This is a genomic window from Arthrobacter bambusae (genome assembly GCF_030812595.1).
Classification (GTDB): domain Bacteria; phylum Actinomycetota; class Actinomycetes; order Actinomycetales; family Micrococcaceae; genus Arthrobacter; species Arthrobacter bambusae_B.
Window position 1 is genome coordinate 230,687 of sequence record NZ_JAUSSZ010000004.1, and the last position, 43,984, is coordinate 274,670.

Consider the following 43,984-nt stretch of genomic DNA (forward strand, 5'->3'; position numbering starts at 1 on the left):
CCTCCCGCCTGTGGGCTTCGGCGTGAAGGTGATCTCCGTTGGCATGTTTGTTTCCGGGAACAAGGCAGTCGCCTGGCGCGGACCCATGTTGCACCGCGCCTTGGAGCAATTCCTCACGGACGTCTACTTCGGCGATCTAGATGCCCTGTTCCTGGATCTTCCGCCCGGCACGGGCGACATCGCCATTTCGGTGGCCCAGCTGCTTCCCAACGCTGAAATCCTCGTCGTGACCACCCCGCAGGCCGCAGCAGCGGATGTTGCCGAGAGGGCCGGGACCATCGCGACGCAGACAGGCCAGAAGCTTGCCGGAGTCGTGGAGAACATGTCCTTCCTGGAGATGCCCGACGGCGGCAGGATGGAATTGTTCGGAAGCGGCGGCGGCCTTGTGCTTGCTGAGCGGCTGAGCGCCGCCGTCGGAACGGATGTCCCGCTGCTGGGACAAATTCCTTTGGACATCCGTCTGCGCGAAGGCGGAGACGCGGGCCGCCCTGTGGTGTTGACGGCTCCCGAGTCGGCCGCAGCACAAGCCCTTCAGGGCATCGCGGGAAAGCTCAACGCCAAGCCACGCGGCCTGGCCGGAATGTCCCTCGGGATCCAGCCGAAATAGCTTCTAGGTGGCCTCGGCGTCGAAGGGCGCTTTCTCGCCGACGGAAAGCCGTTCGACCACCCGTTCGGGAACTTTCGGTCCAGGGTCCGCTGTTGCTACAGCGACAGGCGCACCGTCGCTGACAGGTTTCGTGTCGTCGTCGAGCAGTGCTTCCTTGATGATCCGGCGCGGATCGTACTGGCGCGGATCATACTTCTTCCAGTCGACGTCATCTATATCGATGCCGACTTCTTCCTTGATCTGCTCACGTGCGCCGGAGGCCATGCGCCGCAGTTCCTTGACCAGATTGGTCAACTTCCGTGTGTATTCGGGCAAACGGCTGGGCCCGATCACGATGACGCCGATGATCAGCAGGACGATGAACTCCGAGCCATTGATTCCAAACACGTATCGAAGGTTACCTTGTCCGTTGGTCCGCTCAGAAACCTGCGACGCCTGCGAGGGCATGGAGTCCCCGCTGCAGCCGTTCATTCCAGGTCTCGCCACTGGTTTCGGCGGGCCGGGCAACCACCAGCGAATCGCCTGCCTTCACGAGCTCCGGAACCGCCCTTGCTGACTGATCGGCAGGCATGTCGGAGGAATAGCGCAGCACGGCAACCGGCGAGGAGTAGACGGCTTGCCACGCGGCCCCCTGGGTGATGGAGAGTTGGGTCCCTGAAGTGCCGCTGCCCTCCAAGTGCTGCTCCACCAAGGTGGCGTGGTGGTCACCGTCGCTGAGGTCCAGCTCAACGGCAGGGTGCCCGTCCTGCATCAAGGCCCGGGCGGAAACCATGTGATATCCCATGCTTGCCATTTCGGGACATGCCCAGCCGTCCTTCCGTAGTTCGGACAACTGCTGCTCACTCAGGCTTACTGTCCCTGCCACGCTGACGGGCAGGCTCAGCTGTGAACCTGTCACGGGGAGCTGCTCTCCAGCGTTTCCCGGCACCGTTGAACTGACCAGGGTCCGGATTTCCTGCTCTCCCCGGTTGGATGCCTGCGGCGCAACTTCCCCGCCGAGCGCGTAGGCTGCAACCGCCAGGATCCCGGCGCTCACTGCGAGTCCTCCGGCCGCGGCGCTGGCCAGCCGGATGCCGTGCCACACGCTTCGCTGGGGCACTGGGCGTTCGGGGATATCGGATTGCGCCAACCGCTGGGTATGTTCGATCAGCCTGTTGGTGAAATCCCGGCTGGCCTCGGGGACCGCGGCACGGCGAAGCCGCTCCAGGTACTGGCGTTCCCGCAGGACTGCGGCATGGCACTCAGAGCATTCCTGCAGATGGCGGGGGGCGCGGCTGTGCCGGATATCTCCCCTGGTCAGACCACGCCGTCGTTTCAGCAGACCCATCGGCGCTTACAGGAGACCGGCGATGCGCGGCATCTTGAGCCGCGGCTTGCGGGCTTGGACAGGACGCGGATCCCGGTGCGCCAACTTTTCGCGGAGCATTGTCCGTCCGCGGTGGATGCGGGACCTGACGGTCCCCAGCTTCACGTCGAGAGCTTCGGCGACCTCGTCGTATGACAGGCCTTCAAGATCGCAAAGCACGACGGCGGCGCGAAAGTCGGGAGGGAGTTCTTCCAAGGCGCGCTGCACGTCAAGATCGAGGTTGTTCAACTCGAAGCTCTGCTCGGGACCGGGTTCATGCCCCGGCAGCCGGGACTCGGCGTCTTCGGCCAGGGCATCGAAGCGTATGCGGCTTTTCCGGCGGGCTTGGTCGAGGAAGAGGTTGGTGGTGATGCGGTGCAGCCAGCCATCGAGTGTGCCTGGCTTGAAGTTTTCGAGCGAGCGGAAGACCCGAACGAAGACTTCCTGGGTGAGGTCCTCGGCGTCGAACTTGTTTCCAGTGAGTCGATAGGCAAGGCGAAAAACCTTGGCGGAGTGATTCTCCACCACTTCCTCCCAGCTCGGCCTGACCCACTCCTCGGCCGGAGGGGCCGTGTCGGTGGAACCCAGGACTGCTGCCGTTGTCTGGACTGGCGCAGCACTTGATGCCCGCATCGTCCGCTCCCCTCAAACTGTTTGTCATCCTGCCGGTCACTCAGGAGTTCGTTACCGGCCCTCACTTGGATGGCTGGAAATATATCATCCCAGTATTGGCTGAGATTTAGCTGATCATGGCCATGCTTTTCCCGCAGAGCGAACATTGTCCGGAGGACACCCGCAATCCGTCCTGGAGACACAGACCGGAGACACAGAATTGCGGGCCGCAGGCGTCCGGGCTGGGCGGCCCCTTGCCAGTAGTCTGGAAGCAATACCCCTCTCCCTGGAAAGCGAACCCCCATGAGTGCCGACAAGTCAACCAGCTGGTCCTATGCAGAAGACCTGCCTGCCGAGGACGACGTGTTGCTTCGCGCCCGTGAACGCTCCTTCGAGCTGGGCGTTACTCCTGTCAGTCCCGGCGTTGGCGCCGTCCTGACAGTCCTGGCCGCGGCCTCGAAAGCCCAGACGGTCGTAGAGGTCGGATCCGGAGCAGGGGTCTCCGGCGTGTGCCTGTTGCGAGGCCTCAGCCCCCAGGCGGTCCTGACCACCATCGACGTCGACGTCGAGCACCTCAAGGCCGCCCGCGAGGCCTTCCTGGAATCCGGCAGTCCGGCGAACCGCACGCGGACAATCTCCGGCCGCGCAGCCGACGTACTTCCGCGCCTGACCGACTCTGCTTACGACCTCGTGTTCATCGACGCCGACAAGCCCAACTTTCCCGGTTACGTCCAGCAAGCCATCAGGCTCCTCAAGTCGGGTGGAACTTTGGTCATCAATGACGCCTTGGACAAGGACAAGGTTTCCAACCCGGCTGCCAGGGACAGCACCACCGTGGTGCTGCGCCAGATCGGTAAGTCCATCCGCGACGACGAACGGCTCTCCTCTGCGATGCTTCCGACGGGTGACGGCTTGCTGGTGGCGGTCAAGAAGTAGTCGGCGGCCGTTCGCTCTCAGGCTTAAACATGAAAGCAGGGCGCCGGCTCTTCTGCCGGGCCCTGCCCAGTGAATCTATTCGGTAACGCCTACGAGGCATTCCTTGAGGTTCGCCGCCTCTGCTGCGTTGAGCTCGACCACCAGCCGTCCTCCGCCTTCGAGCGGCACACGCATGATCAGGCTGCGGCCCTCTTTGGTTACTTCCATAGGGCCGTCGCCAGTACGTGGTTTCATAGCCGCCATTAGGAAAATCCCCTCCAGTTGTCCCAAGTCCCGCCAACCCGGCCGGGCTGGCTCCGCGTGGAATATACGGCGTCGACAGTCGTGGCTCTTTAGTCGTCGTCGCCGAGCACCCGAGGGTGCTTTTGTCCTTGCTTGTGTCCATTATCTCGTAATTACCCGCCCGTAGCTAATTGATGGACTTTTCCCGGCGGCCCAGGTTCGCGCTTGAACAGGGGAAAGGGACCCGCGGGATCACGGAGGATAGTCGCCGCCGCCCGGCAGCGGCGCCCATGCCCACAGCCAGACAATCCAGACGATCTGGAGGAGGAAGAACATGAGCACCACGGTGCCGCGATAGGCCTTCGAGCGGGACAACCAAGCGGCGCTGAGTGCCAGGGGGAACAGGGGCAGGAGCATCCGGAAGGTACTCGTCTGGGGCTGCAGGAAGACCAAAAGGTAGCCCATGTAGCACGTGCACCACAATCTCAGTTCGGTGCCCAATGCCCGTACGGGTTTGCTCAACATCAACAGGGCGAAGAGCGCAACGAAGAGAAACGGCGCCAGAATACCGAGAACGGGCCCGAAGAGCATTTGACCGGTCTCGAACCAAGGCTTGAATGGAACCAGGTCCGCCCCGCGCCAAACAGTCTCGGTCTTCGTGTACGCCAGCGGATCCCCCGTGACGGCCCAGGCAATGGCCGGCCACGCGAGGGCACCTGCAACGCTGACCACCACGAGGGCGGCCAGGGATCCAAGTTCCCGTAGCGTCGGCACTGTAGCTGTCGGCACGGCGGCAGTCACGGACCCGGCGTCCGGGCGGCGCCTAAGCCTCTTCCACAAGTGGTGGAGCAGGAGCAGCCCCGCCATGGCTGCGAAGGGTACGCCCGTAGGCCTCGAGAGGCACATCAGCAGTACCACGGGCATCGCAGCGAGGTACCGGCGACGCACCACGAGCAGAAGGCAGCCGGCCAGCAGCAAGGTGTTCAGGGATTCCGCATAGGGAACCTGAAGGATGGCCGAGACGGGGAACATCGAGAAGAAGGTCACTGCCCACAGCGCCGTGGTGCGCCCGGCGTATTCCCGGAACAACTTGTAGACCACCAGTGCCGCCCCCAGCCCGGACACCACGGCAACGACTGTCAGGGCCGGCAGGGTCGCCAGTCCGGTGAGAGCACCGAGAGCCCTGCCTAGGTAGGGAAACAAAGGATAGAACGCCCACGAATTTTCCGCGACGCCGCCGTTCGCATTGGCCGGCAAGACAGGCGGATAACCGTTGTCTGTGGCTTCGGCGTACCAGCGCCCGTCCCAGATCGTGATGAAATTCCAGTAGTCAGGTGCGGGCGGAAACCACGGATTGACGCCTTGCTGCAGTGCCGCAGCCATGAAGATACAAGCGCTGACGAGTCTCGAGGCGATGTAGACGAGGCCGACCTGGACCCACCACGGCCAGCCCACGGCATGGGCTCCGAGGCGGCGCAGTCTTCGGGCCAAGGATCCCTTCGGGGTCCTCGCTTCGATTGCCTGGGTCACTCTTTCGGTTCTTCCTGGTCCCCGGTTGCTTCAAGTGCCAGTTTCAGCCGCTCTATTTCCTTCTCCTGGGAGGTGAGCTGATCCCTCAACTCATCGAGCACCTGATCCACCTGGTCCATCCGGTAGCCCCTCAGGCCAAGGGCAAACCGCACGCGGTCGACGTCGGCCCCCTTGGCTCCGGCAGGCAGCAGAACCGGCGGCAGGTTCGGGACGGGTTCGTCCAACCCGGCGCCGGAGTCGAGGCTGGATTTGGCCATTCCGGCGCCGAGGAACACCACGGCACCGATAATGACAATCGCGAGAAAGACCAGAAAAAAGCTCACAACAACCATCGTGCCAGACTGAGCTGGGAGCTCGATGCCGGCAGCGCTACTCCGGGCGCTGGTCCCCGTTGGTCGAAGGCGGACGGGGGATTCCGTGCAGGACGCGGTGAACCGCGTCCGCGGGATCGTCCACAAGCTGGATGAGGTCCAGGTCCTTTTCGGAAACCATCCCTTCGGCCACCAAGGTGCCTTTGATCCATTCGATCATCGGGCTCCAGAAGTCGACCCCCAGAAGGACGATGGGGAACGATGTCACCTTGCGGGTCTGCACCAGGACCATGGCCTCAAACAATTCGTCCAACGTTCCCAGTCCGCCTGGCAGCACGATGAAACCTTGCGCGTACTTGACGAACATGGTCTTGCGGGCGAAGAAGTACCTGAAGTTGATGCCAAGGTCCACCCACCGGTTGAGGCCTTGTTCGAAGGGCAGCTCGATTCCCAGCCCAACGGAAACGCCGTTGCCTTCCACAGCTCCCCTGTTGGCCGCTTCCATGGATCCGGGGCCGCCGCCGGTAATGACGGCGACGCCGGCTTCCGCGAGGTGGCGGCCGACCTGCACGCCCATGTCGTAGAAGCTGGTACCCGGCTTGGTGCGGGCGGAGCCAAAAACGCTGACAGCGGGGCCGAGCTCGGCGAGCGCACCGAACCCTTCAACGAATTCGCTCTGGATCCGCAGGACCCGCCAGGGATCGGTGTGGATGAAGTGGTCGGCTCCCCTGGTGTCCAGGAGCCGCTGGTCCGACATCGGCACTGCGGCCTGTTTACGCCGAAGCTCCAAGGGTCCTTTGTGCTTGGCTGGCGGATCCGCGGCTACGGCCGGAGCTGGCGCTGCCGATCCGTTGCTCATCGCCTTGCCATTGGCGTCTGGACTAGGAACTTGGGGCTGGCTGGTACTCATTGACCTAGGCTAGCGCGGATGGCGGCTGCTGCCGTTCCGGCGCGGCCCTGTAGATTGCGGCGCGCTGAACCCCACCCACTATTTGCTGTCAAATAGCTGCAAGCGAGGTATCTGTTGAATCACGATCCGCGGAAGTTCCTGTGACGTGGCTCAACTTGAATCATTTCTTCGCTAGATTCGTTACATGACTATTCAAGCCACCAGCGATGCCCTCGTTTCCCTGAATGGCGTCAATAAGCACTTTGGTCAACTGCATGTCCTGAAGGACATCAACCTTCAGGTCAAAAAGGGTGAGGTCGTGGTGGTTATCGGGCCGTCCGGCTCTGGCAAATCCACCCTGTGCCGGGCCATCAACAGGTTAGAGACCATCGATACAGGTGAGATTTCGATCGACGGCAAGAAGCTGCCGGAGGAAGGCAAGGAGCTTGCACTCCTCCGGGCCGACGTCGGGATGGTTTTCCAATCCTTCAACCTGTTCGCCCACAAGACGATTCTGGAAAACGTCACCCTGGGGCCGATCAAGGTCCGGAAACTGGACAAGGCAACGGCGGAGAAGGAAGCCATGGCCCTGTTGGAGCGGGTAGGCGTCGGGCAGCAAGCACCAAAGTCACCCGCGCAGCTTTCCGGTGGCCAGCAGCAGCGCGTCGCAATTGCCAGGGCGCTCGCCATGAAGCCGAAGGTCATGCTGTTCGACGAGCCAACCTCGGCACTTGATCCGGAAATGATCAACGAGGTCCTGGATGTCATGGTCCAACTGGCCAAGGAAGGCATGACCATGATCGTGGTCACACACGAAATGGGCTTTGCGCGCAAGGCAGCCGATCGCGTGGTCTTCATGGCGGACGGACAGATCGTCGAGGACGCCAAGCCCGAGGAATTCTTCACAAATCCCCAAAGCAACCGTGCGAAGGATTTCCTCTCCAAGCTCCTGACCCACTAGCACGCTCGCACCCGGGCCGCGGGAGCGGCCGCTCAATGAAAGGAATCCCATGAAGTCTTTTATCACCCGGAGGAAATCCCTCCTGGTCGCCGCAAGCGCGGCTGTCGCCCTGACGCTGAGCGCCTGCGGGGGTGGCGGAGGCGGCGGCACCAGTGCGCCCAGCACCGAGTCCGCACCCTTCACCGTTGCCCAGAATGTTTCCATTTCCGGCAGCCCCACGTTCGACACGATCAAGTCGAACGGCAAAGTCAGGATTGGCGTCAAGCAGGACCAGCCGGGCCTTGGATTCAAGGATGCCGCCAGTGGCGAGTACAGCGGTTTTGATATCCAGATTGCCGAATGGATTGCAGCTTCGCTCGGCTACTCCAAGGACAAGATCGAATTCAAGCCGATCCCCTCGGCCAACCGCGAATCCGCCATTACCAACGGCGACATCGACTACTACGTCGGTACCTACTCCATCACGGACAAGCGCAAGCAGTTGATCGATTTTGCCGGCCCCTACTTCGTGACCGGCCAGGGCCTCCTGGTCAAGAAGGACAACACGACCATCAACAGCGAGAAAGACCTCTCCGGTAAGAACGTCTGCTCTGCAACGGGTTCGACCCCGATCCAGAACATCAAGGCGAACTTCCCCGGCACCAAGACCACTGAGTTCGACACGTACTCACAGTGTGTCGAGGCCCTCAAGAGTGGCCAGGTAGATGCTGTGACTACCGACCAGGCAATCCTGATCGGCTACGCCTCCCAGGACACCGACAACCTCAAGGTGGTCGGCCAGCCGTTCACTGTTGAGAAATACGGTGTAGGCATGAAGAAGGGCGACACAGCCCTCCGCAAGTTCGTGAACAAGATGTTCACCGACGGCGGCTCCGTGTGGCAGAAGATCTACGACTCCACGCTGGGCCAGTCCGGCACCAAGGTCTCCCAGCCCGCAGTGGACAACTACTAAACCCATGTTGAGGGGGCGGCGAATGGCCGCCCCCTCAAACATCGGCTGAAAGCGACCATTCTGTGAATACGCTGCTGAATAATTCGGACCTGTTCATCACAGGGTTCCGGAACACCCTCACCCTTTTCATCGTTTCCGGGATCTTCTCCCTGATCCTGGGCACGATCGTGGCGACGCTGCGGGTTTCCCCGATCCCGGCGATGCGCGCCGCAGCGACTTTGTACATCAACGTTGTGCGGAACACCCCGTTGACGTTGGTTTTGTTCTTCTTTGCACTGGGATACCCGAAGCTCGGCCTCGTGGAGATTGACTTCATGACCGCTGCGACCATCGGCCTCAGCCTGTACACCGCTACTTATGTGGCGGAAGCCGTGCGCTCAGGTATCAATACGGTGCCCGTGGGCCAGGCCGAGGCCGCGCGCGCCATCGGCCTGCCGTTCACCCAAACCCTGACGCTCGTAATCCTCCCCCAGGCTTTCCGAGCCGTCATCCCGCCCATGTTCAGTGTGTTCATTGCATTGCTGAAGAACACCACCGTAGCTGCTGGCTTCTCAGTCGCCGAAGCAGGATCCATCCGTTCGAATCTTTCAGAGCGCGGTGAGCCTGCCATGGCCGGGCTGCTCTGGGTCGCACTAGTCTTCGTTCTGCTCGTTTTCATACTTTCGTTTATCCAGCGGAAGCTTGAAAAGAAATGGAAGGTGGCCCGATGAGCTCGGTCCTTTTTGACGCTCCAGGACCAAAGGCCCGCGCACGCTACCGGATTCTCGGCGTCGTAACCGCCCTGGTCATTATCGCCATCGTCGGATTCATCATTCTTCGCTTCGCCCAAAGCGGGCAGTTCGATGCGAAGAAGTGGCACTTGTTCACCTTCCCGCTGGTCCAGCAGACCATCATCCAATCGGTGGGTGCGACCCTTTCGGCTTTTGCGACGGCAGCCGTATTGAGCCTGGTGCTGGGTGTCTTCCTGGCGTTCGGCCGGCTCTCCGACCGAAAGTGGATCAGCTTGCCCTGCTACGGATTCACGGAACTCTTCCGTGCCATTCCCTTGCTGATCCTCATGATGATCTTCTACTACGGGCTTCCGCCACTCGGTGTCCAGGGCATCACGCCCTTCACGGCAGTCGTCGCAGGCCTGGTGCTCTACAACGGCTCGGTGCTCGCGGAAGTCTTCCGCGCCGGTATCGAATCGCTGCCCCGGGGCCAGAGCGAGGCAGGCTACGCCATCGGCTTGCCGAAAAGCGCGGTCATGACAAACATCCTGCTTCCGCAGGCTGTCCGTTCGATGCTCCCGGTGATCATCTCCCAGCTCGTGGTCATCCTTAAGGACACCGCGTTGGGCTTCATCGTGACCTACAACGAGATCCTCTTCCAAGCAAAGTACTTCGGAAGCCAGGCCCAGTACGGATCGCCCATCATTCCGTCCGCGATCATCGCCGGTGTCCTGTACGTCGGAATGTGCCTGATCCTTGCCGGGATCGCAAAGTGGCTTGAAAGCCGGATGCGCCGCAACGTGAAAGTGGTCAAGGTGGCCAAGTCGGAGATCGTGGCTGTCGAAGGCTAGGCCCAAGATCTCCGAAGTCGTGGGTGTGGCCCGTGAGCTTGGTTCCGGAACCAAGCCCACGGGCCACACCCACGTTCTCAAGCGATGGTACTGCCAGTCCTGCTAGTCCGCCAGCCACGCCCGCAGCGCACGGAGGCACTCACGGATGGCGTCGGCGTCGACGTGTTCGTTGTCTTTGTGCGCCAGAAGAGCATCCCCCGGCCCGAAGTTGACCGCCGGGACGCCCAGCTCGCTGAAGCGCGCGACGTCGGTCCAACCGTATTTGGGTTTGGGTTCTCCACCGACGGCGGCAACGAAGGAGGCGGCCGCCGGGTGGGTGAGGCCGGGCCGCGCCCCGGCGGCGGCATCGGTACGGACGACGTCGAAGCCCTCCAACAGTTCGCGGACATGGGCTTCGGCCTGGTCAGGTGTCTTGTCCGGCGCGAAGCGATAGTTGATCTCCACGACGCAGCGGTCCGGGATCACGTTCCCCGCGGTGCCGCCGTTGATCTTCACGGCATTGAGGCTCTCCCGGTAGTCCAGCCCGTCGACGTTGACCGTGCGCGGTTCGTAGGCGGCCAAGCGGCTCAGGATGGGTGCAGCGGCGTGGATCGCGTTGCTGCCCATCCACGCCCGGGCGGAGTGGGCCGCTTCCCCGACCGTGGTGGCTTCGAAGCGGCTGGTGCCGTTGCATCCGCCCTCCACTGTGCCGTCGGTGGGTTCGAGCAGGATCGCGAAGTCCCCCTGCAGGAGATGGCCGTGGTTCCGTACCAATCGGCCCAGGCCGCTCTTGACGGCTTCGACTTCCTCGTTGTCGTAGAAGACGAAGGTGACGTCTTTGGCCGGCTCCGCGCCGCCGTCGAACATGGTGGCGGCAAGCGCGAGCTGCACCGCGACCCCGCCCTTCATGTCGGTGGCTCCCCGTCCGTACAATTTTCCGGTTCCGGGAACGCCGGACTCCCATGTTGCGGGCACGGTGCCGAGCGAACCTTCCACCGTGGGCAAAGGCACGGTGTCGAGGTGGCCGGCCAGGATGACCCGTTCGGGGCGCCCCAGCTCGGTCCGGGCGATGATGGCGTCGCCGTCGCGCACAAGCCGCAGGCCAGGGATCGTGCGAAGGGCGGACTCAACGGCGTCCGCAAGCGCGGCTTCATTGCCGGACACGCTGTTGATGTCCATCAGCGCGGCGGTCAGCACCGCAACGTCTTGCCTGATGTCAAGAAGGATCGGGGTAGTTTCAACGCTCACCTACCCACTGTATCCCGAGCGAATTGCGACCCCTCCGGTCGGCACCCGGTTTCAAGGGAAGCAATGGCTCTCGATAGACTTGGGCCATGACTGAAACCGCTGCCTCTGCCGCTCTCGATAGCGCTTCTGACAACGATCGCTCCGCCTACGGCTTCGGCCTGGCCACCATCGCCACCTCCGACGCCGGAGAAGCGACCGTGCTGGACGTATGGTTTCCGGCGCCGGCACTCGGTGAAGCGGCCGCATCCCTGCGGGCCGTGGAGCACGCCGACGAGTCGCTGACCGCACTCGCGGCCGAAAGCCGCGACGACGACCGCGGGACGGAGCAAAAGGTGGTCTTTGCCCAGATCAACCTTGACGAGGCCCCCGCGGACACCGTCGACGCCTACCTGCGCCTGCACTTGCTTTCGCACCGGTTGGTCAAGCCGAACAGCATCAACCTCGATGGGGTCTTCGGCAAGCTCCCCAACGTTGTGTGGACGAACTTCGGCCCCGCAGCAGTGGACGGCTTCGAACTGACCCGTGCCCGGCTGCGCAAGCGCGGGACGGTCACCGTCTACGGAGTGGACAAGTTCCCCCGCATGGTGGACTACGTCGTCCCCACCGGCGTCAGGATCGCCGACGCCGACCGCGTCCGCTTGGGCGCCTACCTTTCCGAAGGCACCACTGTCATGCACGAGGGCTTCGTGAACTTCAACGCCGGCACGCTCGGCACGTCCATGGTGGAAGGACGCATCTCGGCAGGCGTTGTCGCCGGTGACGGCACCGACGTCGGCGGCGGCGCCTCGATCATGGGAACCCTCTCCGGCGGCGGCAAGGAAAAGATCGCCCTGGGTGAGCGCGTGCTCCTGGGCGCCAACTCCGGCGTGGGCATCAGCATCGGCGATGACTCCGTGGTCGAAGCCGGCCTCTACGTCACGGCTGGAACCCGAGTGCGCATCCCCGGCCCGAAGGACTCCAACGGCGAGGACACCAGCAGCATCATCAAGGCTGTTGAGCTCTCCGGAGTCCCGAACCTGCTGTTCCGCCGCAACTCCACCACCGGTGAAGTCGAGGTCCTCCCCCGCAAGGGCCAGACGGTGGAACTTAACGAAGCGCTCCACGCCAACTAGCTGATATCTGGATGCGCCGTCTCCGACGCACCATCATCTTGTTGCTGGCGCTTGCCCTGGTTGCTGGTGCCATCTATGCCGTGGTGACTGTGCTGCAGCGCTCCGACACCTTGGTGACGGAGCGGTGCGTCGCCGTCGTCGGCTCGGACTCATACGAGCTGGCGACGGACCAAGCGGCAAATGCCGCCCTCATCGCCGCCATTGCGGTGCAACGGGGGCTACCTGCGCGCGCGGCTACGATCGCCGTGGCCACAGCAATGCAAGAATCCAAGCTTCGCAACATCGGCCATGGTGACGAGATCGGCCCCGATTCGCGGGGACTGTTCCAGCAGCGCCCGTCCCAGGGGTGGGGCACCGAAGCCGAGGTCATGGATCCCGTCTACGCGACAAACGCTTTTTATGACCACTTGGTGAAAGTGCCCGGCTACGAAACCATGGCAATCACTGATGCGGCGCAGGCGGTCCAGCATTCCGCGTACCCCCAGGCATACGCGCAGCAGGAACCGATGGGCCGGGCGTATGCCTCGGCCCTGACGGGACATTCCGAAAGGGCCTTGGACTGCACGCTCCGGGCCGCAGACACCGCCGGTGATCCGACTTCCGTTGTGGCCGCCATGACGAAGGCGTTCGGCTCCCTGCCTGCCGTGGCCCAGGGCCGGACGGTCCAGTTGAACGTCACCGGTGCGCAGGCGTGGTCTGTGGCCCAGTGGGCAGTGGCGAATGCCAAGGACCTCTCGGTGACGCAGGTTGACGTGGCCGGCGCCACCTGGAACCGGCAGGACCACAAGGGTTGGCAGGATTCCGCGGCAGCAGCGGGGTCCGTAACCATCACGGTTTCGGCTCCGAGGACGTAATGCCGGCCGGGGGCGCGGGTTCAGGCGGTGGGGCCCCGGCGTCGCGGCGTCAAGCCTCAGGCGGTAGGTCCCGGCGTCGGGCTCAGGCCAGTAGTTCAACCACCGGCTGGACGTAGCTGCGGAATACCTCCGGCTCCGACAAGAGCTGGTGGCTCATGATCATCTTGTCCGGCTCAAGGTACCAGGCCCTTGGCTCATTGAGCGGCAGTTCGATGATTGTCAGTTCGAAGTCCCGTGAGCTCCGTCCGACTTCCAGAAGCCGGTCCTCCACCATGTCCCCCAGAAGCAACGTGGCGCCGCTCGCTTCGCGTTCAGCCTCCAGCTTTTCGTACTCTTCGAGGCGTTCACGGGCCCACGTGAGGGCGGCCCCGAAATGCGCCTGCAAAACCCGGCGCAGGGCAGGCGAGTTTCCGAAGGCATTGAAGCCCGGGGGCGAAAGCTCGGGCGCGGCATCCGGATACGCCCTCAAGAGCTGCTCCCACCAGGCTTCCCACTCCGTTTTGAGGGCAGGGACCCCACCCACCTCCGCGGTGAGGTGCGTGTGGTCAGCGTGCCTGACTTTGGGTGTGGCGTGGGACAACGTGGGCGTCCCGGCTCCGTCCAATCCAGCGACGTCTCTCAGATACAAGGCAATGAGCATCGGTCCGGAGGTATCCATTGTGATCCGCCACCCTTGACCGCCTGTGTCGTGCATCCGATTGCCTCCCTTGGCAGGTGCCCACTCAGGATTCCAGTCTATTCCCGATGCGCCTTGACGTTAACGGTTGGACGGGACCGCAACAAGAGTCTCAAGATGCGCCGTCAGAACATCGCGGCAGACCTCGGCCGTCATCCACTCAGGCTGCAGCAGGGCATGCATGGACAGTCCGTCGAGGGTGGCCAGGAGGCGCTCGGCCTCGCTCACCAGGCGCTCCTGGACGGATCCGCCGTCGGGCATCAGCCGCATCACCAAGCGTCCGACGACGGCGGCCACGGCGCGGTGGCTGCGTGCGGCTTCCTGTTCGAGCACCGGACGGATGCGGGCAGCGTGCCGGAATGCCATCCACACGCAGGCGTCGACGGCCAGTTCCTCATCGAGCGGCAGGAATTGACCCAGCAGGGTTAACACCGCGGCGTCGTGTTCCGCCGAGCCCACGGCCAAGGATTCGACGACGGTGAACGCTTCCTCGAGGCGCCCGGCGATCCGGTCGACGACCACGGAGAAGGAATGGACCAGAAGTTCATCGCTGCTGGCGAAGTAGTGGCGGACCGAGCCAACGGCAAGCCCTGCTTCATCGGCCACCTCCCGCAAGGAGGCACGCTCAAGGCCATCCGAGGCGATGATCCTGAAGACGGCTTCGACTACATCCTGGCGCCGGGCTTCGGCATCGACAATCTTGGGCACAAAACTTTTTAGCACAAACGTGCTGGAACCGTGCCGTCCGACTCACGGGAGCGGCACGACTGTGGCCTACGCAACACTGAGCGGGCACGTAGCAAATTCGGCTAGCGTTGCTTGCATGAGAATTCTTGTCACGGGTGGCACCGGCTACATCGGATCGCACACCGTCTTGTCCCTGTTGGAAACCGGACACGAAGTGGTCGTAGTAGACAACCTCGTGAATTCAAGCGAAGAATCCCTGCGCCGCGTGGGCGAACTGGCGGGAAAGACGCCCGCGTTCCACAAGGTGGACCTGGTGGATGAAGCCGCGCTTGAGGCCGTGTTCAACGAGCACAACATCGACGCCGTCATCCACTTCGCTGGACTCAAAGCGGTTGGCGAATCGGTGCAGGAACCCTTGAACTACTACTACAACAACATCGTGGGCACCTTGAACCTGCTGCGCGCCATGGACAAGCACGGGGTCCGCTCGATCGTTTTCAGTTCGTCCGCGACGGTCTACGGCGAGCACAACCCCATCCCCTACGTGGAGAAGATGGAGATCGGGGCGAACAACCCCTACGGCCGCACCAAGGAACAGATCGAGGACATCCTCACGGACCTCGGCGCCGCGGACGAGCGCTGGCACATCGCCTTGCTGCGCTACTTCAACCCGGTTGGTGCACATCCCTCCGGCAGGATCGGCGAGGATCCGCAGGGCATCCCCAACAACCTCGTCCCCTACATCGCCCAGGTTGCCGTCGGCCGCCGCGAAAAGCTCATGGTCTTCGGCGGAGACTATGACACCCCGGACGGCACCTGCCTGCGGGACTACATCCACGTCGTCGACCTCGCCGATGGTCACGTAGCCGCGCTGGACTATGTTGCCGAGCGCCCTGGCGTGCACCGCTGGAACCTTGGCTCCGGAAAAGGCACCTCCGTGCTGGAAATGCTCCATGCCTTCGAACAGGCCGTAGGACACCCGCTCCCGTACGAAATCACCGGACGACGCGCAGGCGACCTGCCCGCGTTCTGGGCCGATGCGTCCTCGGCTTTGGCGGACCTGAGCTGGTCCACCACCAAGACCGTGGACCAAATGTGCGAAGACCACTGGCGCTGGCAGAAGAACAACCCCCTCGGCTACAGCTCTTAAAGCAACGCGGGGTCACTTACGGCCCAAGATGTCCCTTGGGACGGACCGAAAGTGACCCCGCGTTAGGCTAGCTCGCCGGGTAGTCGCGCTCCGGCTCTCCTGTGTAAAGCTGCCGCGGACGGCCGATCTTCGTCTGGGGATCGTTGATCATTTCCCGCCACTGGGCGATCCAGCCGGGGAGCCGGCCAATCGCGAACAGCACGGTGAACATCTTCTCCGGGAAGCCCATGGCCTTGTAGATCAGCCCGGTGTAGAAGTCGACGTTCGGGTAGAGCTTGCGCTGGATGAAGTAGTCGTCGGCCAGGGCCTTCTCTTCGAGGCGCATGGCGATGTCCAGGAGTTCGTCGTTGCCGCCGAGCTTGCCCAGGATCTCGTGTGCCGTCGCCTTGATGATCTTCGCGCGCGGGTCGTAGTTCTTGTAGACCCGGTGCCCGAAGCCCATGAGGCGGACGCCGTCCTCCTTGTTCTTGACCTTCTCCATGTATTCCTCGGGCTTGATGCCGTCGGCCTGGATCTGGCGCAGCATCTTCAGCACGGCTTCGTTGGCGCCGCCGTGGGCGGGACCGAAGAGGGCGTTGATGCCGGCGGAAACGGAAGCGAACAGGTTGGCGTTCGAGGAGCCCACAAGGCGGACGGTCGACGTCGAGCAGTTCTGTTCGTGGTCCGCGTGCAGGATCAGCAGGAGGTCCAGCGCCTTGACGACGACGGGGTCCAGCTCGTACTGCTCTGCCGGCAGGCCGAAGCTCAGGCGCAGGAAGTTCTCCACGAGGTTCATGGAGTTGTCCGGGTACAGCATGGGCTGGCCGATGGACTTCTTGTGCGCGTAGGCCGCGATGACGGGCAGCTTCGCCATGAGACGGATAGTGGAAACTTCCACGTGCTCAGGATTGAACGGGTCCAAGGAGTCCTGGTAGAACGTGGACAGCGCGGAGACGGCCGAGGAAAGCACCGGCATCGGGTGCGCGTCACGCGGGAATCCGCCGAAGAAGCCCTTAAGCTCCTCGTGGAGGAGCGTGTGGTGCCGGATCCGCTGGTCAAACGCCTCCAGCTCGGTGGGAGTGGGAAGGTTGCCGTAGATCAGCAGGTACGAAACTTCCAGGAAGCTTGAGTGCTGGGCAAGCTGCTCGATCGGGTAGCCGCGGTACCGCAGGATGCCGGCGTCGCCATCGATGTAGGTGATTGCCGACGTAGTGGCGGCGGTATTCATGAAGCCGGGGTCATAGGCGACGGCGCCCGTCTGCTTCAGCAGCTTGGAAACGTCGTATCCTTCGTTCCCTTCTACAACCTTGATCCGCGGGAGCTCGAGCTCTCCGCCGGCATGGCGCAGGGTAGCGCTGGTGGTCTCAGTCATGGAGTCCCCTTCATGAGGCTCTGGGCCTCGGTCGAAAGCTTGATCCAACCAACATCTGGTGACTCCAACCGGGGGCCTGCAAGTGCAGGCGCCATCGGCCGGACTGCCTTCGTGGAGAAAGCCACCATTGATAGTCAGTTAAAAGCTACCGCCAGTAGGCGGGACAAACTAATCCACAAGCTACGATTACTGGCGGAATGACGCGCCGTGTGCGGCAAGTCACAGCATTGTTATCGAGCGGCGTTCAATCGTTCCACGGCCGCATCGATGCGTTCATCCGTGCCCGTCAGTGCCACACGGATGAAACCGTTGCCGGCATCCCCATAGAAGACCCCGGGCCCGACGACGATCCCCAGGTCCGCGAATCGCTGGACTGTGTCCCACGTCGCCTCCCCTGCGGTGGACCACAAGTACAGGCCGGCCTTGGACTCGTGGAGCTCCAGGCCGAAGTTCTGAAGTGCCGGCAGGAGGCGTTCACGTCGTCCGCGATAGAGATCCTTTTGGGCGAGCACGTGGCCGGCATCGCCGAGCGCGGCGCGCATGGCTTCCTGGACCGGGTAGGGCACGATCATGCCCGCGTGCTTGCGGCTGTTGACGAGATTCGCCACGATCGACGAATCGCCGGCCACGAAAGCGGCGCGGTAGCCGGCGAGGTTCGACTGCTTACTGAGGGAGTAGACGCACAGCAGGCCGTCCATGGACCCTCCTGTGACGCGCGGATCAAGGACGCTCGGCACTGCCTCACCCCCACGCTGGGCATCCCATTCGCCCCAGCCGAGTTCGGCGTAGCATTCATCCGACGCCACGACTGCGCCGATCTCGCGTGCCTGGGCCACGATCTGCCTGAGGGATTCGACATCACGGACGCTGCCCGTGGGATTACCAGGGGAATTGATCCAGATGAGCCGTACCCTGGCGCGGGTGGCTGAGTCCAGCTCGTCCAGGCTGTCTGCGGCGATGGCAGTGGCCCCGGCAAGCATGGCGCCGATGTCGTAGGTCGGATAAGCCACAGTGGGGCGGACCACGACGTCGCCTGCACTCAGTCCCAGCAGGAACGGCAGCCACGCCACCAATTCCTTCGAGCCGACCGTCGGCATGATGTCCCTCGGATCGATGCCCGGGACCCCGCGACGGTTGGCGAACCAGTTGGATACAGCCTCACGAAGGGCTTCCGTGCCGTGGACCGTCGGGTAGCCATGGGCGTCTGCTGCCCCGGTGAGCGCCTCGCGGATCAGCTGCGGCGTAGGATCCACCGGTGTTCCGATGGACAGATTGACTACCCCGCCCTGGTGTTCCGAAGCCTTGGCTACGTACGGCGCCATAGCCTCCCAAGGGTAGTCGGGCAGGTTGAGGCCGAAAGCGGGGGCCGCAGAAATCAAAGGAAGCAACCGTTCTTAGTGGTCTTGGTTCTGTGGAGGCAGCGCAGCGATGAAGGGGTGGTCCTTGCCGGTGTTGCCGACCTTGGCAGCTCCGCCTGGGGAACCTAGGTCATCGAAGAACTCGACGTTGGCCTTGTAATAGTCAGCCCATTCTTCCGGGGTGTCGTCCTCGTAATAGATCGCTTCCACCGGGCACACGGGTTCGCAAGCCCCGCAGTCCACGCACTCATCCGGGTGGATATAGAGGGAACGTTCGCCTTCGTAGATGCAGTCAACAGGGCATTCTTCAATACATGCCTTGTCCTTGACGTCCACACACGGCTGCGCGATTACGTAGGTCACGTCCCTTGCCTCTCCACAGTTGACCCGGACTATTTCCGGGTAGTACCACCGGCCCTGTAGCCGGTACATCGAATTCTGAGCCTATTATCCCCCAGCCGGAACTCAGCAACCTAGCCGGGCGTCTTACTATGAACTGGTGAATCTGCCCCGGCCCCAGGATTTCCTGCTCAATACCGTATCCGGAACACGGGTGGTTGTCCGATACCGGGTGGAGAGCGGCTTCACCGATGCCCTCGGCTACCTCCTCTCGGTCACCGAAGGTACGTGCACCATCCGGACCCGACAGTCCGACGTCGAGATCCCGCTGGCGCTTGTTGTGGCGGCAAAAGAGGTCCCCCCTCCGCCGCTGCGCCGGAGCCCGCGCACAACCGGCGAGTAACCCCGGGCCCCGTGCCCTCCCCACCCACTGGACATGCCCACTGCCCGGCCGAACCACTGGACATGCCCCCTGCCCGGCCGAACCACTGGACATAGTGCCAATATGTCCAGTGTTGGCTCGCAGGGCAGAGCATGTCCCGCGGGAGACGCGGGTCGAACGAGGGACATATCCATTCGTGACAAGCAGCGATGGGCATGTCCCTAGGGACGACGCGGATGCTCGCCCGGGCAGAGGTCAGGCGGCTCGGTCGAGCGACGTCAGGGTGTCTCGTACCAGCGCTACGAATTCGCGAGGCCGGTGCTTCACCAGCGAATAGCTCACCACCAGCGTGGGAACGCCCAATCTTGTGGTGACGTTCCATCGGCGGCGGTCCTCCTCGAAGCTCGGTTTGTCCATGTGGAACCCCGCTCCGTCGGTCTCGATCCCCAGTCTTCCGTCCACCATCAGGTCCAGATGACCCATTCCCGGTATGTGCACTTGCGATTCAACATGGAAGCCGGCTTCGCGAAGGAGGTGCCTGGCGATGCACTCAATGATCGACTGCGACTGGGGAACGATCCGTGACACTAGCCTCCGCTCGCGTGCATCATTCCGCCCCGTCAACCTCATCCTGATGGCCGTTAGAGGCAACTTGCCAAGAGCAACCGCCGATTCAGCAATGACGAGGCCATCCAGATCCGGCAGGCAGCGCAGTGCCTGAATGACGGAATCCGTTAGTGTGGGCGGGGCGGCGGATCTATGGCAGACAAAGCCCTCGTACTTGCGGCTGTGAGGGACTGCCACATGGGGAAACCGAGGGGCGTCCGTGACCCACAACCCGGCCAGCTCGGCTGCGGAAACGCAGGCCGGCTCCGCAGGGAGGGACCGGATTGCGAGCAAGCCAGGATCGGCGCCCGGCACGGCATAAACCCCTCGTGCCACGCGGAGAATCCGGCCGCCTGCCAAAGCGGACTTCAGCTGGAAGTGCGACACCCCGGCCGCAGCGAGATGCTTGGCCCGCGCCACGCCGTCGTACGCTGACATGACGTCGATAATGTTTACCATGCGCCCCATCGTTCCCGCTGATGCGGGCGCCTCGGAAGCGCCGGCATTCGCTATGTGGAAAACATCCCGTCCATTCTTGCGGGGAAACGTTGGACATGTGCCACCGTTGCCGCAGAGCATGCGCCACGTGGAGACCAAGGAATGCGCATGATGCCATTATGTCCAGCGCTTCGGACCAAGGCGGGGCATGTCCCGAGGGGGTCAGGCGCCGTGTACCCCATCCGGCAGCCTGCGCATTCCCCAGAGCGGTGAGAACAACACGGGCGCGACAAAAACGACGCTTCCACCCAGGCCGATCCAGAGCGTCGGGACAAGGCCAAGGCTCTCGGCCAGGAGGCCCGAGACGAGGGCAGCGACCGGCATGACTCCCCACACCACAAAGCGAATAGACGCATTCATCCGTCCCAGGAGCCGGGGCGGACATACCCGCTGCCTCATGCTCAGCTGCATGATGTTGTACACCAGGACTCCGAAAGCGAATCCGAACTCGGAGACGATGAGCATCACCAGGGACATCCAGCGTTCGGGGGCAAGGACAGACAACGGAACCAGGAGGAGGAAAAGGGAGCTGATCATCGACCCCACGGGAATGACGGTCCCCTCGCCGATCCAGGCCGCGATCCTGGGTGCGGCAAGCGCTCCGATCAGTCCGCCGACAGCACCCACCGCCATGATGAGGCCCATGGCCTCCGGACCGAGTTCCAACTCTCGAAGCACCAGTACCGGCATCAAAGTAAAGGCAAGCGTGGTGAAGAAGTTGACCCCGCCCGTACACGTCACAATCCTGCTGATCAACGGATGCGTGACCACGAACGCCAGCCCTTCCCGGATTTCGCTTGCGAGGGGCAGCCGGTCCTTTGCGGGCACGGGCACTTCAGCATCGCGCGTCCTGAGCAGGAAGATGGCCGACAGCAGATACCCCAGCGCCTCCCCGACGAACAGCACCGGCGCGGACACGATCGCCAGCAGCGCACCGCCTGCGGCAGGACCCCCGATCCGCGCGATCTGGGAAGTCGCCTCGAGCTTGGAGTTGGCCTGCGGCACTTTCGCGGCATCCACGAGTACGGGTACGTAGCTCTGATAGGAAACGTCGAAGAAGACGGTCGCGGTCCCGACGACGGCGGCGACGGCGTATAGGTGCCAGATCTGCAGGATGCCGGCCCACCAGAGGATTGGCACGGTCCCCATCGCCGCGGTCCGGACGAGGTCGGCCACAATCATGGTTCGACGCTTGAGCCATCGGTCCACCCAGGCTCCTGCCGGCAGACCGATCAGCAGGAAGGCCGCGAGGCCCGCGGCATTGAGCGCGCCAACCTCGAATTCGCTGGCGCCGAGCAAAGTCACTGCCAGGACAGGAAAGGCCAATTGCCCAAGTTGCGCCCCGAGTTGGCTGACGGCCTGGCCGGACCAGAAGGTAATGAAGTTCCGGTCCCGCCAAAGCGACGCCGCCGGCTGAGCCGCCTGCTGAGCTGGGTGGGCCTGCTGAGCATTCACCCGCCCAGTTTCCAGCAGTGATTGGTATATGTCAATCACTCATAGCTGGCTACACTGGCCACCATGACGGAACACGAGCGGGAGGACAGCGAACTGGTGGCCAAGGGCCGCGCTTTGAGTTCGCCCCTGCGCCTGAGGATTCTCCGGCTCTGCCTGCACCATGCGCGCACCAACAAAGAGATCGCCGGGCTGTTGGACATCAATCCGGCGTCGAGCCTGCACCATGTCAGGACCTTGGTGCGCACCGGTTTTCTCGTGCCGCAGGAAGGCCGGAAGGGGAAGAGGGGCGCCAAGGAGGTTCCATACATCGCCACGCGCACCTCCTGGAGCACGCCCGTCAACGACATTTCCCCGATCCTGATTGAAACCTTCGTCCAGGAAACCCGCGGACTAGCGCCCGGGGACATCGACGTCTGGCGGCTTGGCGTGAAGTTCAACGCGGCACGGCAGGAGGAAATGATGGGCAAGCTGCGGGCCGTCGTCGAAGAATACATGCGGCTTCCGGCGGACGACGACGGCGAGGCCACCTCGCTCTTGATCGCCCACCACCGGGACCCAAGCGCGGACTAGTCAGCCGCGTGGTGGACGCCTGTAACGTCGGCACCACAGCAGCATCACAAAGGTAACGCCCGCAATCCCGTAGACCCACACATTTCCGGGCACGTCCGCGACGATCAGCTGCTTTCCGGATCCGCCCGCAGACAGCGGGCCTACGGTCACGTAACAAACAATGCCCGCCACCGCCGTCGGGAGCAAAGACCGCGACCACGTGCCCAGCAGGAGCTGGAGGGCTGCGAGCAGGAGCAGTGCCGCAGCAGTTCCCCAAAAGACGTCGACGCCGGCAAGGAAGAGCGTCTGCCGGTGCAGGGCGGTCCCTGCGACAGCAGCAAAAAGAGCCACCGGAACAGCCGCGGCAATGCCGCGTACCGTTCCGGTGGCTCCCTTATTCAATGCGTCAATCCGTTCAGTGCGTCAGTACGCAATCAGCGCAGGATCAGACCTTGGCGCGTGCGCGGGTGGCCTTGGCGCGCTCGTTGGCGTCAAGGATCACCTTGCGGATACGGATGTCTTCAGGCGTGACCTCGACGCACTCGTCTTCGCGGGCGAATTCGAGGGACTCTTCGAGGGTCAGTTCACGCGGCGGGGTCAGGTTCTCGAAGGAGTCCGACGAAGCTGCCCGCATGTTGGTGAGCTTCTTTTCCTTCGTGATGTTGACGTCCATGTCGTCGGCGCGGGAGTTCTCGCCCACGATCATGCCTTCGTAGACCTCGGACGTGGGCTTCACGAAGAAGGAACCGCGTTCCTGCAGGTTGATCATCGCGAAGGGGGTAACAACGCCGGCGCGGTCAGCGACCATCGAACCGTTGGTGCGGTATTCGATCGGGCCGGCCCACGGCTCGTAGCCCTCGGAGATCGAGGAGGCGATGCCGGCGCCACGGGTGTCCGTGAGGAACTTCGTCCGGAAACCGATGAGGCCACGGGCGGGAACGATGAATTCCATGCGGCACCAGCCGGTGCCGTGGTTCGCCATGTTGGTCATGCGGCCTTTGCGGGCAGCCATGAGCTGGGTTACGGCGCCGAGGTATTCTTCGGGGACGTCGATGGTCATGTGTTCCATCGGCTCGTGGATCTTGCCGTCGATGGTCCGCGTGACAACCTGCGGCTTGCCGACCGTCAGTTCGAAGCCTTCGCGGCGCATCTGCTCCACGAGGATGGCCAAAGCGAGCTCGCCACGGCCCTGGACTTCCCAGGCGTCGGGACGCTCAGTCGGCAGCACCTTGATGGAGACGTTACCGATGAGTTCCTTATCCAGGCGGTCCTTCACCTGGCGGGCCGTGACCTTGGCACCCTTGACCTTGCCGGCCAGCGGGGAGGTGTTGATACCGATGGTCATGGAGATGGCGGGGTCGTCCACCGTGATGAGCGGCAGCGGCTGCGGGTTCTCGGCGTCGGTCAGGGTTTCACCAATGGTGATGTCCTCGATACCGGCTACGGCAACGATCTCGCCCGGGCCGGCAGATTCCGCCGGAACCCGCTCCAGTGCCTTGGTGGCCAGGAGCTCGGTGATCTTGACGTTCTTGAGTTCGCCGTTGGCGCGCGCCCAAGCGACGGTCTGGCCCTTGCGGAGGGTGCCGTTGTAGATACGCAGGAGTGCGAGGCGGCCGAGGAACGGAGAAGCGTCCAGGTTGGTGACGTGTGCCTGCAGGACACCGTCCGGGTTGTAGGTCGGGGCCGGGATGTGCTCGATGATCGTCTTGAAGAGAGGTTCGAGGTCTTCGTTTTCCGGTGCCGAGCCGTCAGCCGGCTGGTCGAGGGAGGCGCGGCCGACCTTGGCGGCTGCGTAGACCACGGGTACTTCCAGGATCTTGTCCAGGTCCAGGTCCGGAACTTCGTCCGCGAGGTCGGAAGCGAGGCCAAGGAGCAGGTCCATGGACTCGTGGACAACCTCTTCGATGCGGGCGTCGGGACGGTCGGTCTTGTTCACGAGCAGGATGACGGGCAGGTGCGCGGCAAGGGCCTTGCGGAGCACGAAGCGGGTCTGGGGCAGCGGACCTTCGGAAGCGTCAACCAGGAGGACCACGCCGTCAACCATGGACAGGCCGCGCTCCACCTCGCCACCGAAGTCGGCGTGGCCGGGGGTGTCGATCACGTTAATGGTGATGGTCTCGCCATTGGAGGACGGACCGTTGTAGGCAACCGTCGTGTTCTTGGCGAGGATGGTGATGCCTTTTTCGCGCTCCAGGTCACCGGAGTCCATGACGCGGTCTTCCAGGTGGTTGTGCTCGGCAAAGGAGTTGGTCTGCTTGAGCATGGCGTCGACCAGGGTGGTCTTGCCGTGGTCAACGTGGGCCACAATCGCGACGTTGCGCAGATCACTGCGCGAAGCAGTGGCCGCGGCGGTGTTGGTGGTGGTTTCAGACATGCGTAATGGCTCGATTCAGTGGTGAAGTCAGCTGTTGTATCGCGACATTTCCAACCGGAACGCACGACGGATTAGCCCCTTTGACACAGGGCACCTTCCTAGAGTCTAAGCGCTGTGGTATTTATTGGCCTAAAAATCACCCTCAACGCCGCGAAAATGTGCCATTCATCACAACAGGTGGCATGATGGGCGGCGATTTCGGACCTCGCCGGAAACAGCAAAGAGCCGGGACCACTTCCCCCACGGGGGTGGTACCGGCTCTTCGCCTATGTCCGCCTGGCGCTCAGCGGACGGACTCCAGGCCTGTCAGGCCACCACGGGCGGCAGCATCAGGCTGGCACCCGGGATCGCGTGCAGCAGGGCCCTGGTGTAGTCCTGCTGCGGCGAATCGAAGACCTCGTCAGTGCTGCCCGTTTCCACCAGCTTGCCCTTCTGCATCACGCAGACATGGTCGGCGATTTGCCGCACGACGGCAAGGTCGTGAGTGATGAACAAGTACGTCAGTCCGAGATTGGACTGCAGCTCGGCCAAGAGGTTCAGTACCTGGGCCTGCACCAGGACGTCCAGGGCGGAGACCGCCTCGTCGCAGATGATCACTTCGGGATCCAAAGCCAACGCCCGCGCGATCGCGACGCGCTGCCTTTGGCCGCCGGAGAGCTCGTTCGGGTACCGCTGCATGGTGGACTGCGGAAGCGCCACCTGGTCCAGGAGTTCCCGGACCTTCTTCTCGCGGCTGGCCTTGTCACCGATCTTGTGGGTCCGGAGCGGTTCCTCGATGGTCCTGAAGATGTTGTACATCGGGTCGAGCGAGCCGTACGGGTCCTGGAAAATCGGCTGGACGCGGCGCCGGAACTTGAAGATTTCCCGGCTGTTCAAGGTGGAAGTGTCCACGCCGTCGAACACGATCCGCCCCGATGTCGGCGCGAGCAGGTTGAGGACCATCTGGGCCACAGTGGACTTGCCGGAACCCGACTCCCCCACGATCGCCGTCGTCGTCCCGCGTTTGACGTTGAACGAGACGTTGTCCACCGCAGTGAAGTCCGTCGCCTTGCCGATGCCGGAGCGCAGCTTGAAGACCTTGCTCAGGCTCTCGACCTTCAGGACGTCGTCTGGCAATGCCTTTTCGGCCACGGCTTCGGCGGGCGCCAGCAGTTCTTCCGTCTCGATTCCTTCAGCCTTGGCGGCCTGGATCCTGCGGGAAGCCAGGGACGGCGCAGAGGCCACCAACCGCTGGGTGTAAGGGTGTTGCGGGTTACGGAGCAATTCGAGGGAAGGACCGGCCTCGACTACGTTGCCGCGGTACATGACCACCACTTTGTCCGCACGCTCGGCGGCCAGGCCAAGATCGTGGGTGATCAGAAGGACTGCCGTACCGAGTTCCGCCGTCATGGTTTCGAGGTGGTCCAGGATCTGCCGCTGCACAGTCACATCCAGGGCCGACGTCGGCTCATCCGCGATCAGGAGCCGAGGCTGGCAAGACAGGCCGATCGCGATCAGGGCACGCTGGCGCATGCCGCCGGAGAATTCGTGCGGGTACTGCTTGGCGCGGCGTGCGGAGTCCGGCAGGCCGGCCTCCCCGAGGACGCGGGCGACGTCGGCAGGAGCGCTCGGCTTGCCGTTGGCGCGCAGTGTCTCGCGGACCTGGGAGCCGATCTTCCACACCGGGTTGAGGTTGGACATCGGATCCTGCGGGACCATTCCGATGGTGTTCCCACGAAGCTCGATCATCCGCTTTTCCGAAGCGTTCGAGATGTCCTCCCCATCCAGGAGGATCTGGCCGCCCGAAACCCTGCCGTTCGCCGGCAGGAGACCAATGGCGGCAAGCGCCGTCGTCGACTTTCCCGAACCGGACTCCCCCACGATGGCGACGGTCTCGCCGGGCATGATGGTCAGGTGCGCGTTCTTGACGGCCTGGAATTCGCCGCTCGCCGTCTGGAAGGAGATCGCGAGGTCACGGATTTCCAGGAGCGGACGCTCTTCGGTTCCGGCTTCGTCGATGGTGATGTTGGACGTTGTCATGATTGCCTCCTTCATCGCTTGCGGCTCTTGGGGTCAAGGGCGTCACGCAGCGCGTCGCCAAGCATGATGAAGCTCAGGACTGTGATGGACAGTGCGGTTGCGGGGTACATCAGCACCTCGGGGTTGGTGCGCAACGTGTCCTTCGCCGCGGAAATGTCGTTACCCCAGGACATGATGCTGCCGGGCAGGCCAATGCCAAGGAAGGACAGCGTTGCCTCCGTGACGATGAAGACGCCAAGCTCCATGGTGGCCAGGACGATGATCGGCGCAAGCGCGTTCGGAACGACGTGGCGGACCAGGGTGCCGATCTTGGAGACACCGAGCGAGCGTGCTGCGGTGACGAAATCCGCGTTGCGGACCTCGATCACGGCACCGCGGGTGATGCGGGCCATTTGCGGCCAGCCGAGCATCACGATGACCATGACCACGGTGAATACGCTTTTGTTCTCGCGGAAGAAGGGGAGCTGGGTAACAACCAGTGCGCCGAGGACCAAGGGCAGGGCGAAGAAGATGTCGCCGATGCGTGCAATGACGGTGTCGATCCAGCCGCCGAAGAAGCCGGCCAGCGCGCCCAGCGTCACGCCGATGATGAGGACGAAGATGACGGAGACGACGCCGACCGTCAGGGACGCCTGCGTGCCGTGGATGACGCGGGAGTAGATGTCGCAGCCCTGGAAGGTGAACCCGAGGGGGTGGCCGGCCGAGGGGCCCGCGAGGGAGTCTCCCAGCTGGCAGTTGTCGTTCGGGGCCGTCTGGGTGAACAGGCCCGGGAAGAACGCGACGACGAGCAGCAGCAGAATCATGAACGCCGAGATGATGAAGAGCGGCCGACGGCGGAGCTTCCGCCAGGCGTCCGCCCACAGGCTCAGGGGTGCTGCGTCGATCTTGAGGGTATCGGTCGCCAGCAGCGGTGTCTCGTCGATGGGGGCAACATAGTGCTCGATCTGACGGTTACTTTTCATAACGGATCTACTTTTCATAGCGAATCCTGGGGTCAAGCCAGGCGTAAAGGAGGTCCACCAAGAGGTTGGCGGCAACGAAAACAAGTACCAGCACACTCACGATGGCAACGACAGTGGGGCCTTCGCTGCGGATGACTGCCTGGTAGAGCTTCTGTCCGACACCTGGCACGTTGAAAATGCCTTCGGTGACGATCGCACCGCCCATCAAGCCACCCAGGTTGGCACCCAGGTAGGTGACCACGGGAATCATGGAGTTTCGCAGGATGTGGGCCAGGACCACGCGAGGGCGGGAGAGCCCCTTCGCAGTTGCCGTGCGCACATAGTCTGCGTTCATGTTTTCGATCACCGAGGCGCGGGTCAGGCGCAGCACGTAAGCAAAGGACACGAGGCCAAGAACCGCAGCCGGGAGGATAAGGGTCCCCCAGTTGGCGTTGGCGCCGACGGTCGGTTTGGCCCAGCCGAGCTGCACGCCGACGACGAGCTGGAGCACGAAGCCCAGGACGAAGGTGGGAACTGCGATGACCACGAGGGATGCAACCAACACGGTGGAGTCAAAAAGCTTGCCCTTGCGCAGGCCGGCAATCAGGCCGAAGGCCACGCCGAAAACGGCCTGGATGGCAAGCGCTTCGATAGCAAGCATTGCCGTGACGGGGAAGACACGTCCGAGGGTGGCGGAAATCGGCTGGCCGGTGAAGTCCACGCCGAGGTTGAAAGTGAACAGGTTCTTGAGGAACAGTCCGTACTGGACCCAGAATGGCTGGTCGAGGTTGTATTGCTGGCGCAGCGCGGCAATGACGGACTCGCTGGGCGGCCGGTCGCCGAACAAGGCGCGGATGGGGTCGCCGGGAAGGGCAAAGACCATGAAGTAAACAAGCAGGGTGGTTCCCAGGAAGACCGGGATGACCTGCAGCAAACGCCTGAGGATGTACTGGATCACAGCAAGGCTTCCTGAGCGCTCTTGGAATTAACGGGATTCATGTGGGACAGCTTTCGTGCTGGAGCAAGCGCAGAGGGGCCCGGTTTGCGGCCGGGCCCCCATGCGCTAGCGAGCTTGGAACAAAGTCCAGAGGACTACTTTGCGGTGATGTTGTAGTACAGCAGGACGCCGTTCCAGCCGGAGTCGACGTTGCTAACGTTCTGGCTCCAAACAGCCTGGCGAGCCTGGTACCACAGGGGCAGGTTCGGAAGGTCCTTGAAGAGGATCTCCTGTGCCTGGGTGAACTTCTTGTTGGCGTCGTCCGTGGACTTGGAGGCCAAGCCTTCGGTCAGCAGCTTGTCGAACTCGGGGTTGCTGTAACCCTCGTAGTTGGCGCTGGCACCGGTCTTCAGAAGCGGACCGAGGAAGTTGTACAGCGACGGGTAGTCTGCCTGCCAACCGGCGCGGGTGAAGCCCGGGAGGGTCTTGGCCGTGCGGAGGTTCAGGATCTCGGCGAACTTCGCGAAGGGCTGGCCTTCTGCCTGGATGCCGAGGTTGTTCTTCAGGTTGTTGGCAACAGCGTCGATCCATTCCTTGTTGCCACCATCGGTGTTGTACGCAAGCTGGAGAACCTTGCCGGCGGGCCACGGGCTCATGGCGTTTGCCTTGGCCCACAGGTCCTTGGCCTTCGCGGCGTCGAACTTCAGGACGTCGGAGCCAGCCACGTTGGCGTTGTAGCCATCGATGGAGGGAGACGTGAAGTCCTTCGCCGGGATGCGGGTGCCGTTGAAGACAACCTTGGTGATTTCATCGCGGTTGATTGCCATGGAAATGGCCTGGCGACGCAGCTGGCCTGCAGCGCCCTGGAACTCCGGAAGGTAGTTCGGGATGTTCAGGGTCGCGTTGCCGGCGAAGGCCTTGTTCAGGTTGTGGTCCGGGAAGTCCGTGGTGTAGGTCTTCAGCGCGTTCGTCGGCAGGACATCGGTGACGTCGAGGTTGTTCGCCTGGACGTCCGTGTAAGCCGGTGCCGGGTCGGTGTAGAACTTGAAGGTCACACCGCCGTTCTTGGCCATGCGCGTGCCCTGGTAGTCAGGGTTCTTGACGAGGGCGATCTGGCTGTCGTGCTGCCAGGCACCCTTGGCGGCCATCTTGTAAGGACCGTTGCCGATGGGGTTTTCGCCGAAGGCCTTCGGGTCCTTGAGGGCGTCAGCCGGAAGCGGCATGAAGGCGGAGTAACCGAGGCGCTGCGGCCAGTCGGCTTCGGGCTGGGCCAGCTTGACCGTGATGGTCGAATCGTCCTTCAGCACCAGGCCGGACATCGTCTGGGCGGTCGGCGCCGGAGTCGACGTGGTCTTTCCGTCGGCACCTTTGGTCTTCGTGGTGGCGCTGACTGCGTCGTAACCTTCGATGGATTCGAAGAAGCTGCTGCTGGCCTGGGCGTTGGTGCTCAGGGCTGCGAAGTTCCAGGCATCAACAAAGCTCTTGGCGGTTACTGCCTCGCCGTTGGTGAACTTGGTACCCTTCTTGACCTTGATGGTGTAGTTCTGGCCATCGCTCGTGTCGATGGATTCCGCGAGTGCGTTCACCGACTTGCCGTTGGCGTCGTAGCTGGTCAGGCCTTCAAACAGGAGGTCGACAACGCGGCCACCGTACACCTCGTTGGTGTTGGACGGGAGCAAGGGGTGCTGGGGTTCATTGCTGTATGCGGTGATGATTTTGTTCGGATCGCCGGCAGCGGTCGGGCTGTTGCTTCCGGAGGCGGCGCTGCCGCATCCGGTGAGGGCAAGAGCGGCCACTGCCAGCAAGCCAAGAGCTTTGGAAGTGCGCGAAAAACGCATTCCGCCTCCTATGGATTCAGGGGGATGGGTCGGGGCAATTCATGGCTGCCCTCGCGGCCAGGCACAGAATTCTCCTGTGATGTGGCCTACATGGATGTGTAATCCTAACCACACCATGTCCGAAATGCGGAATCCTCTTGGCATGACCATCGAAGTGTGCTCTTGACAGCTTTAGTAATGAAGCAGTCATTTCAAGTAAATGAAGCAGTCATTTCACGAAAAGGCCGCTTCCTTGCTAGACTCCCTACGGATGTTCCCTGATTTTCCGCGGAATTCAGGGGTTTTCGGGCACACCGAAGGTGAGCGAGAGGCCCGCCCAGCGCCTCAATCAACCACGAAAAAGAGCCCCGTCGGCCGACGGCCAAAGGGACTCTTTTGCGGTTAAGGGCAGGAACTGCGTGCCGCTGGGAACGTCTCCGGGTTGCTACTCGATACCGGCAGCCATGAGCTGGGCGCGCAGTTCGCGACGCTCGCGCTGCTTCTCGGGATCCGGAAGCGGCACCGCTGCCAGCAGCCTCTGCGTGTAGGGCTCCTGCGGATTGCGAAGGATCTGTTCACGGGTGCCCTGCTCAACGATCCGGCCCCGCTGCATCACACAGATCCGGTCCGCAAGCACATCGACCACGGCGAGGTCGTGGGTGACGAACAGGCACGCAAATCCCAGTTCCTTCTGCAGGTTCTGGAAGAGTTCCAGGACCTTTGCCTGCACCGAAACGTCCAGTGCCGACGTCGGCTCGTCTGCGACCATGAGCTTGGGCTGCAGGGACAGTGCCCGGGCAATTCCCACGCGCTGCTTCTGGCCGCCCGACAATTCATGCGGATAGCGGTTGCGGTAGTCGCGCGGCAGTTCCACCTGGTCCAGAAGGGTCTCAATCCGTTTCTGCAGGTTGACTCCCTTCGCGACCCCCGCGAGGTACATCGGTTCGCCGATGCTTTCCCCGATGGGCAATCGCGGGTTCAGCGAGGACGAGGGATCCTGGAATACCATCCCGATGTCGCGGCGCACTTCGTGCAGCTGCTTCCCATTCCGCTTTGCTCCGGAAATGTCCTGCCCCACCACACGCATGCTGCCGGCGGCCACAGGCAAGAGCCCGACGGCGGCGCGACCGATGGTCGTTTTGCCCGATCCGGACTCCCCGACAAGGCCTACCACCTGGCCGGGGTAGATCACCAGGTTGGCCCCTTCCACGGCACGGAACGCGGGAACCCGTCCCTGCTTTGGGTACTCGATCGCCACGTCGACCAGTTCGAGTACGGGATTGGCTTGTGGCTTGGCGGCTTCTTCGGCCGCAGCCTGCAAGGCAAGCCGGTTTTCACGCTCCCGACGGACCAGCTCATCGTGCTCAACCGATTCCAGCTCGGAGTTGGTTGCGGCAGCCAATGCCGCGGTGACGTCGACGTCGGCGCTGTCGGCGCCCTGTCCCAGGTGGGGAACAGCGGCCAGGAGAGCTTGCGTGTATTCGTGCTGCGGGTTGCTGAAGATCTGTTGCGCAGTGCCGCTCTCCACAATGACGCCCTTGCGCATCACGGCAATACGGTCGGCGAGGTCGGCGACAACGCCCATGTCGTGGGTGATCAGGACGATGGCGCTGTCCAGCTTGTTGCGCAGGTTACGCATCAGATCCAGGATTTCGGCCTGGACAGTCACGTCCAGGGCCGTGGTGGGTTCGTCAGCGATCAGGAGTTTGGGATCGCAGGACAATGACTGCGCGATCATGGCTCGCTGCCGCTGGCCGCCCGAGAGCTGGTGCGGATAGGACTTGAAGGCCTTCTCCGGGTCCGGGAGCTCCACGAGCTCGAGCATGCGCACTGCCCGCTGCTTTGCTTCGTCAGGGGAGATTGAGTTGTGTAGCCGGAGCGTCTCCACAATCTGCGCACCCACGGTGTACACCGGGTTGAGTGCAGTCATAGGCTCCTGGAAGATCACGGCGACATCCTTGCCCCGGACCTCCCGGATGTTGCCCGACTTTTCACCCAGCAACTCTTTGCCTGAGAGCTTCACGCTCCCCCGGACCCGGCTGTTGCTGGGCAGCAGTCCGAGCAAGGCCATGGAACTGGCACTCTTGCCGGAGCCGGATTCACCGACGATCGCGAGGACCTCGCCGGCCCTGACCTCGTAGTTCAGGCCGATGGCGGCCGGGACCCATTTCTTGTCGACACCGAAGTCGACGCTGAGATCGCGTACTTCCAGGACCATGGCCCCCCGCGGGCTCCTGTCCGACTCGGTTTCGAGGTGGGTAGGCTCCGGTTCGGGGCTGGCGTTGTCAGTCATGTTGGGTCTTCCCTTCCACCCGGGCCACCCTCCAAGGGGTGATTAGTGAAGTAGCCCGGAATCCTGAATTATTAGGGGCATGAGCAGAGAGCCGTATGCCGGAAATGTCGAAATCTTCAAGGCCCGCACCAGCAAGTTGTTTGCTTGGATCTGCTGGGCCGTTGCGGTTTTCGGAGTGGTTGTAACGCTGGTGGCAGCCGGGCCGCGCGCCCTTCCGGGCACCACTCCCCTGCTCTTCGTTGCGTTCCTTGGGTGGTTGCTGTTCTGGCGCCCGGTAGTGCTGGTCCGGGATTCCGGCGTCGCGCTGGAGAATCCCTTCCGGACCTTCGATGTTCCCTGGGACGCCCTGGTGCAGGTTGATACCCGTTACGCCCTCACGCTCGTGACGCCCCGCAAGAAGTACGCGGCGTGGGCCGCCCCCGCACCGGGAATCTGGGGCGGACGGAACGCCCGCCCCGAGCACCTCAAAGGACTCCCGGGGACCACCTACGGTCCCGCCAGCTCGGTTCGCCCCGGAGACCTCAAGAACACCGATTCCGGCGCTGCAGCGCTCCTCGTACGCACCCGCTGGCAGGACCTCGTCGAGGCCGGCCGCGTAGAACCCGGCCGGGCCGAGGACGCTTCCGTGAAGGTCGACGTCGGATGGTTCCGGATAGCGGCGACCATCGCCTTGGCCGCCGCCAGTTACTGGGCGCTCTTCCTCTAGGAGGATTTCCCGGACGGGTAGCACTCAGCTGCCTTTCGGCGCATCGGCAACGGGCGCCGTCGTGCTGGAATGGCGCGTGGTTTCGACCGCGGTCTTTGCCTTGAACTTCTTCTGCCGCGGATCGAAAGCGTCCCGCAGGCCGTCTCCGATGAAGTTGATGCTCAAGCAGATGAGGATGATGAACAGGCCGGGGAACCAGAAGAGCCACGGCCGTGTAGCGAAGGCTTCCTGGTTCTGCGCAACCAACAGACCCAGCGAGGTGTCGGGCGCCTTCACGCCGAGGCCCAAGTAGCTAAGGGCGGTCTCGAGCAGGATCGCCGCGGACATGGTCAGCGTCACGTTGACGATCAGCACGCCGACGGCGTTCGGAAGGATGTGCTTGAAGATGATCCTGGCGTTGGAGGCGCCGGAGATTCTGGCCGCGTCGACGAACTCGCGTTCGCGGAGGGTCAGGAACTCGCCTCGGACAAGACGTGCGAGGCCGACCCAGCTGACGAATCCGAGGAAGACGCCCAGAATCACGACGCCGTTGTTGGCGGCGAATCCGTTCAACCAGCTGCCCTCATCCCGGCGGTTGGCAATCTGGCCCACGACCGCGGCGAGGAGCAGCAACGGAATGATGATGATGACGTCGGTGAGGCGCATGAGAACGGCTTCGACCCAGCCTCGGAAATAGCCGGCAAGTCCGCCGACTATTGCACCGATCGCACCTGCAATGGCACCGATCAGGACCATGACCGTGATGGACTGTTGGGCGCCGCGCATGGTCATGGCAAACAGGTCGCGTCCAATCCGGTCCTGGCCGAACGGATGCTCGCCCCAGGCGATTGGCCACAATGATGAGGTTGGGGCGCCGTCGTTCACGAGCGGTGAGACGTCAACGTGGTTGTATTTCCACCACCCGGGAATCCCGAAGGCGCCCACTGAAGTGAAAGCGAGCAGGAAGATGAGCGCGAACACCGCGAGTCCTATGAGGGCGCCTGTGTGGCCGAAAAACCTTTTGCGGACAATCTGTCCCTGGCTCAGGCCGCTGGTGACTTCGCTGCCTGCTTGGGTGGCTGCAGCTTCTGAGAGCGCCTGTTGCGCGAGGAGTTCGTCCTCTTGGGTTGGCTGGCTCATGCTTTGATCCTTACGCGAGGGTCGAGTGCGGAGTACGCGAGGTCCGCTATCAGGTTAAAGACCATGGCGGTGATGGCTACACACAGGAACACACCCATCACCGGGTTCGGGTCCGTGTGCAGCAGTCCGTCAATGAACAAGAAACCCATGCCGCGAACGGAAAAGACGGTTTCGGTGATGACGGCTCCACCAATCAAGGCACCGATGTCGAAGGCGACGATTGTCGCGATCGGAATGAGCGCGTTCCTGAAGGCGTGGCCCATGATGACCGAACGTTCGCTCAAGCCCTTGGCTCGCGCCGTCCGGATGTAGTCCATGTTCATGATCTCGAGCATCGACGACCGGGTGAATCGAGTGTAGCTGGCCAATGACACAAGGATCAGGGCGATCGTCGGCAGGACCAGGTGGGTCAAGGTATCAGTGGACATGATCCAGAAATCGCCCTGAATATTCGGGGTTCCTGCTCCGATCGTGGCGATCGGGCGTCCGCGTACGCGGCTGTTGTTGAAATATTCCGGCCAGGCCTGCATGAATCTGTCGACAACCACCAGGGCGCCCACGAGGAAGGCGGTTAGCCCCGCGGCGCGCATGGACTGTCCACGGTCGTATCCGCCCATGAAGTAACCGACGGCCACACCAATGAGGATGGCGGCGATGGCGAGGAGGAAGATCATGAGTCCGGTCGCCTCGTTGAGCAACGGCTGGACGGCAAAGTAGGCAATGACGCCGATGCCGACCACAATCAAGCTCGATTGCAGTGCCTTGCGGTTCTTGAGTCCGGAAACCAGGATGGTCACGCCGACAGCGATTCCCGCTCCCATGATCGCGATGATGACCGGGCCCAAGCCCGGATTGCGGAACCACTGTGTCAGCGAGAAGTAGAAGAGAATCAGCGAAACGGCAGCGAAGACCGAACCGCCGACGATCAGCCGGCGTTTCGTTTCACCGCCCACCGCGACGGCTGTGATGATACCGAGAACCGCACCTATTCCAAGCGCCACAACCGGTGGTATTTCCGGATTTCGAAGGAAGTCATTGAAGCCGATGGCGCCGAATTCCTTGAGGAGTACGGCCACCCAGAAGATCGGCAGCGAGAAGAACAGGAATGCCATGAAAGTCACGCCGTAGTCCAAGGCGCTGTACTGACGGAGCGCGGTGACGATTCCGAGCGAAATACCGATCAGGATCGCAAGGATGGTCGCACCGGTGACAAGTGTCAGGGTCTGAACCAAGGCAAAGCCGAGGGCCTCGGTGATTGGCTGCCCCGAGATGTTCTTGCCGAGATTACAGGCGTTGCTGAACGGAACGAGACACTGGGCAGCGCCTCCCAACCACTTGAAATAGCGAAGCGGCGCAGGAGTGTCGAGATCAAGCAAATTGATTCTCGCGTCCATCAACGCTTGCCGGTTGGGTGCGCTGCTGGTGCGGAGCTCCTCCAGAGGATCTCCGGACAACGCTGTCAGGAGATACACCAGGAACGATGCTCCAAGAAGTATGAGTGCGGCGGTTACCAGCCGCCGGACAATATAGGTCACCATCGTGAAGAACCTCGAAATCCAGGCCCGGGGTCGCCGGCGCCTATAGCAGAATCGTGCCCCTTCCCCGCTTGAGGTCGTTGGGAAGCAGACAATATGCCGGTTTACCAACCCGAAGGCGCCGGGACCATGATACGTCGGTCCCGGCGCCGCGGTTGATGCTATTTCTAGCTGAGTTTGGTCTTACTTCTGAGCCCACTCCCAGAAGTTCCACCAAACGCCAGTCTGGTTCGGCATGAGCTTCACGCCGGTGATGCGGTCGCTGTAGGCATCCACGTTCACGGACTGGAAGAGCGGCACACCGTACGCGCTGTCCCAGATCTTCTTGTCGATCTGCTTCTGCAGGTCGTCCTGCTTGCTGCGGTCAGTAGTGACTACGAGCTCTTCCATCAACTTGTCCGCATCGGTGTTGCTGAACTGGTTGAAGTTGTTGCCACCGTTGGTCTTGAAGATCTGCGGAACACCGGAAACACCGACGCCCGGGTTGATCCAGCCGAAGATCGTGGCGTCGTAACCACCCTTGCCCAGAGCCTTGCCCCAGTCGGACTTGCCCAGGCCGCCGTCGACGATCTTGAAGCCGGCCTTGGTAGCGGACTCGCGGATCAGCGAGAAGGCGTCCACACGGTTGGGGTTGTCCTTGTTGTACATGATGCGGATTTCCGGAGTTGCACCGTTGAGGAGCTTCTTGGCGCCGTCAATGTCCACGTCCTGGTAGGCGGAGGAGCCGTTGTTCTTGACGGAATCCGCGTAAGCAGCCTGCTGCGGGACGAAGATCTGCGAGTCAAGCGGCTTGGCGTTCGGGTCAAGCTTGCCAATGATCTTGTTGACGATGTCCTTGCGGGGCACAGTCTTCAAGAAGGCCGTACGCACGTTCTGGTCGGCCAACGGGCCTGAGAAGTTCAGGTCCAAGTGGTCGAAGGCCAGCTGGTTGCCCTGGTCGACGGTAACGCCCTGGCTGGAGAGCGCCTTCAACTGGTCGAGGGTGTCAGCGGAGGCCTGCGGGGCAATAATGTCTGCCTCGCCGTTCTTGAGCGCCTGGACCTGAGCCGGTGCCGATCCGATGTAGCGGACGGTGATTTCGTCAAGGCTGGGCGTCGGACCCCAGTTGTAGTCCTTGTTGCGGACCATGGTGAGGGACTGGTCCTGGTTCATGCTCTTCACGATGTAAGGACCGTTGGAGAGGAACAGGGTTGGGTCTGCGGGCAGCGTCTTCGTGTCGAAGCCCGTGTTCCACATATCCGACATTGCCTTCAACTTCGGGTCCGCGGGAAGCGGTGCCTGCGGATTGCCGCGCGGCTTGCTCTTGAAGAAGTCAATCAGGGCCTGGGTGTCCTTCAGCCCTGCCTTTTGGGCGACAACGTGGGCAGGAACGTCAATGCCCGGGCCACCCAGCACGATTTCCCAGTCAGCAAACGGCTTGGAGTACTTGAGCGTGAGGGTCTTGTTGCTGTTGCTGATCTCCGGGAAGTCCGTCAGGCTGAGGCCCGTGTTGTCCCCCGCGTAGGAGAAGTACGACGTGCCGGTCTTGGCTTTCGGATCGGCGTCGTCGTAGTAACCGGAGAAGGCTGCCCACTGCAGGAGGAGGTCCGCTGCGGTGACCGGGGTCCCATCGGACCACTTCACGCCATCGTTAATGGTGTACTTGACGGTCAGCGGGTTGTCCGAGACCTTTTCCATCTTGCCGAACTTGTCGTTGTGGACGACATTCAGCTTGTTGTCGATGTAGTAGAAGCCCGAGTGCGTCGCGTAGCTGATCTTGGAGTTAATATCAGTGTTGCCATCGGCCGTGTTGGGGTTGAACGTATTGAAAGCGTTGACCTCGACCACAGTGGCCGTGCCACCCGTCTTGGCTGCTCCGGTGGATGGGGTATTGCCACCGGAATTGCCGGCACAGGCGCTCAGTGCGATCGCGGCGATTGCCGCAATACCCACTGCTTTGGAAGTACGTCCGAAACGCATTCCGCCTCCTATTTTTTTGAGTGGAAAAAGCCGGCGCTGTTGGCTCCGGCAGACTGCCACAATCCCCTCAGCAGGCTTGTGGCTCGTCTCACATGAGCAGTAGCCTAGCGTTCGGAACGGATGTTTGGGTGCAAAGTTTCCCGTCGGTAACGTTTGTTATCGAGATGCAATCATTGAAGGACGTCCAAGTGCTTCCGTGATCTGCGCCAATATGACATAAGCCCCGATTCAAGGCGAATCGGGGCTTATGTCGGTTAATTCTCCATCACTAAACCTTCCCGGCGGAGAAGGTCGGGAAGAGACCGCACAAGCCGCTTGCCGGGCGCAGGGGTACCCGCACGTGGGCTTGGGGTCTACGTTGGGACCTATGAGCGAGAAATTCACTTATCAGGGCGGTCCCCGCGATAAAGAACGCAGCGAGGGCGAGGTATCGGACTTCCCGGAGATCCACCAAGGCGGCGAGTACCAATGGTCCGGCTTGGCGCACGGCCAACCGCTAGGCGATGAAACCGCCAGTGAGTCCGACGACGGCGAGACCGCAACCGTGGTTTGGTATCCGAAAACGCCCGATTAGTCTCGCTTTCCCCGTTACGCAGGCCTAGTCTTCGCCGCCAGCAGCACCGGCCGCACCCGCAAATCCTGTCCCAGTAGCTCCGCAACCCGCAGCACCCAACACGGTCCAAGGAATAATCCCTGGAGCCTTCTGTCCTAATGCCGACGTTGGCATGCAAGGCATCGCCGCAAATGGCCGGACCTACGTCTGCTGAGGCAAAGGCGCCGACAAAAACGGCCACTACCACTGGAACGTCTAACGGCAGCGTCACCCGTATAAGCGGCGTGTCAATTGACTGATACACACGGAGGCCGGGATGCCGCAGTGGGTCATTATCCTTCTGGAGTTGTCACCGCTGGTGCTGGGCGGCGTTTTGGCAGTCGGCGCCTGGCTGGGGACACGGCGACACGGCACCTCGCTCTCCGGCCGGGCCGGTGTTCTCGCTGCCGTCGGCGGTTTGGTGCCGATGGTAGTCAGTTGCCTGTACTCGATTGTGGGGGTCACGCCGCAACTGCTCACAGCGATAGGGCCGGACGCGGGCATGGGCGTTCTGGAGGTCCGATTCGTCACCCCGCTGGCCGCCGGGCTCGTCGCGTTGGTCATGCTCTGTGTCCGCGGCCGCCGCAAACCTTCCACGGCAACCGCAGGCATCGCCCGCCGGACAGCATTCACTTTCCTGTCCGCAGGCTGGACTGTGGCCGTGGTGGCGATTGTCGTTGTCACGATCGGTCTCTCGCTCGCGGCAGGGCTGGCATCTGTCCCTGACCGGGTCGGCAACTACACCGTGCTTACTTTCCAGATCGGCACCATGAGGGTGGGGACCACGATCTATGGCTGGTACTACTCGGTTCCGACGATGTTCCTGCTGATGGCTCTGATCGGCACCGCGTGGTCGGAGCCGCAACATCGCCGCGCTCACCACGGGCGCTATCGCCTTCCACCTCGCCGCGATCCTCGGCTCACTCGCAGGCACCTCCAGAACGGGAGGCGGACTCTCCACCGACAACGCCGGAGTAATCAACGTGGGGTCCCCGTTCCAGCGGGCGCTTAAACTCCAAAACCTCTCGTGTTCTCTCCTTGGGGTCGAGGCCAAATTCTTATTCGATAAATCTGTTTTTGTCGCGCAGCCCGCTAGCCTCATCGGAGGATTAAGGGGAGATCATGCTGGAAGTAGCACTGAGCTGCACGAACGCAACGTTGAAAATGGACGCGGACGGCGTCTTCCATCTGCGGTGGAACCCTGGTTCCGACGTGTCGTCGGCTGACGCTGATGCTGTCGTCGCGGCCGTCCAGGGAATGACCGGAGCCAGCCTTCAGCCCATGCTGGTCGAGGTAGTGGACGTGTGCATGAGTCCCGCGGCGAGAGTGACGCTGTTGGGAGTGCGGTTTGTCTCTGCCGTGGCGCTGGTCGGTGCCACGGTGGTCGACCGGGTGGTGGCCGGGGCTTTACTGCGGAATCAAGAGTGCCCCCATGGATACTTCACCTCTGTGGAGGACGCCCGGGAGTGGTTGGGCGGGTTCCCGTCCCCCGCGAGCTGGAGGGGTCTGCTTCCTGACCGCGCCAGCGACCGGTTGCTGAGCGACACCCTGTACTGTTCACGCCGCCGTCGGGCGGGTGATTAGGCTAGGTGGATGGCGACAGTTATTCTCGTGCGGCACGGCCGCACCACAGCCAATGCCACTGGACTGTTGGCCGGCCGGGCCGTCGGCGTCAGCCTGGACCAGGTCGGGCTGGACCAGGCGGCCCTGGCCGGAGACCGGCTAGCGGCCGTGCCCTTAGTGGGGGTGGTGTCGAGCCCTCTTGAGCGTTGTCAGCAAACGGCCCAGCTCATCCTCGATCGCCAAGCCGGCACGCCGTACGCGCCGGTCGATCCCGATCTCACCGAGTGCGATTACGGCCAGTGGCAAGGCCGCATGCTCAGCGATCTCGCGAGCGAGGATTTGTGGACGATGGTGCAGTCGCAACCGTCCGCCGTCGTCTTCCCCGGCGGCGAATCCATGGCCGCGATGCAGGCTCGTTCAGTGGCATCGATTCGACGCCACGATGCCGCATTTGAAGCCGAGCACGGTCCAGGGGCCGTGTGGGTGGCGGTGAGCCACGGTGACATCATCAAGTCAATCCTCGCCGACGCGCTCGGCATGCACCTCGACCTGTTCCAGCGTATTAACGTAGGCCCTGCCTCCGTATCGATCGTGCGCTACAGCCCTAGTCGGCCGAGCGTCTACGCGACCAACACTGACGCGGGTGACCTGTCGTGGCTGGCGAACGGCATCCAATCTGGCGATGCGCCTGTGGGCGGCGGTGCAGGGCAAAAGGCGCCATGAACCTCATGTGCCTAAAATACTGATATGCCTACACGTGTTCACGAGTTTTCCTGGCCTGATCGGGTGGTCGTTGGCACCATTGGCCTTCCCGGGGCGCGCACGTTCTACCTGCAGGTGCGCGCGGGGACGCAGATCGTGAGCATTGCCCTGGAGAAGCAGCAGTCGGCTCAGCTCGCGGAGAAGATCGACGAAATACTCGACCAGCTCATCACTATCGAGGGCAACCCCTTCAGCGTTCCCACGGGTACTCCCATTGAACTAGTCGACAATGACGAGCTCGAGGCCGTTCAGGAGCAGTTTCGCGCTGGCGCCATGAGCCTGGGTTGGGACCCAACCACGGCCCAGATCGTCATAGAGGCCCACCCCATCACCGATCTCGATGCTGATGACAACGACGAATCGCTCGATGGGGACGACGCTAACGAATCCGAAATGATGCTGGTGCGAATGCCGGTCGGCACCGCCCGCGCATTCGCCAAACGCACCCGGGAGGTCGTGGGCGCCGGGCGTCCGACGTGCCCGCTCTGCGGCAACCCCATAGACGCCGACGGACACATCTGCACCTTCCCCGAGATCTGATGCCAGCTCCGGACCTAGTGACCGCCGAGCTCAGGCTGACCGGCCGCATCATGACGGCTTCAAACGCTACATTCCTGGGCAGCATCGGCGACGTAAGGGTCGTTTATAAGCCGATAGCCGGCGAAAGTCCGCTATGGGATTTTCCCGACGGCGCCCTGGCCCACCGGGAGGTGGCCGCTTACCTGGTCTCGCAGGTCCTAGGTTGGGACATCGTCCCGCACACCTGGCTGCGCGATGGTCCGATGGGCGAAGGAATGGTGCAGCTCTGGCAAGAGCGAGACCCGGCCCAGAGCCCCGTCGACGTGGTCGCGACGGACGACGTGCCGGAGACGGGCTGGAAACAGGTTCTCGAGGGGCAAGATGAAAACGGGCGGATGGTCGCCCTCGTTCACGAAGACTCGCCAGCGCTCAGGCGCATGGCGGTGTTCGACGTCGTCGTCAACAATGCTGACCGCAAAGGCGACCACATTCTTGCCATGGCGGACGGACACCGGCACGGCGTGGACCATGGGCTCACCTTCCACCGTGACCACAAGCTGCGCACTGTGCTGTGGGGATGGCTCGGAGACACTCTGACCACCGAGGAACGCGACGGCCTAGATCGAATCAGCGAAGGACTGCGCGGTGGACTGGGCCGAAGCCTCGCGGACTTGCTCAGCGCCGAAGAAATCGCATCGCTCGCCGCGCGCTGCGCCCGGTTGCGCTTGGCAGGGCGGTTTCCGGCTCCGAGCGGTGGGATGCCGGCGGTGCCTTGGCCGCTGTTCTAGCCGGCTCCTCTGTGACTGTGGGTTGAGAATGGCGGATGTTCTCCCCCGCCTGGGCTAGACGATCACACCGGCGGTGAGCTGCCGAGTCTGGGAACGACGGGGAAGACCATGTGCCCAGAACGCGATCATTAGTCCGACGGTGGCGCCCCCGCCGGCAAGAGTCCAGGGTGAAGACCAAGACCCTTCCGGGGTGGGAATCGCGAAGGCGGCCGCGACGGTGGCGGCTCCGAGAAGAACCTCTACGGCGGCTTGCAGTGGCCTGAGTCGGTACTCACGATAGGCGAGGCGGATGAGAGGGATGAGCGGGAGCAGGAACAGGCCCAGGCTGGGGAACGGGTAAATTGCGTTGAAAGTGAAAATCGCGAGACCCAGTACGAGAAGGCCCAGGAACTGGAGAACTTGCAGCACTTTGAGTGGGTTCTCCGGCGTCCACTTGCTCACTAGAAGCCCCCATGCCGGCAGGCCAAGCAGCCATCCGCCGGCCCAGAATCCGAGGTTCAGCACCGCCACGACGGCGAGCAGGGCTCCGGGCATTAGGAACGCCACGGCTTGTCGCGGCGACGGAAGCTTTCCAAGCGGGCCGAAGATGCAGCCGCCGATCAGCAGGTAAGCGGCGATGTACCCGGGCAGAAGCTGGATCGGGGGCACTTGCGACAGCCCGAACAACAGGAGTGCCACCGCGGCGACCATGACGCACACCGCGGCGAACGACCATGGGCGGCGGGCACGAGTAGGTTTTGCATCCCCCAATGTCATGAAACGCACTTTACAGGTTCGCGCCGGGGCGCACGGTTCGCGTCAGGCGATATGCGTCATTTGCACGCGCCGTCCGTAAGCCGGTGGCTCAGCGGGCGCGAGTGGGCATCGTAGCTCGGTAGTCAGCCGAGCTCGGCTCGGTGCTCGGCTCCGTACTCTGACCACCCGCCTGGGTAGAGACGGCCCTGGCCGAGTCCTGCATGCTCGAGAGCGAGAAGATTGTGGCAGGCCGTGACGCCTGAGCCACAGTAGGAGATGACGGCAGTAGCGTCTTCGATCCCAACCTTCGCAAACGCTCGTCGGAGCTCTGCGATCGGGCGCAGGCGTCCATCGGGGGCGAGGTTCGCACGGCAGGGGACGTTCACTGCGCCAGGAATGTGTCCGGCTTGGGGATCGGTAGGCAGCTGAAGGCTTCCGTCGAAGCGTTCGGCATTGCGGGCGTCGACGATGATCCCGGCAGCCCCTGCCGTGATGTCCTCAAGCTGGGCGAGACGTGCCTCAGGCCACGGAGACGGCGTGAAGGTCACCGGCGTCGGCTTCACGGGCGTCGTCTCCAGCGGTCCCGTCCATGCGTCGAGCCCACCGTCGAGCAATGCCGCCCTGTGCCCGAGCGCACGCAGCATCCACACGAGCCGGGCGGCGATTACTCCCCCCGCGTCGTCGTAGGCGACTACGGTCGTGTCGTCGCCGATTCCCAGGGAGGACATTCCATGTGCGAACACTTCAGAGTCGGGAAGCGGGTTCAGCCCGTGTGGTCCGGAACTGCCCGACAACCATGCGTCCAGGTCCACGAACACCGCATCTGGAAGATGTCCACCGTCGTACGATGCACGGCCCGATGCACCGTCGAGGTACCAGCGAACATCAGCGGTTACAACATTGCTTCCGTGCGCCTTCAGCCACGCGGCGTCAACAAAGGGCGGAAGATCTTCTTCGGTTATCCGGCTGACGTCCATACAGTGCAGGCTAGATCAAGTGTCCATACTCTGAGCAAAGATGTCCCAAAATATGGACAGCCACGAAGGATGGGACGCACCACGGCTGGTTCTAGCGGTCGTTGCAACACCCAGAATTTTTTGGGAGTTGCAACGACCGTGTCGTCTTTAAAGAAGGAGCCGGTAAACCAACGGAGGT

45 protein-coding genes (1 of these 45 only partly in view) are annotated in these 43,984 nt (G+C 62.7%); 18 read left to right on the forward strand and 27 right to left on the reverse strand.

Features of this window, described 5'->3' with window-relative positions:
• On the forward strand, positions 1-607 hold the 3' portion of the coding sequence (locus tag J2S96_RS08195) for an Mrp/NBP35 family ATP-binding protein (RefSeq protein ID WP_306861660.1). Its footprint begins 521 nt before the window's first position; the window shows 607 of its 1,128 coding nt (coding positions 522-1,128); the start codon falls outside the window, past its left edge; it ends in the stop codon at positions 605-607.
• A gap of 3 nt (positions 608-610) precedes the next feature.
• Here the strand turns inward: J2S96_RS08195 and J2S96_RS08200 are convergent, their stop codons facing one another.
• Genes J2S96_RS08200 through sigE form a run of 3 tightly spaced genes read right to left on the reverse strand, consistent with a single transcriptional unit; the run spans position 611 to position 2,585 of the window.
• Positions 611-994 (reverse strand): twin-arginine translocase TatA/TatE family subunit, encoded by a 384-nt coding sequence (locus J2S96_RS08200; protein ID WP_306861662.1) that lies wholly within the window; start codon positions 992-994, stop codon positions 611-613.
• 31 nt (positions 995-1,025) lie between these two features.
• Entirely contained in the window at positions 1,026-1,934 is a 909-nt protein-coding gene (locus J2S96_RS08205; RefSeq protein WP_306861664.1) for a hypothetical protein, read from the reverse strand.
• A 6-nt stretch (positions 1,935-1,940) separates the two neighbouring features.
• Positions 1,941-2,585, reverse strand: coding sequence for an RNA polymerase sigma factor SigE (gene sigE / locus J2S96_RS08210; RefSeq protein ID WP_234748318.1), 645 nt, complete (start codon positions 2,583-2,585; stop codon positions 1,941-1,943).
• A 282-nt stretch (positions 2,586-2,867) separates the two neighbouring features.
• On the opposite strand from sigE, the gene J2S96_RS08215 reads away from it, so the two are divergent.
• Positions 2,868-3,500, forward strand: coding sequence for an O-methyltransferase (locus tag J2S96_RS08215; protein WP_306861666.1), 633 nt, complete (start codon positions 2,868-2,870; stop codon positions 3,498-3,500).
• 75 nt (positions 3,501-3,575) lie between these two features.
• Here J2S96_RS08215 and J2S96_RS08220 read toward each other — a convergent pair whose 3' ends face one another.
• The 4 genes from J2S96_RS08220 to J2S96_RS08235 form a co-directional block, all read right to left on the reverse strand.
• Positions 3,576-3,743 (reverse strand): DUF3117 domain-containing protein, encoded by a 168-nt coding sequence (locus J2S96_RS08220; protein WP_009357720.1) that lies wholly within the window; start codon positions 3,741-3,743, stop codon positions 3,576-3,578.
• 231 nt (positions 3,744-3,974) lie between these two features.
• Positions 3,975-5,213: a hypothetical protein gene (locus tag J2S96_RS08225; protein ID WP_306861780.1), complete on the reverse strand. Its 1,239-nt coding sequence runs from the start codon at positions 5,211-5,213 to the stop codon at positions 3,975-3,977.
• A gap of 35 nt (positions 5,214-5,248) precedes the next feature.
• Positions 5,249-5,584 carry a DivIVA domain-containing protein gene (locus J2S96_RS08230; RefSeq protein ID WP_306861682.1) on the reverse strand — a complete coding sequence of 112 codons (336 nt, stop codon included), beginning with the start codon at positions 5,582-5,584 and terminating at the stop codon, positions 5,249-5,251.
• A gap of 37 nt (positions 5,585-5,621) precedes the next feature.
• A complete protein-coding gene (locus J2S96_RS08235; protein ID WP_306861782.1) occupies positions 5,622-6,422 on the reverse strand; it encodes a TIGR00730 family Rossman fold protein in 801 nt (266 codons plus the stop codon).
• A 235-nt stretch (positions 6,423-6,657) separates the two neighbouring features.
• Here J2S96_RS08235 and J2S96_RS08240 point away from each other — a divergent pair, with 235 nt between their 5' ends.
• The 4 genes from J2S96_RS08240 (at position 6,658) to J2S96_RS08255 (ending at position 9,926) form a co-directional block, all read left to right on the forward strand.
• The gene (locus J2S96_RS08240) at positions 6,658-7,413 is read left to right on the forward strand and encodes an amino acid ABC transporter ATP-binding protein (protein WP_306861684.1); all 756 of its coding nucleotides are present in this window, start codon (positions 6,658-6,660) and stop codon (positions 7,411-7,413) included.
• A gap of 49 nt (positions 7,414-7,462) precedes the next feature.
• Positions 7,463-8,365: a glutamate ABC transporter substrate-binding protein gene (locus tag J2S96_RS08245; protein WP_306861686.1), complete on the forward strand. Its 903-nt coding sequence runs from the start codon at positions 7,463-7,465 to the stop codon at positions 8,363-8,365.
• A 62-nt stretch (positions 8,366-8,427) separates the two neighbouring features.
• On the forward strand, positions 8,428-9,075 hold the full coding sequence (locus J2S96_RS08250; RefSeq protein ID WP_306861687.1) for an amino acid ABC transporter permease: 648 nt from the start codon (positions 8,428-8,430) through the stop codon (positions 9,073-9,075).
• Positions 9,072-9,926 (forward strand): amino acid ABC transporter permease, encoded by an 855-nt coding sequence (locus J2S96_RS08255; protein WP_306861689.1) that lies wholly within the window; start codon positions 9,072-9,074, stop codon positions 9,924-9,926. Before J2S96_RS08250 ends, J2S96_RS08255 begins: the two co-directional genes overlap by 4 nt.
• A gap of 102 nt (positions 9,927-10,028) precedes the next feature.
• On the opposite strand, the gene dapE is transcribed toward J2S96_RS08255, so the two are convergent.
• Positions 10,029-11,153, reverse strand: coding sequence for a succinyl-diaminopimelate desuccinylase (gene dapE / locus J2S96_RS08260; RefSeq protein ID WP_306861691.1), 1,125 nt, complete (start codon positions 11,151-11,153; stop codon positions 10,029-10,031).
• Positions 11,154-11,239: 86 nt separating this feature from the next.
• On the opposite strand from dapE, the gene dapD reads away from it, so the two are divergent.
• Together dapD and J2S96_RS08270 are read left to right on the forward strand one after the other, a co-directional pair.
• Positions 11,240-12,265 carry a 2,3,4,5-tetrahydropyridine-2,6-dicarboxylate N-succinyltransferase gene (gene dapD, locus J2S96_RS08265; protein ID WP_306861693.1) on the forward strand — a complete coding sequence of 342 codons (1,026 nt, stop codon included), beginning with the start codon at positions 11,240-11,242 and terminating at the stop codon, positions 12,263-12,265.
• Between the two features lie 11 nt (positions 12,266-12,276).
• Complete coding sequence (locus tag J2S96_RS08270) at positions 12,277-13,119, forward strand: hypothetical protein (protein WP_306861695.1); 843 nt, start codon at positions 12,277-12,279, stop codon at positions 13,117-13,119.
• 82 nt (positions 13,120-13,201) lie between these two features.
• Here the strand turns inward: J2S96_RS08270 and J2S96_RS08275 are convergent, their stop codons facing one another.
• Positions 13,202-13,813 carry a hypothetical protein gene (locus tag J2S96_RS08275; protein WP_306861697.1) on the reverse strand — a complete coding sequence of 204 codons (612 nt, stop codon included), beginning with the start codon at positions 13,811-13,813 and terminating at the stop codon, positions 13,202-13,204.
• 63 nt (positions 13,814-13,876) lie between these two features.
• Positions 13,877-14,503 (reverse strand): TetR/AcrR family transcriptional regulator, encoded by a 627-nt coding sequence (locus J2S96_RS08280; RefSeq protein ID WP_306861699.1) that lies wholly within the window; start codon positions 14,501-14,503, stop codon positions 13,877-13,879.
• A 115-nt stretch (positions 14,504-14,618) separates the two neighbouring features.
• Here J2S96_RS08280 and galE point away from each other — a divergent pair, with 115 nt between their 5' ends.
• Positions 14,619-15,632, forward strand: coding sequence for a UDP-glucose 4-epimerase GalE (gene galE, locus J2S96_RS08285; protein WP_306861701.1), 1,014 nt, complete (start codon positions 14,619-14,621; stop codon positions 15,630-15,632).
• A gap of 67 nt (positions 15,633-15,699) precedes the next feature.
• Here the strand turns inward: galE and J2S96_RS08290 are convergent, their stop codons facing one another.
• From J2S96_RS08290 to fdxA, 3 genes are all read right to left on the reverse strand, one after another.
• Entirely contained in the window at positions 15,700-16,983 is a 1,284-nt protein-coding gene (locus tag J2S96_RS08290) for a citrate synthase (RefSeq protein WP_306861703.1), read from the reverse strand.
• 230 nt (positions 16,984-17,213) lie between these two features.
• Positions 17,214-18,362 carry a succinyldiaminopimelate transaminase gene (gene dapC, locus J2S96_RS08295; RefSeq protein ID WP_306861705.1) on the reverse strand — a complete coding sequence of 383 codons (1,149 nt, stop codon included), beginning with the start codon at positions 18,360-18,362 and terminating at the stop codon, positions 17,214-17,216.
• Between the two features lie 15 nt (positions 18,363-18,377).
• Entirely contained in the window at positions 18,378-18,704 is a 327-nt protein-coding gene (gene fdxA, locus J2S96_RS08300; protein ID WP_211711286.1) for a ferredoxin, read from the reverse strand.
• 136 nt (positions 18,705-18,840) lie between these two features.
• On the opposite strand from fdxA, the gene J2S96_RS08305 reads away from it, so the two are divergent.
• Positions 18,841-19,083 carry a putative acetyltransferase gene (locus J2S96_RS08305; protein ID WP_306861707.1) on the forward strand — a complete coding sequence of 81 codons (243 nt, stop codon included), beginning with the start codon at positions 18,841-18,843 and terminating at the stop codon, positions 19,081-19,083.
• Positions 19,084-19,317: 234 nt separating this feature from the next.
• On the opposite strand, the gene J2S96_RS08310 is transcribed toward J2S96_RS08305, so the two are convergent.
• Together J2S96_RS08310 and J2S96_RS08315 are read right to left on the reverse strand one after the other, a co-directional pair.
• Positions 19,318-20,127 carry a type IV toxin-antitoxin system AbiEi family antitoxin domain-containing protein gene (locus J2S96_RS08310; RefSeq protein WP_306861709.1) on the reverse strand — a complete coding sequence of 270 codons (810 nt, stop codon included), beginning with the start codon at positions 20,125-20,127 and terminating at the stop codon, positions 19,318-19,320.
• Between the two features lie 201 nt (positions 20,128-20,328).
• Entirely contained in the window at positions 20,329-21,621 is a 1,293-nt protein-coding gene (locus J2S96_RS08315) for an MFS transporter (protein ID WP_306861711.1), read from the reverse strand.
• A gap of 63 nt (positions 21,622-21,684) precedes the next feature.
• Between J2S96_RS08315 and J2S96_RS08320 the strand changes: the two genes are divergently transcribed.
• On the forward strand, positions 21,685-22,191 hold the full coding sequence (locus tag J2S96_RS08320) for a helix-turn-helix domain-containing protein (protein WP_306861713.1): 507 nt from the start codon (positions 21,685-21,687) through the stop codon (positions 22,189-22,191).
• Here the strand turns inward: J2S96_RS08320 and J2S96_RS08325 are convergent, their stop codons facing one another.
• From J2S96_RS08325 to J2S96_RS08355, 7 genes are all read right to left on the reverse strand, one after another.
• The gene (locus J2S96_RS08325; protein WP_306861715.1) at positions 22,192-22,572 is read right to left on the reverse strand and encodes a hypothetical protein; all 381 of its coding nucleotides are present in this window, start codon (positions 22,570-22,572) and stop codon (positions 22,192-22,194) included.
• Between the two features lie 43 nt (positions 22,573-22,615).
• Complete coding sequence (gene typA / locus J2S96_RS08330; protein WP_306861718.1) at positions 22,616-24,544, reverse strand: translational GTPase TypA; 1,929 nt, start codon at positions 24,542-24,544, stop codon at positions 22,616-22,618.
• A gap of 306 nt (positions 24,545-24,850) precedes the next feature.
• Positions 24,851-26,563 carry a dipeptide ABC transporter ATP-binding protein gene (locus J2S96_RS08335; RefSeq protein WP_306861720.1) on the reverse strand — a complete coding sequence of 571 codons (1,713 nt, stop codon included), beginning with the start codon at positions 26,561-26,563 and terminating at the stop codon, positions 24,851-24,853.
• A gap of 11 nt (positions 26,564-26,574) precedes the next feature.
• Positions 26,575-27,525, reverse strand: coding sequence for an ABC transporter permease (locus J2S96_RS08340; RefSeq protein WP_306861722.1), 951 nt, complete (start codon positions 27,523-27,525; stop codon positions 26,575-26,577).
• A gap of 7 nt (positions 27,526-27,532) precedes the next feature.
• Positions 27,533-28,462, reverse strand: a complete 930-nt coding sequence (locus J2S96_RS08345) for an ABC transporter permease (RefSeq protein ID WP_306861724.1) — start codon at positions 28,460-28,462, stop codon at positions 27,533-27,535.
• Between the two features lie 134 nt (positions 28,463-28,596).
• Positions 28,597-30,279 carry a peptide ABC transporter substrate-binding protein gene (locus J2S96_RS08350; protein ID WP_306861726.1) on the reverse strand — a complete coding sequence of 561 codons (1,683 nt, stop codon included), beginning with the start codon at positions 30,277-30,279 and terminating at the stop codon, positions 28,597-28,599.
• 424 nt (positions 30,280-30,703) lie between these two features.
• The gene (locus J2S96_RS08355) at positions 30,704-32,551 is read right to left on the reverse strand and encodes an ABC transporter ATP-binding protein (protein WP_370873044.1); all 1,848 of its coding nucleotides are present in this window, start codon (positions 32,549-32,551) and stop codon (positions 30,704-30,706) included.
• A 79-nt stretch (positions 32,552-32,630) separates the two neighbouring features.
• Between J2S96_RS08355 and J2S96_RS08360 the strand changes: the two genes are divergently transcribed.
• The gene (locus J2S96_RS08360) at positions 32,631-33,257 is read left to right on the forward strand and encodes a PH domain-containing protein (RefSeq protein WP_306861728.1); all 627 of its coding nucleotides are present in this window, start codon (positions 32,631-32,633) and stop codon (positions 33,255-33,257) included.
• A 24-nt stretch (positions 33,258-33,281) separates the two neighbouring features.
• Here J2S96_RS08360 and J2S96_RS08365 read toward each other — a convergent pair whose 3' ends face one another.
• From J2S96_RS08365 to J2S96_RS08375, 3 genes are all read right to left on the reverse strand, one after another.
• A complete protein-coding gene (locus J2S96_RS08365) occupies positions 33,282-34,376 on the reverse strand; it encodes an ABC transporter permease (protein WP_306861730.1) in 1,095 nt (364 codons plus the stop codon).
• On the reverse strand, positions 34,373-35,914 hold the full coding sequence (locus J2S96_RS08370; protein WP_306861732.1) for an ABC transporter permease: 1,542 nt from the start codon (positions 35,912-35,914) through the stop codon (positions 34,373-34,375). Before J2S96_RS08370 ends, J2S96_RS08365 begins: the two co-directional genes overlap by 4 nt.
• Before the next feature lie 180 nt (positions 35,915-36,094).
• Complete coding sequence (locus J2S96_RS08375) at positions 36,095-37,870, reverse strand: ABC transporter family substrate-binding protein (protein ID WP_306861734.1); 1,776 nt, start codon at positions 37,868-37,870, stop codon at positions 36,095-36,097.
• Between the two features lie 367 nt (positions 37,871-38,237).
• On the opposite strand from J2S96_RS08375, the gene J2S96_RS08380 reads away from it, so the two are divergent.
• The 6 genes from J2S96_RS08380 (at position 38,238) to J2S96_RS08405 (ending at position 42,094) form a co-directional block, all read left to right on the forward strand.
• Positions 38,238-38,444, forward strand: a complete 207-nt coding sequence (locus J2S96_RS08380) for a hypothetical protein (protein WP_306861736.1) — start codon at positions 38,238-38,240, stop codon at positions 38,442-38,444.
• A gap of 295 nt (positions 38,445-38,739) precedes the next feature.
• The gene (locus tag J2S96_RS08385) at positions 38,740-39,474 is read left to right on the forward strand and encodes a hypothetical protein (protein ID WP_306861738.1); all 735 of its coding nucleotides are present in this window, start codon (positions 38,740-38,742) and stop codon (positions 39,472-39,474) included.
• Positions 39,475-39,584: 110 nt separating this feature from the next.
• A complete protein-coding gene (locus J2S96_RS08390) occupies positions 39,585-40,046 on the forward strand; it encodes a DUF7793 family protein (protein WP_306861740.1) in 462 nt (153 codons plus the stop codon).
• A 9-nt stretch (positions 40,047-40,055) separates the two neighbouring features.
• The gene (locus tag J2S96_RS08395; RefSeq protein WP_306861742.1) at positions 40,056-40,748 is read left to right on the forward strand and encodes a histidine phosphatase family protein; all 693 of its coding nucleotides are present in this window, start codon (positions 40,056-40,058) and stop codon (positions 40,746-40,748) included.
• Between the two features lie 24 nt (positions 40,749-40,772).
• Positions 40,773-41,327, forward strand: a complete 555-nt coding sequence (locus tag J2S96_RS08400) for a DUF3090 domain-containing protein (RefSeq protein ID WP_306861744.1) — start codon at positions 40,773-40,775, stop codon at positions 41,325-41,327.
• Positions 41,327-42,094 (forward strand): SCO1664 family protein, encoded by a 768-nt coding sequence (locus tag J2S96_RS08405; RefSeq protein WP_306861746.1) that lies wholly within the window; start codon positions 41,327-41,329, stop codon positions 42,092-42,094. Before J2S96_RS08400 ends, J2S96_RS08405 begins: the two co-directional genes overlap by 1 nt.
• 54 nt (positions 42,095-42,148) lie before the next feature.
• Here the strand turns inward: J2S96_RS08405 and J2S96_RS08410 are convergent, their stop codons facing one another.
• The gene (locus J2S96_RS08410) at positions 42,149-42,850 is read right to left on the reverse strand and encodes a hypothetical protein (protein ID WP_306861748.1); all 702 of its coding nucleotides are present in this window, start codon (positions 42,848-42,850) and stop codon (positions 42,149-42,151) included.
• A gap of 122 nt (positions 42,851-42,972) precedes the next feature.
• Positions 42,973-43,806, reverse strand: coding sequence for a sulfurtransferase (locus tag J2S96_RS08415; RefSeq protein WP_306861750.1), 834 nt, complete (start codon positions 43,804-43,806; stop codon positions 42,973-42,975).
• Between the last annotated feature and the right edge of the window lie 178 nt (positions 43,807-43,984).

Coding starts and splice junctions, on each gene's coding strand:
- J2S96_RS08415 (WP_306861750.1), bottom strand. CDS start 43,806: ATGGACGTCAGCCGGATAACCGAAGAAGATCTTCCGCCCTTTGTTGAC.
- J2S96_RS08380 (WP_306861736.1), top strand. CDS start 38,238: ATGAGCGAGAAATTCACTTATCAGGGCGGTCCCCGCGATAAAGAACGC.
- J2S96_RS08275 (WP_306861697.1), bottom strand. CDS start 13,813: ATGCACGACACAGGCGGTCAAGGGTGGCGGATCACAATGGATACCTCC.
- J2S96_RS08245 (WP_306861686.1), top strand. CDS start 7,463: ATGAAGTCTTTTATCACCCGGAGGAAATCCCTCCTGGTCGCCGCAAGC.
- dapD (WP_306861693.1), top strand. CDS start 11,240: ATGACTGAAACCGCTGCCTCTGCCGCTCTCGATAGCGCTTCTGACAAC.
- typA (WP_306861718.1), bottom strand. CDS start 24,544: ATGTCTGAAACCACCACCAACACCGCCGCGGCCACTGCTTCGCGCAGT.
- J2S96_RS08320 (WP_306861713.1), top strand. CDS start 21,685: ATGACGGAACACGAGCGGGAGGACAGCGAACTGGTGGCCAAGGGCCGC.
- J2S96_RS08215 (WP_306861666.1), top strand. CDS start 2,868: ATGAGTGCCGACAAGTCAACCAGCTGGTCCTATGCAGAAGACCTGCCT.
- J2S96_RS08220 (WP_009357720.1), bottom strand. CDS start 3,743: ATGGCGGCTATGAAACCACGTACTGGCGACGGCCCTATGGAAGTAACC.
- J2S96_RS08290 (WP_306861703.1), bottom strand. CDS start 16,983: ATGACTGAGACCACCAGCGCTACCCTGCGCCATGCCGGCGGAGAGCTC.
- J2S96_RS08270 (WP_306861695.1), top strand. CDS start 12,277: ATGCGCCGTCTCCGACGCACCATCATCTTGTTGCTGGCGCTTGCCCTG.
- galE (WP_306861701.1), top strand. CDS start 14,619: ATGAGAATTCTTGTCACGGGTGGCACCGGCTACATCGGATCGCACACC.
- J2S96_RS08405 (WP_306861746.1), top strand. CDS start 41,327: ATGCCAGCTCCGGACCTAGTGACCGCCGAGCTCAGGCTGACCGGCCGC.
- J2S96_RS08235 (WP_306861782.1), bottom strand. CDS start 6,422: ATGAGCAACGGATCGGCAGCGCCAGCTCCGGCCGTAGCCGCGGATCCG.
- J2S96_RS08355 (WP_370873044.1), bottom strand. CDS start 32,551: ATGACTGACAACGCCAGCCCCGAACCGGAGCCTACCCACCTCGAAACC.
- J2S96_RS08395 (WP_306861742.1), top strand. CDS start 40,056: ATGGCGACAGTTATTCTCGTGCGGCACGGCCGCACCACAGCCAATGCC.
- sigE (WP_234748318.1), bottom strand. CDS start 2,585: ATGCGGGCATCAAGTGCTGCGCCAGTCCAGACAACGGCAGCAGTCCTG.
- J2S96_RS08310 (WP_306861709.1), bottom strand. CDS start 20,127: ATGGTAAACATTATCGACGTCATGTCAGCGTACGACGGCGTGGCGCGG.
- J2S96_RS08370 (WP_306861732.1), bottom strand. CDS start 35,914: ATGGTGACCTATATTGTCCGGCGGCTGGTAACCGCCGCACTCATACTT.
- J2S96_RS08400 (WP_306861744.1), top strand. CDS start 40,773: ATGCCTACACGTGTTCACGAGTTTTCCTGGCCTGATCGGGTGGTCGTT.
- J2S96_RS08375 (WP_306861734.1), bottom strand. CDS start 37,870: ATGCGTTTCGGACGTACTTCCAAAGCAGTGGGTATTGCGGCAATCGCC.
- J2S96_RS08240 (WP_306861684.1), top strand. CDS start 6,658: ATGACTATTCAAGCCACCAGCGATGCCCTCGTTTCCCTGAATGGCGTC.
- J2S96_RS08385 (WP_306861738.1), top strand. CDS start 38,740: ATGCCGCAGTGGGTCATTATCCTTCTGGAGTTGTCACCGCTGGTGCTG.
- J2S96_RS08335 (WP_306861720.1), bottom strand. CDS start 26,563: ATGACAACGTCCAACATCACCATCGACGAAGCCGGAACCGAAGAGCGT.
- J2S96_RS08255 (WP_306861689.1), top strand. CDS start 9,072: ATGAGCTCGGTCCTTTTTGACGCTCCAGGACCAAAGGCCCGCGCACGC.
- J2S96_RS08365 (WP_306861730.1), bottom strand. CDS start 34,376: ATGAGCCAGCCAACCCAAGAGGACGAACTCCTCGCGCAACAGGCGCTC.
- J2S96_RS08350 (WP_306861726.1), bottom strand. CDS start 30,279: ATGCGTTTTTCGCGCACTTCCAAAGCTCTTGGCTTGCTGGCAGTGGCC.
- J2S96_RS08230 (WP_306861682.1), bottom strand. CDS start 5,584: ATGGTTGTTGTGAGCTTTTTTCTGGTCTTTCTCGCGATTGTCATTATC.
- J2S96_RS08360 (WP_306861728.1), top strand. CDS start 32,631: ATGAGCAGAGAGCCGTATGCCGGAAATGTCGAAATCTTCAAGGCCCGC.
- J2S96_RS08390 (WP_306861740.1), top strand. CDS start 39,585: ATGCTGGAAGTAGCACTGAGCTGCACGAACGCAACGTTGAAAATGGAC.
- J2S96_RS08410 (WP_306861748.1), bottom strand. CDS start 42,850: ATGACATTGGGGGATGCAAAACCTACTCGTGCCCGCCGCCCATGGTCG.
- J2S96_RS08340 (WP_306861722.1), bottom strand. CDS start 27,525: ATGAAAAGTAACCGTCAGATCGAGCACTATGTTGCCCCCATCGACGAG.
- J2S96_RS08205 (WP_306861664.1), bottom strand. CDS start 1,934: ATGGGTCTGCTGAAACGACGGCGTGGTCTGACCAGGGGAGATATCCGG.